Annotated in this window: 52 protein-coding genes and 2 pseudogenes (1 of these 54 running past the window's edge); 30 read left to right on the top strand and 24 right to left on the bottom strand. The window is 60.8% G+C overall.

The window, feature by feature from the left end; genetic code table 11:
• From AAHB17_RS08380 to AAHB17_RS08370, 3 genes are all read right to left on the bottom strand, one after another.
• Positions 1-64 carry the 5' end (the start) of a hypothetical protein gene (locus AAHB17_RS08380; RefSeq protein WP_342130086.1) on the bottom strand. The gene continues 188 nt to the left of window position 1, outside the view, so the window shows 64 of its 252 coding nt (coding positions 1-64); its start codon is at positions 62-64; the stop codon falls past the left edge of the window.
• A 330-nt stretch (positions 65-394) separates the two neighbouring features.
• Positions 395-1,627: a phenylacetate--CoA ligase family protein gene (locus tag AAHB17_RS08375; RefSeq protein WP_342130085.1), complete on the bottom strand. Its 1,233-nt coding sequence runs from the start codon at positions 1,625-1,627 to the stop codon at positions 395-397.
• 16 nt (positions 1,628-1,643) lie between these two features.
• A complete protein-coding gene (locus AAHB17_RS08370) occupies positions 1,644-2,426 on the bottom strand; it encodes an enoyl-CoA hydratase/isomerase family protein (RefSeq protein WP_342130084.1) in 783 nt (260 codons plus the stop codon).
• Between the two features lie 127 nt (positions 2,427-2,553).
• Between AAHB17_RS08370 and AAHB17_RS08365 the strand changes: the two genes are divergently transcribed.
• The 13 genes from AAHB17_RS08365 to AAHB17_RS08305 all read left to right on the top strand — a co-directional run bounded on the left by AAHB17_RS08365 (position 2,554) and on the right by AAHB17_RS08305 (position 16,644).
• Positions 2,554-3,633 (top strand): CaiB/BaiF CoA transferase family protein, encoded by a 1,080-nt coding sequence (locus tag AAHB17_RS08365; RefSeq protein WP_342130083.1) that lies wholly within the window; start codon positions 2,554-2,556, stop codon positions 3,631-3,633.
• A 109-nt stretch (positions 3,634-3,742) separates the two neighbouring features.
• On the top strand, positions 3,743-4,981 hold the full coding sequence (locus AAHB17_RS08360; protein ID WP_342130082.1) for a thiolase family protein: 1,239 nt from the start codon (positions 3,743-3,745) through the stop codon (positions 4,979-4,981).
• Positions 4,982-5,013: 32 nt separating this feature from the next.
• Positions 5,014-5,772 (top strand): SDR family NAD(P)-dependent oxidoreductase, encoded by a 759-nt coding sequence (locus AAHB17_RS08355; protein WP_342130081.1) that lies wholly within the window; start codon positions 5,014-5,016, stop codon positions 5,770-5,772.
• Positions 5,773-5,870: 98 nt separating this feature from the next.
• Entirely contained in the window at positions 5,871-6,668 is a 798-nt protein-coding gene (locus AAHB17_RS08350; protein WP_342130080.1) for an ABC transporter ATP-binding protein, read from the top strand.
• On the top strand, positions 6,665-8,629 hold the full coding sequence (locus AAHB17_RS08345; protein WP_342130079.1) for an AMP-dependent synthetase/ligase: 1,965 nt from the start codon (positions 6,665-6,667) through the stop codon (positions 8,627-8,629). The genes AAHB17_RS08350 and AAHB17_RS08345 overlap by 4 nt, the downstream gene beginning before the upstream one ends.
• Positions 8,629-9,513 (top strand): branched-chain amino acid ABC transporter permease, encoded by an 885-nt coding sequence (locus AAHB17_RS08340; RefSeq protein WP_291925329.1) that lies wholly within the window; start codon positions 8,629-8,631, stop codon positions 9,511-9,513. The genes AAHB17_RS08345 and AAHB17_RS08340 overlap by 1 nt, the downstream gene beginning before the upstream one ends.
• 2 nt (positions 9,514-9,515) lie before the next feature.
• A complete protein-coding gene (locus AAHB17_RS08335) occupies positions 9,516-10,568 on the top strand; it encodes a branched-chain amino acid ABC transporter permease (protein ID WP_342130078.1) in 1,053 nt (350 codons plus the stop codon).
• An 84-nt stretch (positions 10,569-10,652) separates the two neighbouring features.
• Complete coding sequence (locus tag AAHB17_RS08330) at positions 10,653-11,900, top strand: ABC transporter substrate-binding protein (RefSeq protein ID WP_342130077.1); 1,248 nt, start codon at positions 10,653-10,655, stop codon at positions 11,898-11,900.
• Positions 11,901-11,959: 59 nt separating this feature from the next.
• Complete coding sequence (locus AAHB17_RS08325; protein WP_342130076.1) at positions 11,960-12,748, top strand: ABC transporter ATP-binding protein; 789 nt, start codon at positions 11,960-11,962, stop codon at positions 12,746-12,748.
• A gap of 43 nt (positions 12,749-12,791) precedes the next feature.
• Positions 12,792-13,943, top strand: a complete 1,152-nt coding sequence (locus AAHB17_RS08320; RefSeq protein WP_342130075.1) for an acyl-CoA dehydrogenase family protein — start codon at positions 12,792-12,794, stop codon at positions 13,941-13,943.
• A 98-nt stretch (positions 13,944-14,041) separates the two neighbouring features.
• A complete protein-coding gene (locus AAHB17_RS08315; RefSeq protein WP_342130074.1) occupies positions 14,042-14,737 on the top strand; it encodes a TetR/AcrR family transcriptional regulator in 696 nt (231 codons plus the stop codon).
• A gap of 190 nt (positions 14,738-14,927) precedes the next feature.
• Positions 14,928-15,677, top strand: a complete 750-nt coding sequence (locus AAHB17_RS08310) for an electron transfer flavoprotein subunit beta/FixA family protein (protein WP_342130073.1) — start codon at positions 14,928-14,930, stop codon at positions 15,675-15,677.
• 37 nt (positions 15,678-15,714) lie between these two features.
• Positions 15,715-16,644 (top strand): electron transfer flavoprotein subunit alpha/FixB family protein, encoded by a 930-nt coding sequence (locus AAHB17_RS08305; RefSeq protein ID WP_342130072.1) that lies wholly within the window; start codon positions 15,715-15,717, stop codon positions 16,642-16,644.
• Positions 16,645-16,938: 294 nt separating this feature from the next.
• Here AAHB17_RS08305 and AAHB17_RS08300 read toward each other — a convergent pair whose 3' ends face one another.
• The 4 genes and pseudogenes from AAHB17_RS08300 to AAHB17_RS08285 all read right to left on the bottom strand — a co-directional run.
• Positions 16,939-18,387, bottom strand: a complete 1,449-nt coding sequence (locus AAHB17_RS08300) for an IS1182 family transposase (RefSeq protein WP_342130071.1) — start codon at positions 18,385-18,387, stop codon at positions 16,939-16,941.
• Positions 18,388-18,708: 321 nt separating this feature from the next.
• The gene (locus tag AAHB17_RS08295) at positions 18,709-20,202 is read right to left on the bottom strand and encodes a hypothetical protein (RefSeq protein WP_342130070.1); all 1,494 of its coding nucleotides are present in this window, start codon (positions 20,200-20,202) and stop codon (positions 18,709-18,711) included.
• A complete protein-coding gene (locus AAHB17_RS08290) occupies positions 20,199-22,757 on the bottom strand; it encodes an SIR2 family protein (protein ID WP_342130069.1) in 2,559 nt (852 codons plus the stop codon). The genes AAHB17_RS08295 and AAHB17_RS08290 overlap by 4 nt, the downstream gene beginning before the upstream one ends.
• A gap of 321 nt (positions 22,758-23,078) precedes the next feature.
• A pseudogene (locus tag AAHB17_RS08285) lies at positions 23,079-23,366 on the bottom strand (integrase core domain-containing protein); the annotation flags it as partial.
• 218 nt (positions 23,367-23,584) lie between these two features.
• Between AAHB17_RS08285 and AAHB17_RS08280 the strand changes: the two are divergent.
• A complete protein-coding gene (locus tag AAHB17_RS08280; protein ID WP_342130068.1) occupies positions 23,585-23,857 on the top strand; it encodes an IS3 family transposase in 273 nt (90 codons plus the stop codon).
• Between the two features lie 3 nt (positions 23,858-23,860).
• Positions 23,861-24,397 (top strand): IS3 family transposase, encoded by a 537-nt coding sequence (locus AAHB17_RS08275; RefSeq protein ID WP_342130067.1) that lies wholly within the window; start codon positions 23,861-23,863, stop codon positions 24,395-24,397.
• 111 nt (positions 24,398-24,508) lie between these two features.
• On the opposite strand, the gene AAHB17_RS08270 is transcribed toward AAHB17_RS08275, so the two are convergent.
• Positions 24,509-25,138, bottom strand: coding sequence for a hypothetical protein (locus AAHB17_RS08270; RefSeq protein WP_342130146.1), 630 nt, complete (start codon positions 25,136-25,138; stop codon positions 24,509-24,511).
• On the opposite strand from AAHB17_RS08270, the gene AAHB17_RS08265 reads away from it, so the two are divergent.
• Positions 25,040-25,312 carry a helix-turn-helix domain-containing protein gene (locus AAHB17_RS08265; protein ID WP_342130066.1) on the top strand — a complete coding sequence of 91 codons (273 nt, stop codon included), beginning with the start codon at positions 25,040-25,042 and terminating at the stop codon, positions 25,310-25,312. The genes AAHB17_RS08270 and AAHB17_RS08265 overlap by 99 nt on opposite strands.
• A 170-nt stretch (positions 25,313-25,482) precedes the next feature.
• On the opposite strand, the gene AAHB17_RS08260 is transcribed toward AAHB17_RS08265, so the two are convergent.
• From AAHB17_RS08260 to AAHB17_RS08240, 5 genes and pseudogenes are all read right to left on the bottom strand, one after another.
• On the bottom strand, positions 25,483-26,895 hold the full coding sequence (locus AAHB17_RS08260; RefSeq protein ID WP_342130065.1) for a site-specific integrase: 1,413 nt from the start codon (positions 26,893-26,895) through the stop codon (positions 25,483-25,485).
• A complete protein-coding gene (locus AAHB17_RS08255; RefSeq protein WP_342130064.1) occupies positions 26,870-27,433 on the bottom strand; it encodes a hypothetical protein in 564 nt (187 codons plus the stop codon). Before AAHB17_RS08255 ends, AAHB17_RS08260 begins: the two co-directional genes overlap by 26 nt.
• Entirely contained in the window at positions 27,426-29,498 is a 2,073-nt protein-coding gene (locus AAHB17_RS08250; protein ID WP_342130063.1) for a hypothetical protein, read from the bottom strand. The genes AAHB17_RS08255 and AAHB17_RS08250 overlap by 8 nt, the downstream gene beginning before the upstream one ends.
• Positions 29,491-31,818, bottom strand: a complete 2,328-nt coding sequence (locus tag AAHB17_RS08245; protein ID WP_342130062.1) for a hypothetical protein — start codon at positions 31,816-31,818, stop codon at positions 29,491-29,493. The genes AAHB17_RS08250 and AAHB17_RS08245 overlap by 8 nt, the downstream gene beginning before the upstream one ends.
• Before the next feature lie 57 nt (positions 31,819-31,875).
• Positions 31,876-32,838 (bottom strand): annotated as a pseudogene (locus AAHB17_RS08240) (YifB family Mg chelatase-like AAA ATPase); the annotation flags it as partial.
• Positions 32,839-33,162: 324 nt separating this feature from the next.
• On the opposite strand from AAHB17_RS08240, the gene AAHB17_RS08235 reads away from it, so the two are divergent.
• The 3 genes from AAHB17_RS08235 to AAHB17_RS08225 are packed head-to-tail and all read left to right on the top strand — an operon-like array spanning position 33,163 to position 35,794.
• On the top strand, positions 33,163-33,831 hold the full coding sequence (locus tag AAHB17_RS08235; protein WP_342130061.1) for a TorF family putative porin: 669 nt from the start codon (positions 33,163-33,165) through the stop codon (positions 33,829-33,831).
• A gap of 54 nt (positions 33,832-33,885) precedes the next feature.
• Positions 33,886-34,224: a P-II family nitrogen regulator gene (gene glnK, locus AAHB17_RS08230; protein ID WP_342130060.1), complete on the top strand. Its 339-nt coding sequence runs from the start codon at positions 33,886-33,888 to the stop codon at positions 34,222-34,224.
• A gap of 34 nt (positions 34,225-34,258) precedes the next feature.
• A complete protein-coding gene (locus AAHB17_RS08225; protein ID WP_342130059.1) occupies positions 34,259-35,794 on the top strand; it encodes an ammonium transporter in 1,536 nt (511 codons plus the stop codon).
• A gap of 241 nt (positions 35,795-36,035) precedes the next feature.
• Here the strand turns inward: AAHB17_RS08225 and AAHB17_RS08220 are convergent, their stop codons facing one another.
• Positions 36,036-37,079 carry an extracellular solute-binding protein gene (locus AAHB17_RS08220; protein WP_342130058.1) on the bottom strand — a complete coding sequence of 348 codons (1,044 nt, stop codon included), beginning with the start codon at positions 37,077-37,079 and terminating at the stop codon, positions 36,036-36,038.
• 92 nt (positions 37,080-37,171) lie between these two features.
• Here AAHB17_RS08220 and AAHB17_RS08215 point away from each other — a divergent pair, with 92 nt between their 5' ends.
• Positions 37,172-38,089: a patatin-like phospholipase family protein gene (locus tag AAHB17_RS08215; RefSeq protein WP_342130057.1), complete on the top strand. Its 918-nt coding sequence runs from the start codon at positions 37,172-37,174 to the stop codon at positions 38,087-38,089.
• A 31-nt stretch (positions 38,090-38,120) separates the two neighbouring features.
• Positions 38,121-38,879 carry a sulfite exporter TauE/SafE family protein gene (locus AAHB17_RS08210; RefSeq protein WP_342130056.1) on the top strand — a complete coding sequence of 253 codons (759 nt, stop codon included), beginning with the start codon at positions 38,121-38,123 and terminating at the stop codon, positions 38,877-38,879.
• Between the two features lie 30 nt (positions 38,880-38,909).
• On the opposite strand, the gene mrdA is transcribed toward AAHB17_RS08210, so the two are convergent.
• The 4 genes from mrdA to AAHB17_RS08190 all read right to left on the bottom strand — a co-directional run bounded on the left by mrdA (position 38,910) and on the right by AAHB17_RS08190 (position 43,544).
• A complete protein-coding gene (gene mrdA / locus AAHB17_RS08205; RefSeq protein WP_342130055.1) occupies positions 38,910-40,865 on the bottom strand; it encodes a penicillin-binding protein 2 in 1,956 nt (651 codons plus the stop codon).
• Between the two features lie 115 nt (positions 40,866-40,980).
• Complete coding sequence (mreD, locus tag AAHB17_RS08200; RefSeq protein ID WP_342130054.1) at positions 40,981-41,511, bottom strand: rod shape-determining protein MreD; 531 nt, start codon at positions 41,509-41,511, stop codon at positions 40,981-40,983.
• A complete protein-coding gene (mreC, locus tag AAHB17_RS08195) occupies positions 41,508-42,473 on the bottom strand; it encodes a rod shape-determining protein MreC (protein WP_342130053.1) in 966 nt (321 codons plus the stop codon). Before mreC ends, mreD begins: the two co-directional genes overlap by 4 nt.
• A gap of 24 nt (positions 42,474-42,497) precedes the next feature.
• On the bottom strand, positions 42,498-43,544 hold the full coding sequence (locus AAHB17_RS08190) for a rod shape-determining protein (RefSeq protein ID WP_342130052.1): 1,047 nt from the start codon (positions 43,542-43,544) through the stop codon (positions 42,498-42,500).
• A gap of 247 nt (positions 43,545-43,791) precedes the next feature.
• Between AAHB17_RS08190 and gatC the strand changes: the two genes are divergently transcribed.
• From gatC to gatB, 3 genes are read left to right on the top strand one after another with little or no spacing between them, the layout of a single operon-like run.
• A complete protein-coding gene (gene gatC, locus AAHB17_RS08185; protein ID WP_342130051.1) occupies positions 43,792-44,091 on the top strand; it encodes an Asp-tRNA(Asn)/Glu-tRNA(Gln) amidotransferase subunit GatC in 300 nt (99 codons plus the stop codon).
• Positions 44,088-45,581, top strand: a complete 1,494-nt coding sequence (gene gatA / locus AAHB17_RS08180) for an Asp-tRNA(Asn)/Glu-tRNA(Gln) amidotransferase subunit GatA (RefSeq protein WP_342130050.1) — start codon at positions 44,088-44,090, stop codon at positions 45,579-45,581. The genes gatC and gatA overlap by 4 nt, the downstream gene beginning before the upstream one ends.
• Positions 45,578-47,035: an Asp-tRNA(Asn)/Glu-tRNA(Gln) amidotransferase subunit GatB gene (gene gatB, locus AAHB17_RS08175; protein ID WP_342130049.1), complete on the top strand. Its 1,458-nt coding sequence runs from the start codon at positions 45,578-45,580 to the stop codon at positions 47,033-47,035. The genes gatA and gatB overlap by 4 nt, the downstream gene beginning before the upstream one ends.
• Positions 47,036-47,068: 33 nt before the next feature.
• Here the strand turns inward: gatB and AAHB17_RS08170 are convergent, their stop codons facing one another.
• Both AAHB17_RS08170 and pyrE read right to left on the bottom strand, forming a co-directional pair.
• Complete coding sequence (locus AAHB17_RS08170; RefSeq protein ID WP_342130048.1) at positions 47,069-47,764, bottom strand: DUF4124 domain-containing protein; 696 nt, start codon at positions 47,762-47,764, stop codon at positions 47,069-47,071.
• A gap of 30 nt (positions 47,765-47,794) precedes the next feature.
• Positions 47,795-48,493, bottom strand: a complete 699-nt coding sequence (pyrE, locus tag AAHB17_RS08165) for an orotate phosphoribosyltransferase (protein ID WP_342130047.1) — start codon at positions 48,491-48,493, stop codon at positions 47,795-47,797.
• 10 nt (positions 48,494-48,503) lie between these two features.
• Between pyrE and AAHB17_RS08160 the strand changes: the two genes are divergently transcribed.
• From AAHB17_RS08160 to AAHB17_RS24735, 4 genes are all read left to right on the top strand, one after another.
• Positions 48,504-49,295, top strand: a complete 792-nt coding sequence (locus AAHB17_RS08160; protein ID WP_342130046.1) for an exodeoxyribonuclease III — start codon at positions 48,504-48,506, stop codon at positions 49,293-49,295.
• A gap of 117 nt (positions 49,296-49,412) precedes the next feature.
• The gene (locus AAHB17_RS08155; RefSeq protein ID WP_342130045.1) at positions 49,413-49,802 is read left to right on the top strand and encodes a DUF3597 domain-containing protein; all 390 of its coding nucleotides are present in this window, start codon (positions 49,413-49,415) and stop codon (positions 49,800-49,802) included.
• An 87-nt stretch (positions 49,803-49,889) separates the two neighbouring features.
• On the top strand, positions 49,890-50,093 hold the full coding sequence (locus AAHB17_RS08150; RefSeq protein ID WP_342130044.1) for a YjfB family protein: 204 nt from the start codon (positions 49,890-49,892) through the stop codon (positions 50,091-50,093).
• A gap of 220 nt (positions 50,094-50,313) precedes the next feature.
• Positions 50,314-51,210 (top strand): TniQ family protein, encoded by an 897-nt coding sequence (locus AAHB17_RS24735; RefSeq protein WP_446719573.1) that lies wholly within the window; start codon positions 50,314-50,316, stop codon positions 51,208-51,210.
• 49 nt (positions 51,211-51,259) lie between these two features.
• Here the strand turns inward: AAHB17_RS24735 and AAHB17_RS08145 are convergent, their stop codons facing one another.
• From AAHB17_RS08145 to AAHB17_RS24730, 4 genes are all read right to left on the bottom strand, one after another.
• Positions 51,260-51,658, bottom strand: coding sequence for a hypothetical protein (locus AAHB17_RS08145; protein ID WP_342130043.1), 399 nt, complete (start codon positions 51,656-51,658; stop codon positions 51,260-51,262).
• Positions 51,659-52,092: 434 nt separating this feature from the next.
• Entirely contained in the window at positions 52,093-52,842 is a 750-nt protein-coding gene (gene istB / locus AAHB17_RS08140; protein ID WP_342130042.1) for an IS21-like element helper ATPase IstB, read from the bottom strand.
• A gap of 21 nt (positions 52,843-52,863) precedes the next feature.
• Positions 52,864-54,369, bottom strand: a complete 1,506-nt coding sequence (istA, locus tag AAHB17_RS08135) for an IS21 family transposase (protein WP_342130041.1) — start codon at positions 54,367-54,369, stop codon at positions 52,864-52,866.
• Positions 54,370-54,551: 182 nt separating this feature from the next.
• Complete coding sequence (locus AAHB17_RS24730) at positions 54,552-54,818, bottom strand: helix-turn-helix domain-containing protein (RefSeq protein ID WP_446719572.1); 267 nt, start codon at positions 54,816-54,818, stop codon at positions 54,552-54,554.
• On the opposite strand from AAHB17_RS24730, the gene AAHB17_RS08130 reads away from it, so the two are divergent.
• Entirely contained in the window at positions 54,802-55,569 is a 768-nt protein-coding gene (locus AAHB17_RS08130) for a helix-turn-helix domain-containing protein (protein ID WP_342130040.1), read from the top strand. The two genes, AAHB17_RS24730 and AAHB17_RS08130, sit on opposite strands and share 17 nt — an antisense overlap.
• Positions 55,566-56,102, top strand: a complete 537-nt coding sequence (locus AAHB17_RS08125; RefSeq protein ID WP_342130039.1) for a hypothetical protein — start codon at positions 55,566-55,568, stop codon at positions 56,100-56,102. The genes AAHB17_RS08130 and AAHB17_RS08125 overlap by 4 nt, the downstream gene beginning before the upstream one ends.
• Positions 56,103-56,108 lie beyond the last annotated feature (6 nt).

Below are 56,108 nucleotides of genomic sequence, written 5' to 3'. Positions count from 1 at the left end.
TGAGCGTGCCTCGCTGGCGCCGACCGACCCGCACGCCCTCTCGCAGCAACATGCGACGCAGCATGCGAGCACCCATGAGGGGCGGCAGCTGCGGGCCGCGAAGCCGGACGACCGCAGAACCCCTCGACACCGGTCTTCGAAGCCGTCATCCGGCGACTCGTTTCGTGAAGTCGGTTGTAAATCGTCGATGGCTGTAGTCGCTGCACGGCGGCCCCTCGGGCCACGAAGTCCGTTCTAGGCTGAAAGGAGACTATGTCGTCAGCTCAGGAACCGGCTGCTTGCGACTCTGTTGCGAACATCCGATTGAGTGAGAAGACCAGCGTCAAACAACGCTGAGCGAGGCTTTAGAGCCGCTCAAACGACTGATACTTGTACATCCCGGTCCTGTGGTGCTTCAAGCTTGTGCGTGTTTCCGATCGACAAGCGTTGGATCTCCTTCAGCGAGTTGGCCCACCTCGAGCCATTCGATGTTGTCTAGCTTGAGCCGGGTTACTTGTTTGAAGGCATCCACTAGGTTAGCTTCCACGTTGGCTGGTGCCCCTTTTGGTTTGAGTTCTGCACGCAATGTCATGGTCTCTCTGTGGCCCAGGGTCTCTACGACAAGCTGCGCACGATTGATCTCCGGCACTCGACTCAGCAAGTCTTCGATGTTGCGTGGATAGACAAAAACCTCGCGCACTTTTATACCCTGGCCGACGCGGCCTTGCAGAAGACCAATGCGATCAACGAGGCCGTCTTCTGTCTGGCTCAACGCCTGAGCGACGTCGCCTGTGCCGAATCGAACCAATGGCCACCCGCTTTCCAGTGTCGTGACCACGATCTCACCTGTGCTGCCGACTGGCAAAGGCTCGCCCGATACCGGGTCGCACACCTGAACCAGGCGTTCAGGGTGAATGCGATAGCCCTCAAGTCCATCTTCTTCGTACCCGATGAGTCCAAAGTCACCGGTCGCATAGGCGGAGAACGTGTTGATGGCATAGCGCTGCTCAAGATCGCGTCGCTTATCCATCCAGTTGCCCATCTCTCCACCGAGCATGGCGTTTTTGACGCGCCAGTCACGAGGCAACTGGTACCCCATGCGTTCCAAGGTCTCGATCAAGGTAATGAAGAAGCTGGTGGACGCGCAAATACACGTGATGTCCAACTCCAGAATCAGTTGGGCTTGCTGTTCAGCGCCGCCCGGACCACACGGGATGATCGTGGCCCCGGTAGATGCGATTCCTTGGTCAAGCAAAAGACCTGCGGGCACAAGGTGGTAAGACCAGGTATTCAGCACGCGATCGCCGGGGCCGATGCCTGCTTGGTTAAAAACTTGCGCGAATCCACGCCCGGTGACATCGCTTGAAAGCTCTGGTTCATAGATCGGCCCTGGAGACACAAAGATGCGTCGAATGTCGTGAGTGTCCGCGGCCAGGAACCCGCCAAAAGGGGGATGTGCTCGTTGGAGGGCGAGTAGTTGGTCTTTGGTCGTGACGGGCAGGCGGGCAAGATCACTGGCGCCGCATAAGTCGGCCGGCGCCATATTCGCCCGCTCATAGATGTCTCGTATTGCTGGGGCCTTCCGGTAAGCCTGGGTCTGAATGCGCTGAAGTGCTGCGAATCGGTTGGAGCATGGGGGCGTGGTCATGGTTCGGAACCTTGGTTCACTTGCCGGTGAAACGCGGCGCGCGTTTTCCCTGAAAGGCCTCCAGCCCCTCTTGAAGGTCGGCGCTGAAAGCATGAACTTCTGACGCCAGCAGCTCCAAGCGAAGTGCCGTGTCCTCTGATTGATCGAGCCCGTCGTCAACCAGAGCCTTCATGCGCTGAAGGCCCAAAGGGCTCTTGGTGGCAATGGTGTCGGCCACCTTCTGGGTCGCTGCGTCGAGCTGCGAGTCGTCCACGACCTGATTCACCAACCCGGCTTCTCGCATCTCCTCGGCTGAAACGAATTCCCCGGTGTAGAGAAGGTACTTGGCGCGCGTCGGGCCAATCACACGGGGGAGACGGACCGAGCCACCACCTCCAGGAAGCAGACCGTAATTGGCGTGTGCATCGCCAATCTTTGCGCTTTTGGCAGCGATGACCAGATCGCAGCACAGCACCAACTCCAGCCCTCCCGCGAGGGTAATGCCGTTCAGCGAGGCAATGACCGGCTTGGGGAAGCGGTCCAGGCGGTTCATCGTGTGCAAGACACCCGCGAGGAAGGCACTCGTGCCGTTGTCGCCCAGTTGACCTCGCACGTACTTCAGGTCGGCCCCAGCGCAGAAGGCGCGGCCGTTACCGGTAAGAACAACGGTCATGACGTCGGTGCACTCCAGCGCCTGGTCCAGCCCCTTTTCGATGGCTTGGAGCACTTCTGGGGTGAGCGAGTTCATTGCATCCGGGCGATTCAGGCGGATCCAAAGAGATCGATTCCGGACTTCGGTAACCACCACTGACTCTGACATGTCTTCTCCATTCTCGGCGTGCATAGGGACCTCACATTCTTTCATTTGACTATCGAGTAAGTAACTTGGTGGTTTCCCTTACTCATAGTAAAAGCGAGTTACTATAGAGTAAAAAAGAGGAGTGCCCATGAAGTCATCTAGTCAAAGCAGTCAGCTACCGTTGACAGGCGTCAAGGTAGTAGAGTTCGAAGGAATCGGCCCCGGCCCGTTGGCGGGCTTTCATCTGGTACAGCTCGGCGCGAGCGTGACCCTGGTCGCACGCCCAGGTCGAGGTGCTCTGCCAGCAGAAATGTCCCCGCCTACCGATAGCTTGATCAACCGCGGTAAACATCGTGTCACTCTGAACTTGAAGACGCCACACGACAAAGCGGCTGCAATCGACTTGATTGCCCAAAGCGATGCCTTGATTGAAGGGAATCGTCCAGGGGTGATGGAGCGGCTGGGTCTGGGGCCTCAAGACTGCGCCAAGGTGAACCCCCGCCTCGTCTACGGTCGTATGACGGGATGGGGGCAGGATGGTCCGCTGGCCCAAGCCGCAGGCCATGACATGAACTACGTGGCCCTAACCGGACTGATGTCGCTGACCGAAACGCCGGGGCATCCTCCAATATTGCCACCCACGGTCTTGGGAGACGCGGCGGGGGCCTTGGGCCTGACGATGGGAGTCGTCGCCGGGTTGTTCGCCTCGAGAAGTGGCGAAGGAAAGGGTTGCGTAGTCGATGGAGCGATCGTGGATGTGCTGGCCCTTCTGGCGCCCTTGGTTCAGCTTCTCCGCAAGGGTGGTGTTCTAGAGGGGACAGTGGCCAGCGTCTTTCACGACTCACCGTTCTATGACCGCTATCGGTGTGCAGACGGTCGCTACATCACGGTTGGCGCTATTGAGCCGCAGTTCTATGCGCTTCTTCTTGAAAAGATGGGGCTGTCGGACGTGGATCCCTCTCAGCAGATGAACAGGGCATCGTGGCCCGCACTGAAAGCCCGAATGACTGAGGCATTTGCGTCGAGGTCAAGCAGCCATTGGACTAGAGAGCTGGAAGGCACAGATGCCTGTTTCGCACCAGTCCTCACCTTGGGAGAGGCGGCGAAGCATCCCCACAACGCCAGTCGCGGTCTGTATCGCGTGACCGACGAGGGTGATGTAGAGACGGCGCGGGGCTTGCGCTTCCTGCCTCTGGTCGATCCAGACCTTTTCAAGAAGCCCCAATGAGGGTTTACCCCTCTCTCTTTTTTTGACTTTTACCCTAAAGTAAAACTATTGCACGGCGGGTAAGTATGAGCTATTCCGCCAGCATTCAATAGCCATAAGGAATCTGAGCATGAATGACATCTACGTGATTGGGGTTGGCATGACGCCGTTTGGCCGACACCTCGACCTTGACATGAAAGCCCTTACCAGGCAGGCGGTGGAGGCAGCCCTTGCTGATGCCTCCATGCAGAAGGAGCAGTTGGAAGCGGCCTTCTTTGGCAACACTTCTCAAGGACACATGGAAGGGCAGCACATGATTCGCGGGCAGATTGCCTTGCGCGCCATGGGTATTGGCCGGATTCCAGTGGTGAACATCGAGAACGCCTGCGCGAGTGGCTCATCTGCGTTTGCGCTGGCGTGCAGTCACTTGAAGTCCGGAGCGGGCGACGTCGCTCTCGCGGTGGGAACCGAGAAGATGTTCTCTACCGACAAGGCGCGGATGTTCTCCGTGTTTGACAGTGCTTGGGATATCTCCCGTGCACAAGAGATTCGAGATTCCCTGATGAAGCTGGGCAGGGAGGTGACCGTACCCGAAGGATCGACCTCGCCCAAGCCCTACAGCGTCTTCATGGACGTATATGCCGCCTTCGCGCGTTCGCATATGCGGACATTCGGCACGACCCAGCGGCAGCTCGCGGCTGTGGCGGCCAAGAACCACAACCATTCGGTTCATAACCCGCTCTCCCAGTACCGAGTGGCATACACCATCGACGAGATCCTGGCGGCGCCACCCATCACCTATCCGCTGACTTTGCCAATGTGTTCACCAATCTCAGATGGTGCCGCGGCCGCAATCTTGTGCACCGGCAAGGCCCTTAAACGCCTCAACTTGGACGCACGCCGAGCGATCCGTGTACTCGCTTCGGTGGTGCAAAGCGGATCGGATCGCGATGAGTCCGACTACCGCTCCCACTGCACAGCGTTGGCGGCCACCAAGGCCTACGAATTGGCCGGTGTGGGAGCCGCAGACATATCGGTGGCCGAAGTCCATGACGCTACCGCCATGGGCGAAATCATCCAGTCCGAGAACCTTGGCTTCTGCGAGTTCGGCATGGGCGGTGTCATCGCGGAGCGCGGTGAGACAAGCATCGGAGGGCGGATTCCTATCAACCCATCTGGTGGTCTGGAGTCCAAGGGCCACCCTGTAGGTGCGACCGGGCTTGCACAGATCCACGAGCTGGTCACTCAACTGCGAGGGGAGGCAGGGAAGCGCCAGGTGGAAAGTGCCCGGCTTGCGCTCGCCGAGAACGGCGGGGGACTGGAAGGGATTGAAGAAGCCGTGGCCTGCATAACGATTCTTGGCCGCTGAATCACAGAAATAAGTACGAACAAGGAGACAACATGAACATTCAAAACGTAGTGGCACTCGTCACTGGAGCAGGATCGGGCCTGGGCCTGGCCACCTGCCAGGCGCTGGTAGCGGCGGGCGCGAAGGTGATGGCAGTGGACGTTGATGAAGAACGCTTGGTCAACAACGTACTGCCCCTAGGGTCAAGCGTTCGCATTCAACGGGTCGACGTGTCCAACGATGCTGAGGTGAAAGCTGCCGTCGACTTTGCGGTGCAGGCCTTTGGCTCTTTGCAGGTGGCCGTGAACTGTGCTGGCATTCTTGGGCCGTGCAAAACCTTGAGCAAAGGCGAACTGTTTCCCCTTTCGCTCTGGAACCAGGTTATTGCCGTCAACCTCACGGGCACGTTTAACGTCATCCGCCACGCGAGCCTTGCGATGTCGCGAAACACCGCCAGCGAGGACGGCGAGCGAGGTGTGATCGTGAACACCTCTTCTGGAGCCGCTTGGCAGGGACAGATGGGTCAGGCAGCCTACAGCGCAACGAAGGCTGGGGTGATGGGAATGACTCTCCCAGTATCCCGTGACCTGGCACAGCACGGGATTCGTGTCGTCGCTATTGCGCCCGGCCTGTTCGAGACGGGCATGTCCGCCGGCATGCCGCCCAAGGTCTCTCAGGGGCTGATCGATAACTCGATCCTCTTCCCCCACCGGATGGGGCGACCACAGGAGTTTGCCTCACTGGTTCAACACATCGTCGAAAACGCCTACTTCAACGCCACCACCATCAGCCTGGACGCGGGGACCCGCTGACGGTCAGCATCTCACAAGAAAGAGCTGAACCTATTCTGGGACTGAATGAAAAGAGGTTTCCATGCAAGTAAGACGACTGATGGATCGCGGAGGAAAGAATGAGTGATCTGCCAAAGGGTAAGCACGCTCAGATCGTGCTTTCCGCAAGCCATCTGCTTTTGAAGTTTGGGGGAATCGTGGCCCTGAACGATGTCTCCATTGATGTACGCGACGACGAGTTGTTGGCCGTGATCGGTCCTAACGGAGCAGGGAAGTCGTCGCTGATGAATTGCCTAAGTGGCTTCTATCGTCCCAAGGCAGGCGAAATCCGTCTTGGCGAGCACTCGATCAGAGGCATGGCCACACACGAAGTGGCCGCCCGCGGATTGGCCCGCACGTTTCAAGGTACCCACATCTTCTCGGGCATGACGGTCATTGAGAACCTGATGGTGGGGCGCCACTTGCATATGCGCACCAACCTGATCCAGTCCTTTTGCCATTTCGGACCCGCTGTACGCGAAGAGGTGGCTCACAGGGAAGCGGTGGAGGAAATCATCGAGTTCCTGGAAATCGAGTCGATCCGGCACTCCCCAGTGGGCAGCCTGGGTTATGGACTTCGCAAGCGCGTCGACCTCGGGCGCGCTCTCGCTCAAGATCCCAAGATCCTTCTCATGGACGAGCCAATGGCCGGAATGAATACCGAGGAGAAGGAAGATCTGGCTAGGTTCATTCTGGATGTGAGAGAAGCCAAACGCATCCCGATCGTGCTGGTCGAGCACGATATGGGGGTTGTCATGGACCTTGCGGATCGCGTGGCTGTGCTGGACTTTGGCCGAAAGATTGCCGAGGGAACACCCAAGGAGATCCAGGCCGATCCTGCCGTATTGAAAGCATATCTGGGTGAGGGGGTGGCATGAACATTCGCATGGCAACACTGCCGCAACTGCTACGTGACCACGCCAGACGCTCACCGCAGCGACTTTCGCAGCGGCACAAGACGCGTGGTATCTGGCGCGAGTACGACTTCTCACAGGTCCAGCGCAATGTCATGGACTTGGCCTTGGGTCTTCACCAACTGGGTATTCAACGCGGAGAGACGGTCGCAATCATTGGTGAGAACGAGCCTCAGCATTACTGGGCCGAATACGCGGCACAAGCAGTCGGGTGCAAGGTGATCTCACTGTATCCGGACCTCACGGCAGACGAAGTGCAGTACCTGCTGGATGACAGTGAGGCCGTCTGCCTCTTTGCTCAGGATCAGGAACAGGTGGACAAAGGGTTGGCGGTGAAGACGGCCACTCCCAACCTGCGGCACATCGTGTACTGGGACGACACGGGCATGTGGTCGTACCGAGACCCCATCTTGCGCAAGTTTCATCAGTTGCAGAGCGAGGGGCGGTCCCTTGGCGAAAAGGATGAGCTGATGTACGACCGTCTCGTTGATCAGGGCCGTCCTGACGACATCGCGGTGCTTTCGTACACATCAGGCACCACGGGCAAACCCAAGGGGGTGATCCTTTCGCATCGTAGCTTGGTTGACAACGCCCAACGCCTGATCAATGCCACGAAGGCCAGGCCAGGCACCCAGTACCTGAGCTACATCGCCCCAGCATGGGCCACGGAGCAATTCATGGGTCTGGCCTTGGGAATCGGCCTGCCCATGGTGGTCAACTTTCCTGAGGGCCCTGAGCAGGTTCTTGAAAACATTCGAGAGCTGGCGGTCGAGGCCATGACGTTTGCCCCGCGCCAATGGGAAAGCATGGCGTCTTCCGTGCAGGCACACATGCTCGACGCGGGCGCTGTGCGGCGAGCCATTTACGAGTGGGGTTTGAAGGTTGGACATGCTGTGCACGTCGCGCGTATGGACGGCAAGCACGTGTCGTGGTGGAGTCGGGCCTTGCTGCCCCTCGCCAATGCGCTGGTCCTTAGGCCGTTGAGAGACCAACTTGGCCTGACACGATTGCAGGTGGCCATCTGCGGAGGAGCCACCATGGCACCAGATGTGTTCCGCATGTTCCATGCGATGGGCGTTCCCTTGAGAAACATCTATGGCTCGACCGAGGTCGGGCTGTTGACGAGCCACCAGGGAGACCGTTTTGACCTGGAAACCGTTGGTCACTGGATGCAGACGCACCCCGAGGCAGGAACTCCACTGGAGTGGATGCTGACAGCAGATGGGGAGTTGTGCGTCAGGGGAGGGAGCTCGTTTCTGGGCTACTACCGACGCGAAGGCTCTGTCGAAGCCAAGGTCAAAGACGGGTGGTACCAAACCGGAGATGCGGTTACCAAGACGGATCGAGGCGAACTTGTGTTTTTGGAGCGTGTGTCCGATCTGAAGCGTCTTGCCGATGGCCAGACGTTCCCGCCGCAGTTTGTTGAAACCCGCCTTCGCTTCAGCCCGTTCATCAAAGACATCATGACTGTCGGAGATGAAAGGCGCGACTTTGTTGCAGCACTCATCAACATCGACATGGGTGTGCTGTCTCGCTGGGCAGAAGACAAGCGCATTGGCTTCTCGACCTTCACGGATCTCTCGCAGCGCCCAGAGGTAGCCGACCTCCTTAGCCGGGAAATCTCCCGGGTAAACCAGTTCCTGCCGGCCCACGCGCGAGTCCGACGTTTCGCCAACTTTCCAAAGGAGCTTGACCCGGATGAGGGCGAGTTGACCCGATCGAGAAAGCTGCGTCGAGAGTTTCTGGAAGATAGGTATTCGGCGCTGATTCAAGGTCTTTACAACGGGGCGTCTGAAGTGACTGTGGACATACCGGTGACCTATCAGGATGGACGTCGCAGCCAGTTCACCGCGCAGGTATTCATTCGCGACGTAACGGCTGCCGACCAGACGACCAAGGCCGGCATTTCAAATGGGAGAAGGTGATGATTGATTTCCTGAATTACCTCATCAATGGCGCGTTGACGGGCCTCTTGTATGCACTGATTGCCATGGGTTTTGTGGTGATCTATCGGGCATCAAAGGTGTTCAACTTCGCGCAGGGGGAACTGGTCGTCTTCGGCGGGTACATGGTCTGGTGGACAGTGATTCAAATGGGAATGCCGTTGTGGATCGGCCTGCCAGTGGCATTCGTGAGCGCAGCCATCTTCGGCTTGATGATCGAGCGGATTTTCTTTGCGCGACTTGTCGGTGAATCCGTTTTTTCCATGGTGATGGTGACCATCGGGCTTCTGATCCTAATTCGTGGCGTGGTCTTGGTCCTGTTTGGTCCACAGGTCCGCGCCTTTCCGATGGTTTTTCCAATTGATCCGCTGATCTTTGGCGACATCCTGATCTCTCGCTCGATGTTCTATGGCGGGTTGCTCACGATTGCCATTGGCTTTGGACTTTCGTGGTTTTTCAACAAAACGCGTACGGGTTTGACGATGACCGCCGTGGCCGAAGACCATCAGGTGGCGATGTCAATGGGTATCTCCGTGCAGCGATCCATTGCCTTTGCCTGGATCCTCGGCTCTGTGCTTTCCACTCTGGGTGCGATGGTTCACCTGAGTGGCCGCTCCATCAACATGCTGAGCTCCGACATCGGATTGGCAGCGCTTCCTGTGGCATTGCTCGCTGGCTTGGAATCTCTCGCAGGTTTGTTGCTCGCCGGTGTGCTGGTGGGCGTGATTCAAGGTTTGGCATCGGCCTATCTTGATCCTCTGGTTGGCGGTGCAATTGGCTCTGTATTTCCATTCATCATCATGTTGCTGATGCTCTTGATTCGTCCAACCGGTATGTTCGGTTGGAAAACCATTGAAAGGGTTTGATCATGGATCCCGCTGGTATTTTTGCAACCTCCTATCGTCAGGATCAATCGCTTATCCGTACGCGAAATCAAGCAATTGCGCTGTTGTTATTTGTTGTGGCTCTGTTTGCCCTGCCGATGGTCGCCGAGGTTCGATCGGTGGCAGTGATGACATCGATGCTGATCACGGCAGTGGTGGTTCTTGGTCTGCAAATCAATACTGGTTTGGCTGGGCAGGTCAATATAGGCCAGGCCGCCTTCATGGGGGTCGGTGCGTATTCGACGGCTGTGCTTGCCAGCAAATTGCACCTTCCATTCTGGCTGGCCCTGCCCGCGGGTGGGGTGTTCGCCGCACTTTTTGGGCTCATTTTCGGTCTTGCTGCTGTCCGGATAAAAGGGTTCTACCTCGCACTCACCACGATTGCTGCACAAATCCTGTTCCACTTTTTTGTGCTCAATCTTCCGCAAAAATGGCTGGGGGGTTCAAATGGCATTACCTTGGAGCCTGCTGAGCTGTTTGGGTTTAAGTTTGAGTCGGATATCGGTGTGTATTACCTGTGTCTCGTGGTCGCTATGGTCATGATCGCGGGAGCATACGGTATTGCACGGAGCCGACATGGGCGCATTTTCGCCGCTGTTCGTGACGATGATGTGGCTTCAGGGATGATGGGCATCAACGTGGTGAGGACAAAAGCCCTGGCATTTTTGGTGGGCGCCTTCTATGCAGGTATTGGCGGAGGGTTGTGGGCATACTACGTTCGCTTTGTCGCGATTGACCAGTTCACGCTGATTCATTCAATCTGGTTTATTGCCATGATCATCGTGGGCGGCATGGGCTCGATTACTGGTGCATTGATTGGTGTTTTCGTCATTCGCATGGCTCAGGAATCTATCACCAGCATGGGGCCTGCACTGATCGAGCGCATTCCATTTCTAGGCGGAGACCTGGTGTTCGCGGCCATGAATATCTTTCTCGGCGGCATTATCGCGGGCTTCCTGATTTTCGAGCCTCGTGGCCTGATGCATCGTTGGAATATTGCCAAGCGGTCGTACCGAATGTGGCCCTACCCTTACTGAGTATGAACAGTATCCCGACCCCCTTTTCACGCTGGTGGGTGGTTGACTTTGGTTAAACAGCGTAATCACCAAGGAGACAAGCAAATGGTTAAGCAAAAGATAAGTGTTTCGGTAAGAGTCCGCCATGTTTTGGGCTCGGCGGCTTTATTGGCCATACTGGGTGGAGGAAGCACCGCTTACGCTCAGACGACATACAACATTGCTGGAATCGCTGATTTCACTGGGCCATTCGCTGACGTAATGAAGGACATCACGGGCTGCCGTCGCGGGGTACTCGACTGGTGGAATGATGAGGTGGGCAAATCCCTTGGCGTTACCCTAAAAGTCAAAGAGCATGACGCACGCTACGACGTGGCCCAAGTCGCTTCCCTCTGGCCAGGCATCAAGGCGGAGCTCAACCCGATTGCCGTCTGGGGCCTCGGCGGGCCAGACAGCAATGCGCTGCAGCAGCGATTGCCCAACGACAAGGTGCCCCTGCTGCTCGGCACGGCTGGCTATGGCTTCGCTTGGAAGGATGGCAGCTGGGTATTCAATGCACGGGCGACTTACCCGCATGAAGCGGCCGGCTTTTACGCTTGGTATCAGAAGAAGATGGGGGGTGGTCCGCTGAAGGTCGGGGTGATCTCTTCGGAAGTTTCTCCCGCTTACGTGGACATTCACAAGGGTGTGGAGCGATTTGCCAAGGACAACCCCCAGATCCTGGAGGTGGTGGAGACGATCTACACCGAGGCACAGCCGACGGACCTTACGCAGCAAGTGAATCGACTGCTTCGCAAAGGGGCGACGGTGATTCAGGTCTTCAACAACACAGCATCGGTGGTGGCAACTCGTCGTGCCTTGCAAAGCCTTGGAAAGGGCAACATCCCTATTGTGGTCAGCGCGCACAACGGATTGCTCTCGTCGGGCAAGGCCTTGGGCGACCTCAACCAGATGGAGGGCAGTTTTGAAGTCTATGGCATGGCCATTGCGACGGAAGACCCGACCACTGCGCGAGCCTTTTTCGAGAAACTTCGCAACCAGTACAAGACGCAGGCCAACTTCACCTCGCCTTGCATGATGGGACTGGCCATGTCCCTGCTCACTGTACGTGCGGTGGAGCAGGTGGTGAAGGTCAAGGGCCCTGCCGGAGTGACGGGCGCGGATATCCGCACTGCGTTGCAAACTAATCCTATCCCAAGCGAGCGGACATTTGGTGTACTGCCCAACATCAAGTTCAGCAACGAGGCTCCGTTCCCAACTTCTGGGTTGGCGGTGAACATCGGAACGATTGAAAAAGGGAAATACAAGCTGGTCGAACAAAACGCTCCCGTTCCGAACGTGAACAAGTGGTAATTGACCGCATATCCAGGCCTGCGGCTGTGGGCCTGGATTGACAAACATTGGAGTTGCCTGTGCTTGAGCTAAATAACGTTGAGGTTCTTTACAGCGAAGTGATTCTGGCTGTGAAGGGCATTACAGCGCATGTACCAAAGGGCAAGTGCGTTACCCTGCTCGGTGCCAACGGAGCGGGTAAGAGCACGACGCTCAAAGCCATTTCAAACCTCATTCGCACCGAAGATGGTCGAGTCACCGCAGGCTCGATCACGTTCGACGGTACCAACATCACAGGGAGGAACCCGGTAGATGTGGTGAGGCAGGGCCTTGTGCACGTGATGGAGGGGCGCAAGGTCCTGCGCCACATGACGGTCGAGCAGAACTTGGTGGTCGGTGGGCACATGGGTAACGGGCGAGAGGCCAAGGATAGGCTAGACGAGGTCTATTCCCGCATCAGGCGCTTGGCCGCCCTGCGCGACCGAACCGCAGGTTATTTGTCGGGAGGAGAGCAGCAACTGCTGGTGATTGGTCGCGCATTGATGTCCCAACCCAAGCTGGTGATGATCGATGAGCCATCGCTCGGATTGGCTCCCCTTATGGTGGAGGAGGTTTACGGACTTCTTTCCGACTTGAAAGCCAGCGGGCTGACTTTGCTGATCGTCGAGCAGAACACCCGCGTCGCGCTTGAACTCGCAGATTACGGCTATGTGATGGAGAGCGGCCGCATTGTGCTGGAGGGGCCTTCTAGCCAACTCAAGAGCAATGAGGACGTTCGCGAGTTCTACCTCGGCTTGACAGTGGAGGGAGAGCGCAAGAGCTTCCGGGACATGAAGCACTACCGGCGTCGCAAGCGCTGGCTCGGTTGAGCTGCATTTTTTGACACAGAAAAGTTAACCCCAAGGACATCAGATGAGCAGTGTTTCCAACGCTTTCCTCAGCGAACAAGAGGTCATGATTCGGGAGTCGGCCCGCCGCGTAGCGGAGGAGGTCGTGGCCGTCACAGCGGCGCAACGTGACCAAAGCGGCGAGTGGCCTCATGCCGAAATTCAGTCCGTGGCCGAATTGGGGTTCATGGGCATGCTGGCCCCTCAAACACATGGAGGTGCGGGACTTTCTTTCGTGGAGTATTGCTTGGCCATCGAGGAGTTCGCTGTCGCCGATGGTGGCTTTGCCACCATGATGCACGTGCACAACTCGTCAGCGCATGTCTTGTGCAATTTCGGCACAGAGGAGCAGAAGGCTCAGCACCTGCCCGGGCTGGCCTCGGCTAAGAACATCGGTGCATTTCTTCTGTCGGAACCTCATGCTGGTTCTGACACTGCCTCCATCCGAACCTCCGCCAAGCGCGATGGCCAACACTACGTGATCAATGGGAGCAAGCAATGGATCTCGAATGGCAGCGAAGCGGGTTTCGCCTTTGTCGTGGCGGCCACGGGGGAGCCTGGGTCTCGGAATAGATTCAGCCTGTTCATTGTTGATCCCAAAGATCCGGGCTATCAGGTGCTTCGTATCGAGAACAAGCTCGGACAGCACACCGCGCATACTGCCCAGATTCAGCTGGACAACCTGCGCGTTCCAGTCGGCAATCTGGTGGGAGAAGAAGGGCGAGGATATGCAAAGGCCCTGTCGCTATTGTCAGACGGGCGCATCGCGATTGCCGCCCTGGCGATCGGTGTCGCGCGCGCTGCGCTCGAGGCTGCCATTCGTTACGCCAAAGATCGGGAAGCCTACGGCAAGCCGATCTCAGCACTCCAGGCAGTCAGCTTTGATCTGGCCGACATGGCGATGCAGGTTGAGGTGGCTCGACAGTACATGATCTATGCCGCTCGCCGGCGAGATGCGGGGCTTCCTTCAGACAAAGAGGCTTCGATCGCCAAGCTGTATGCCAGTGAGATGGCAGAGAAGGTCTGCTCTGCAGCGATTCAAGTCCATGGTGGCTACGGCTACGTTTCGGACTTTCCGGTGGAGCGCTATTACCGAGATGTTCGTGTGACCAAAATTTACGAAGGTACCAGCCACATTCAGAAGCTGATTATTGCGCGCCAGATTTTGGCTGAGTGAGTGTCTGGGCAAGCCGCCGAAGGCGGCTGCCCGAGGTCATTGGATATCATGTTTGACTAACCACTGTCTCCCCTTAGCAAAGCGCGATCTCTAACCTTATGAGCCAATCCATCGAAGCGGAACCCAAGCCACGGGTGCGTTCAGCGACCAAGCGCGCCACCAAAGGGGCGAGGTGGAACAACGCTGTCAGTGGTGCGGATGAGCAGTACGAACTCAAGCGGCAGGCAGTGATTGCTGAAGCGTCTAAAGCCTTTGGGCGCCATGGGTCACAAAACGTCTCGCTCGACGAAATTGCCAACGCACTCAACGTTACCAAGCCTGCCCTCTACTACTATTTCAAGAGCAAGCAGGAACTCATTTATGAGTGCCATGAGCTGGCGATGAAAATTGGCGATCAGGTCTTGAAAGACGCGATCGCATCAGAGTCCACTGGGTACGGACGGATCACCGCGTTCATGCGGAATTACATTTCGCACCTGACAGATCAGATGGGAGCTCCCGCGATCCTGCACGACTTTTCCGCCATGACGCCAGCGGATCGTAAAAAGATCACCGCACGCCGGAGAAAGTTTGACCTCCAGCTTCGCAACATCATAGAAGAGGGCATTCGGGACGGTTCCATTGCGCCTTGTGACGCAAGGCTCGCGGTTTTTTGGTTCATGGGGGCGATCAGTTCTATTTCGCAGTGGTACCACGCTGACGGCACACTCACTGGCGATCAGGTGGCAGAGGTATTCATCCGCTTCCTGGCTGATGGCATACGTCCGCAGGCTGCCTGTCCCACTATCTCTTGAGGCTCACAAGCGAGTGCCCGCTTGCATGACGCGCGCATGCGAGGGCAACTGGCATTCGCGGTGCAGTGGCCGCAATACATGCCAACAACGATGAACTGGTCGAGTCGGCGTAGGCTGATTCGTCAAGACTTGGCTGTGCGATGGGGTTTGACATCCAGTATCCACCAGCAGATTTAACAGGAGTAATGAAATGAAAGTCATCGTCCCCGTCAAGCGCGTGGTGGACTACAACGTCAAGGTGCGAGTCAAGAATGACGGCACGGGCGTGGACATTGCCAACGTCAAGATGAGCATGAACCCGTTCGACGAGATTGCGGTCGAAGAGGCGGTGCGCCTGAAGGAGAAGGGTGCCGCCACCGAGGTGATCGCTGTCTCCTGCGGTGTGGCCCAGTGCCAGGAAACGCTGCGGACGGCCATGGCCATTGGTGCCGATCGCGCCATCCTGGTCGAGACCGATGTCGAACTGCAGCCCCTGGCCGTGGCCAAGCTGCTCAAGGCCCTGGTGGACAAGGAGCAGCCGGGCCTGGTGATCCTGGGCAAGCAGGCCATCGACGACGACGCCAACCAGACCGGCCAGATGCTCGCCGCCCTGGCCGACCTGCCGCAGGCCACCTTCGCTTCCAAGGTGGAAGTCGCCGGTGACAAGGCCAAGGTGACCCGCGAAGTCGACGGCGGCCTGGAGACGCTGGAAGTGACGCTGCCCGCCGTGGTGACCACCGACCTGCGCCTGAACGAGCCGCGCTACGTGACGCTGCCCAACATCATGAAGGCCAAGAAGAAGCCGCTGGAGACCGTCAAGCCCGAGGACCTGGGCGTGGACGTGAGCCCGCGCCTGAAGACCCTGAAGGTGGCCGAGCCGGCCAAGCGCGGCGCGGGTGTGAAGGTGCCCGATGTCGCCGCCCTGGTCGACAAGCTCAAGAACGAAGCCAAGGTGATCTGACCGCCGCGCCCCCAACACTGATCAAGGAATTCACGTCATGACCGCACTCGTCATTGCCGAACACGACAACGCTTCCATCAAGGGCGCCACGCTCAACACCGTCACTGCCGCCGCTGCCTGCGGCGGTGAAGTGCACGTGCTGGTGGCCGGCCACAACGCCGGCGCTGCCGCGGCTGCCGCAGCCCAGATCGCTGGCGTGGCCAAAGTGATCCACGCCGACGCCGAGGGCTTTGCCCACGGTCTGGCCGAAAACGTGGCCGCCCAGGTGCTGGCCATCGCTTCTGGCTACAGCCACATCCTCTTCCCTGCCACCGCCAGCGGCAAGAACGTGGCCCCGCGCGTGGCCGCCAAGCTCGATGTCGCCCAGATCAGCGACATCACCAAGGTCATCAGCGCCGACACCTTCGAGCGCCCCATCTACGCCGGTAACGCCATTGCCACCGTGCAGAGCCAGGACGCCACCAAGGTGATCACCGTGCGCACCACCGGCTTTGACGCCGCAGGGCAGGGCGGATCGGCCGCCGTGGAAACCGTGGCTGCGGCCAGCGGCAACGGCAAGAGCGCCTACGTGGGCAGCGAGATCGCCAAGAGCGACCGGCCCGAACTGACGGCGGCCAAGATCATCGTCTCCGGTGGCCGCGCGCTGGGCAGCAGCGAGAAGTTCAACGAAGTGATGACCCCGCTGGCCGACAAGCTGGGTGCGGCCATCGGTGCCAGCCGCGCTGCGGTGGATGCCGGCTACGCGCCCAACGACCTGCAGGTCGGCCAGACCGGCAAGATCGTCGCGCCGCAGCTGTACATCGCTGCCGGCATCTCCGGTGCCATCCAGCACCTGGCGGGCATGAAGGACTCCAAGGTGATCGTGGCGATCAACAAGGATCCCGAGGCCCCGATCTTCTCCGTGGCCGACTACGGCGTGGAAGCCGATCTGTTCGCAGCCGTGCCGGAACTGGTCGCTGCGCTCTGACAAAGTTCGTTGCATTCGCTCCGTGCAGTCCGAAGGCATCGCTTGCGATGCCTTTTTCATTTGAAAAGCGATGGGCAATGACCGCTGTGCGCCGGATTCCGTGAGGTCGTCGAGCTGAATTGAATGGCCGCTATCGCTGGAGGCCGTGTGATAACTCATGTGGACAGCGTCCGACACAGACGTATCCAGCAATGATGAGGGTTCTGTCGGTTTGAACGTGTCTGCGCCCCGTCAGAGCGATCCTGGAATCCTCTTGGGACGGCAGATCGGGTCTGTAACGCCCCCAAATGGGGCCTATGCGCCCAACAGCTGCATCGCTTTCCTAGTCCGCTCGAAGCCCAAGATGCTGAGGACACGTTTGAAGTTGTACGCCAACACGGTCAGGCTCATTTCGGTGGCCACGTTCTCGAAGCCTCTGGTCAGGAAGTGTGTCCAGCCCATCCAGTGCTTGAGGGTGCCGAAGACATGTTCGATGGTGCTCTTGCGCACCGTCATGGCGTTGGTCATCTGGTCCAGCCGTTGCTGGACCCTGTCCATTACTTCCTCATGCTCCCATCGCCGGATGCGTCGGTACTCGCCTGTTGTGCATTGCGCTTTCATCGAGCAGCCAGGGCAGGCACTGGACCAGTAAATGCTGATCTGCAGCCCAGCTTCTTCTCGGCTAAAGCGGTGGATTGCTCGTTGACCCGCTGGGCATTGGTATTCGTCGTCGCGAGCGATGTAGATGAAGTCGGTCTTGTCGAATCGACCTTCAGCCCTGGCATTGGATGTCATGGGTTTAGGAACAAGTGCAGCAACCCCAGCATCCTCGCAAGCCTTGAGTCCCAGACCACTGTAGTAGCCACGGTCAGCGATAGCCGTCAACCGTCCTGCACCCATCGCATCACGCGCAGCCAGGGCCATTGGACTGAGTTGTGCACGGTCATTGCCGTTGTTCGTGATTTCATGGGCAACGATCAAGTGGTTCTTGGTATCGACCGCAGCTTGCACGTTGTAGCCCACCATGGCCGTGCCCTTGGCGCTGTGGGTGGTCATGGCGCGTGCATCAGGGTCCGTCTGGGAGAGCTGACGATCCGGCAGAGTCTCCAGTTGCGCCTTGATCGACTGCAGGCCTTGCAAGCGCTGTCGCATCTTCTGGATCTTTGCTTGGAGGCGATCGGCCTTGGCCTGCATCTCCACAGGCTGGGTCCGATCAGCCGTCTCCAGTGCATCGAGGTAGCGCTGAATGCTTTCCTCCAGTTCCCGCTCGCGTCGCTCAATCTTGCCCGGCGTGTAGTTACGCTCCCGGTTGTTGACGGCCTTGAACTTGCTGCCGTCGATGGCCACCACGGCCTCTGTGAACAGCTTCAACTCGCGGCACAGCATCACGAAGCGACGGCAGACATTGCGAATGCCTTTGCCGTTGTCTCGGCGGAAGTCCGCGATGGTCTTGAAGTCAGGGGCGAGCCGGCCGGTAAGCCACATCAGTTCCACGTTGCGCTGGCATTCGCGCTCCAGCCTGCGGCTGGATTGGATGCGGTTGAGGTACCCGTAAAGGTAGAGCTTCAACAGCACGGAGGGGTGGTACGAGGGCCGGCCCGTTGCCGCTGGGTTTGCGCCCTCGAAGCCCAATCCGACCAAGTCCAACTCATTGATGAAGACGTCCACAATCCGAACGGTGTTGTCTTCCGCAATGAAGTCATCCAGGCACTCCGGCAACAGCGTGACCTGCTGCCTGTCTTGACCCTCGATGTATCTGGACATATTGACCTCCGGGTTCAATATGTCTTCGAACTCTACCGAGTTCCGCTCCAGCCGGTGAGAGGGTTTTCACACAGCCTCGCTGCTCTGCAGTCCTCCGACTCCTTAGCGGCAGGTCAAGGCTGGTTCGAGACATTCAGTATTGATGTACAAACTTTCACGGCTGTCCCAATCGGTCATACGCGAAGCAAGACCTCAGGCGACCGCTTTACGATCAAGATAGGTCGCTAAGACTCTCACCAAGCGTGAGGCCGGATATTCGAGCTTGCGCAACAGTCCACGCTTTTGGAGCCAGTTGCGCGGTCTATTTGAAGACTTCCATTGCTACATGTAAAACCGGTACGACGGATTTGGGGACGGGTCGTCACCTAACTCTGTCATAACCATACCTACACGGCGCGCGAACGAGATTGTCACGGGGTAGCGAGCCAACCCGTCTGAACTGTTCCAATTCATCTTGGTCAGCGTCAGGATCTCTTCAGCGCGCGCCTTTAGGTCGGTCTTACCATGGCTGCCAAACAGAAGCGGCGCTGGAATATGCGGGCCAGGATACTCTTTCCACCAAGGCACATAGCCAGTGGTAAACAGGTAGTTCTCCCGGCCGTCAACGTCCACCCAAGTGCCACGCCACACCTCCTGTGTTCCCTTCTTTACGAGACGGAACCCAGTCTGTCCGAGCCAAACTAGATCGATGGCAGCTACCTTGCTTAGGCCGGAATTGAAACCTTTGGCTTCTTCCGCATGGTAGCGTGAGGTCTTGTGGATCACCACGCGGTCAGGCACCGTTCCAGCGTTCTTGACGTAGGCCTCGATCACTCGCTCAATCAGATCAGCGGCTTGAGCCTCCTTCAAGTACGGCTGCTTGTACTCCACCTGATCTTTGGGAATCGTCGCGCCACGCAAAACGAACGGTTGAACCGTGCTGGAGAACGCCTGCGCGACGCTCGCATACATGACGTCACCTGCCTTACGCTTGAGGTGGTGGAACGAAACGCCTACGAAGCAGTAGTTGGATGGGAGATCCTTCGGACGCCAGGGGATAGACCCAGCTTTGTAGAAGAGCGACGTTCCTAGGTTCCATGCCCGTGTCGCACCACTCTGGCTGGCCTTGTCTTCTCGGTAGGTGTGCTCTCGGATTACCTGCAGAGGCACCGAGTTCGGTCGCTGCATCATGCGGGCTTTCAGCGCTCGATAGAAATTCCGAAACAAAAGCTCTTCAGCCTGCGGTTTCAACTCAGCGATCCGTTTGAGCTCTTCCGGGTCGGGTGCGAATAGTTCGGTCTGTTTGTCGTCCTCACGCTGCAAGTACTCAAGCGCCTGCCGCTCCTCAGGACTCAGCTTCGAGTTGGTAACTCTCAGGTCTGCCTCTGACTCTCGGAAGGCGACGACGACGACCTTCGGACGAACGTCGTTGAACATGGATTCAATCTTCCCTGCATACAGATCGAGCAAACCCTCGAACTTCTCTGCTGGGTTCTTGCTCTGCTGAAGTGCGAACTCCCTCTGATCGATCGTCTTAATGAACTGTTCTGGGATCTCGTAGACACAGCCAAACGCCCTTTCGGTGCCAGGAAAGGCTCCGAATCGACTGGCATTCGCCTCGTCGCCCATGACCAGACCGCGCATCACAGAGAACCAGGTCTTGATCGCCTGAACCTCATCCACAGGGCATACCAGGCCAAGCTGGTGAGTCTCAATTCGATCCGGTAAAGCCATTAACGCGCCGCTTTTTCGCATCGCCAACCGAGGATCGACTCCATACTCGTTGCGTCCGAACTCCAGAAGCGGTTCACCAAGAACTTGCAGCCTAATTGTCATTGGCCTGCCTCCTCGTTTGGGTCGAAGATCTCGATCTCGTGGAAGGCGCCGGCCATGAGAAGGTCGTAGTCGCCCGTTGGACATAGTTGAACGGTAGCTGCCCCGCGCGCAAGATACCGCGACCAGAACCCAAGATCGCTCACAACCGCCTGATTCCGATCGAAGCGCATCCGACTGGTGGAGAGCTTCGTCCTGCGATAGGGCGGCAACGGCGTCCTGCCATCCGCCTCCGTGAACATGTAGAAGGGCTTGATCTGCACGGCCCAGTCGCCCTGGAACCTGATCACGTCGAAGGCAAACCCTTCGTTCTCGTGGAAGACATCCTTCTTGCTCTCTCGGCGCTTCACCATTTCCCGCTCCACCCCCGAGCGCTTAGGTGCGTCGTACTTGATCTTCACCGGGTCATCACTGAGCTTCACGAAGTAGGCGCGGTGGCCACCCCCCTCAACGTAGAGACCGTCGCCCTGGAAGGTACGCAGGTAGCGAACGAAGTGCTCCCGCAGTAGGTGGGAAACCGTAGTGTGGCCACCCGGTTGGCTTGCGAAGTGATCTACATCGGCCAACTTGTATGTCCCTGAGCGCGCGCCCAGAGCCGCCGGCTTGCAGAAACTCACCGCACGATCCCGCTGCCTAATGAGAACATGCGCGTTGTCAGGCGTCGCCTGTCCCAAGAGATCCGCACCGCTCGGTACGTTGATCCTCGGGACGTTCTGCTGGTCAATCGTCGTGATGGCACCCGGCATCACCTCGAACCGCAAATGGTTCGTCATATAGACGCCAAACGGATGCAGTGCTAACGCGGTTTCGGAGCTTCCTGGAGCTTGCTGTCGTGCCTGAATCAATTCGGCGACAAAGTGCGTATTGCCGGCCTCAACCAAGTACCTTGCGGTGCCACCATGCTCCAGCATCAGCTCCTTGGCATCACACAGCCCAGAACCTCGCTTGTCCATTGGTCCGACGCCGTAGAACACGTCAGCGATCGAGTAGTTTCTGATGTCGGTTACCGAGCGAACGGGCGCGAACTCGCCGTCCGCACCGGGCGTCAGCCGCTTTAGTACGCTTGCCGGCAGTCCGCCCGGGTTCGCGAATCGAATCCGACTCCCTTCCTCGACGTCGATCCTGCTTTGCTCGGCGGCGGAATAGTCGCGATGAACCAGCATATTCACGATCATCTCGGTGATGCTTCGTGAGTGGTATGCCTGCTGCTTCTTTGAGGAAGAACTTGTCTTCACTCGCAGCTGAGGATTCACGTCCGCGGAGTCCAGCAGCTCGCGCAATTCCGTAAACTGCTGGATTAGATTGCCTTTGATGAGTTTGCGCTTCTTCCCGCCTTGCGTGAACTCGACGCACGCCTGCGGGAAGAGCGAGTGAACGTCCTTCCCAAACAAGATGACCGCCTCGGGCGTCGGCCTGAGTTCGCCGCTGGCGTCAGTGGCGACAAGACCAAGCTCGCCAAGAAGTCCCCACATCCTTGTTCGATCGACCCGCGGGCGCAGCACCTTGTCACAGTACTCGCCAAGCTTTGCGAGAATCAGATCGTGGTCTAGGTCGCCTAAGACCAAGCTGCGGCTAGTCTCGATTGGATTGACCTGCTCTGCTCTTACCGACGGACGATAGACATCCTGATCGCGTAGGGCTTCATCGAGGTCAAGGAGAAGTTCGTCAAACCCGTCGATGGTGAGGTTGAAAAAGTTACCCCCAATCGCTTCGTGGAGCGCTTGAACCCGCTCATGCAAGGGCGCTCTCCCGAGGTCGCACCAATACACGCCGCACTTGAAGGAAAGGGTCGACTGCGTGAGCGCTTTGAAGAGCCCGCTCATGATCGACGGCTCTCCGCCGCGATAGCCAACCACGACAAGCGGTGACGCGGTCAGCATCTGCTTGAGCATCTCGACCAGGCCCGGCGGAAGCCTCTCCGTTTCCTCGCTAGTGTTTAGGTCGGTGTAGGAGTCGATTGCGCCATGCAGATACACGACCATCGGTTCATGTCCGTACACCGAGAACGAGACATGATCGTCTGGCGTCTGATTAATTTCGATGGGTCGGGGAACATGCGGGGCGAGCGCCGACAAGGCCTCGACGATGCAACCGTCGAAGTTGGTTGTCAGAGCGACGCGAGAAAGTCCACGCTGCGCGAGTCTCGCCAGGGCGTGATAGCCCTCTGATGTGCCGTTGAAGGGGCGCAGCTCACGCCGGAAAAACTCCCGCCGATACTCGCGTGGAACGAGAAGGTGGCGGACTGCTAACGGGAAGTTGTCGCCAAGCTTGCCGGGTTCGTTGATGAACCAGGACTGTTCGCCTAGGAACCGCGCAATGTCACCAGGCATGACTCTGGCGGTGCTGCTGGTGCCCAGGTTCCTTTTGGCGTAGACCTCCTTGGCGATGCGCTTGACCGCATCATCCGCCAGAGGGACGCCTGATCTGTAAGACGCACCGGCGCCGAGCAAAAATACCGGCCTCGCGCGTTGACTCGCTTCAAACAGGGGGGTCAGCTGACGTACAGCCGATCGGTGTTCCTCAGAACGTTGCAATAGTTGCGAGCCAAGTTTTATCAAGTGCCAACTCCCAGAATCTTTTTTTCGATTTTGGCACATGCATCTAAGCGGCGGCTCTGTGACGTTCCCACCTAGAAACCGGCCACGGACGTGAGTCAAGTTCAGTCCATTGTGTTTTCTATCAGGTTTAGCTTATTGCTCAGGTCTTGCCTGTTCCAGTCTTAGTCGTAGATTGCCGGGTCGAAATACGGGTGGTCCAGATCAAATCCGTGTTTTTTGCAGATGGCTTTCATTTTCTCGCGGTCGTCATCCGTAAGTGCTAGCTCGTCGTAGCTGCGGTAGTACAGAGCTTTTTGAAGTCCTCTCGAGTTCCTGAGCCAGTCAGAAGTAGAGCTTGGGGAATTGTTTCACACGGTACTCGACCGGTGGAACGCGACCGAGGGATTCATGTGGCCGGTGGTGGTTGTATCGGTGCAGCCAGTCGGCCGTCATGTCCCGCACTTCCTTGAGTGAGTCAAACACGTACCAGTCCAGCACCCCGGTGCGGTAGGTCTTGTTGAAGCGTTCGATATAGGCGTTCTGGGTGGGCTTGCCTGGCTGGATGTGATTGAGGGCGATGCCCTTGGACTGCGCCCATTTGGCCAGTGCGTCGGCGATGAACTCGGGGCCATAGTAAATGCATAGTGGTTGTCAGCCACTGCCGGCAGCAAGCATCCTTTGGATCGCTTACTTCCGAAGGAGACCACCCCAATGGCTGACACGAACCATCCTGAACGACTCCGCGCGGAGGTCGCGTACCTAAAAAAATTGCATGCCTTGATCCGGTCGAAGAGATCAGCTGCGCCGACAAAGCGCGTCTGATTGCCGGGTTGAGGCATCACCATAAATTGACAGACCTGCTCCAGATTGCAGGTCTGGCTCGCAGCACGTTCTACTACCACTGCAACACGACACAGCGGGATGATCGGCAAAGCGCCATGGAGGCAAGGATCCGCGTCATCTATGACGAGCACAAGGGGCGCTACGGATACCGACGCATCACGGCAGCTCTGTGCAGTTCAGCGGCGGAAGCGGTCAACCACAAATGCGTGCAGCGCCTGATGCAAAAGATGGGACTGCGCGCGTTGATCCGGACAAAGAAGCGCTCCCGACGCGCCTAGGGCATGAGTGAAGCGCACGTGCCCAATGTCCTGCAGCGCAACTTCTGCGCGACCGCGCCGGACCAGAAGTGGGTGACCGATGTCACCGAGTTCAATGTGAACGGTAAAAAGCTCTATCTGTCGGCCTGCATGGACCTGTACAACGGCGAGATCATCGCGCACCGCATGGCAAAGCGCCCCGTCTTCGAACTGGTCTCGGGAACGCTCCGGACAGAGCTTTCGCGCGCCGGTAGCACCCGCGAACTGATCATTCATTCGGATCAAGGCTGGCACTACAAGATGCAGCCGTACCGCGCGATGCTTGCGTCTTGCGGAGTCACGCAAAGCATGAGCCGCAAAGGCAACTGCTTTGACAACGCCGCGATTGAAAGCTTCTTTGGCACCTTGAAAGCCGAGTACTTCCATCTTGCCGCGCCCAGCAGCCTTGATGCGCTCGAAGCGGGCGTGCATGATTACATTCACTACTACAACAACGAGCGCATCAAGCTCGGTCTGAAAGGGCTCAGCCCGGTGGGATACCGACTGAGAGACGCCGCCTGATTGGCGGGATCGCGACCGTCCAACTTCTGGGGGTCAGTTCAAACCCGGGGCGGTTCACAATGAGTTTTGCTGATCCCCGAGTTGTACAACTAAGTGTGGCGGAAGTAGTCCTTAGCTAGCCGTCGAATCTGAGGGGCGATTGTCAGAGTTGATTTCTGTTAGGCGCTCCAGAAGTACTTCCGTGTCGTCGCAACCAGAAAGTCCGGTCAGTCTTGTCACGATCTCCCTTTCGACGGCCCACTGATAAGACCTGAGGGATTCGAACATGGCTCGACCTCCAATGGAAAGCTGCGCTTCGTTCTGCCCAGACGTTCCGAGGAGGAGGGAAAACACAAGCATCATCGGTGCTGCCAACGTCGTTTGTTCGCTGTCTGACTCTTCGTCCATGACTTCCAGCGATCTCAGATCGCGTGCAACAGAAATCAGGAGTGGTTCAGGGAGCTCATTCGGGAGCGCCGCTCTTCTGGCGCTCCGCTTCTGAAGAACATTGGACAGGTTGGTCAGATCGGTGGGCGCTTGCGGACGAAGACTGGCGAGGGTCAACATACGGTTCCTAGCAAAGAAGTAGCGAGTTATCCAAGCCTCCAATTTGTACCATATATGCGGGTGCATAGATGCGCTTGCCCGTTGAAAGTTTCGGGCATGCGCAAAGTGCAAGATCTGCCCGTACTTCTCGCTGTGGCCACAGCGATCAAGGCCCGACGCACAGAAATCAACATCAGCCAAGAGGAGCTTGCTCATCGTGCTGACGTTCACAGGAGTTTTGTGGCGAGGTTGGAGCTTGCTGAAACTCAGCCCTCTTTGGCTGTGTTTTTTCGACTCGCTACCGCTCTGGAGATCGAAGTGGTGGAGCTCATACGAACTATCGTCAGGCGTGCGGAGCAGGAGAGAAGGGCTGGGCGTAGTCAAGTCTGAAGCGCAACACCTGCCTCCGAGTAAGGTCCCCAGATGCAGAGCGTCACTATCCAAGCGCTATCAACAGCTTCAGCCTTGAGTCCGGGTTCCTCTGGCAAGTCTGGCCAAACGAAGGAAGCAGCTGCTTTGCGAACATCAGTGTTGGCGTAACTTTGGATATGTCCACCTAGCTACGCCTTCTGGGAACCGTTCTCTTCTTGCCCAAGGCCTTCGGTCGCTGATAGCTCGGCAGTTAAGTCTTTCGCAGAGCGCTGCAAGTTCTCTATGTCGACAGCGGTCATGTTCGCAAAGTTAAGTGCTCGCAGCTCGGAAACGAATGAGTTGATCGCAGCCTTCGCTCTTACCGCATCGACCGCTAACCGCACTCCGCCCACCTCTTCAAACGCAAGGTGGATGTAGCGGGCGAGCGAGGCCAAGCTGGAATGCCCTGACCACTCGCACACTCGTGTCTTCAGCTCCTCTGCCGACAGAAGGAGCTGCCGGAAGGCGTCAGGACTCTCGACGTGGTATTCCTCGATCAAAGCTTTGAAGACGTTTGTGATGAAACGGTGTCTGAACATATGTGCGCAGACCCGCGTATAGAGCCCAGCGGCGCGCACCAAGATCGACACCTCCTGCGTGATCGTGTTCGGCCGCAAGGCGAAGCCGGACGTCTCACTCAAGAGCAATGCCCCGGGATCGGCCGCCCTACCGCACGTGCGCCGGATGACAACGGATCTATTGACCCGAGCAAACTCCAACAGCAGTCGGGCGTCCGACTTGGTGATCGGAACCTCCCGAATGCGGTCCTTTCTTCGCCCCCGGCCCTTTTTTGTGACGAGTTCCAGACGAGGAGCCTGCATGGCCGCAGCCCTTTCGACACTCTGAACGGTCAGAGCGGCGATTTCTGAGCGTCGTGCGCCCGTGATCTCCAGCAGGCGTAGCATGATCTGCCGTCTTCGCCGTATGTAGTTGGACGGAGAATGCTCCGCAGCGGCATTTCGAAGTGCTGCGATGACTTCGCTACCAACTGGCAGGCGCCTGCGCTCGGGTGAGCGAGTCGGGAATGAATGGTGATGCCATTTCACAGCCGTTTGCCTCCGTCCACGAGACGGGACGATTTCGGCTCGGATTGCTGCTTCGGGTCCGACCAAGTGGACTTGATGCAGTTCACCGACGAACGAGAGGAAGGCCAGGCACGTACTGGCAGTCGAAATCACGGTTGAGGGCTCCAGTCGCGGCTCACGGGAGCCGGGCTTGAATCTAGCTGCCTTGAGTGAGTTCACGAACATCGAAAAATGAGCATCGGTCAATTCGACCAGATCTACATTGTTGTTTTCGCAATAGCGCAGCAGCGGTGTGATGTGCGCAGCATAGGTGGCCAAAGTGCCGCCACGGTTGAACCGCGAGAGGCCGCGATCGACGAGTCGCAGCATGAACGCATTGGCGTCAAAACACCATCCCCCGTTTGGCCAAGTGATTAGCGGGAGGTTCGACGCATCTCGGCCAAAAGGCTGGTCGCCCTCGACGTGACTGACGATGGCAAAGTCGTCGCCTGCAGGTATGAAGAGTACCTTGTCAGCTTCGGGGTTCGAGGTCGTCATCAGCTGTCTCATTGGGGGACAAGGTTCGTCGCAGGCCCAACGAATTGAGGATCTCAGCACGCTGACGCTTGAAGGTCATTTGCGTCACGCTATCCGCAGTCGAAGCGCACCGCTCTGCCAAGTTCAACGCCGTCATGAGGCGGTCGGAGAGGAAGGCCAAATCTTCGCGCAGTACGCGGTTTCGCGCCTTGGCCTGCTTGAGCTTCAGCCTCAGCCCATCGCGGGTGTCGCGCTGGACCTGCAATGAAGCCGTTGTGAACTGCTCAATCCTTGAGAGCGCGATTCGCCGAAGAGAGTCGAGTTCTTGGAAACCCCCATCTGACCCCAAGACATCATCGGCGACCCTCTTCAGCGTATTCAGGGAGACGGGGCGGATGCCAAGCGATTCAACCTCGTATTTCGCAATATGCCCCTGCCGCCCGAGTGCCTCACGCAGCCCACTGTAATTGACGTGAACACCCGGCTCCCGAGCTACGTCTTGCAGCAGCTTGAACAGTGCGCGAACGCTTTGCTCTGATCGGGCTTGCCGCTTATCCACCAGGCGTCTCCGTCTGAGTGACAAGGATGGCGATCGTGTAGGCTGTTCCAGAATCTGCTTCAATGAACTGAGGTTCGACGAGGACACGCGAATCTTCAAGCAGGACTTCAACGTACTCCTCGAGTTCCTCAACACTTAGCACAGAGAACTCGCGAGTGTTGAACTTCTCCTCCACCAGCTCGGCCAAGGCTTCGGCGGCGGTGTTGCCACCCAACAGCGCCTGCACGGCATAGCGTGAGCGGATCGAGGTCAAAATCTTGCCCGGCACGGATTCCAGGATATAGCGCCATACATGCTTTGGATCAGTGTGACCAAGGAACCAGCGCAATGTGTCCAAGCCTCCGAAACCGCTGCCCCAGAAGAAGGCGATGGCGAAGAATCGGCGCATTTGATGCTGTCTCACGTAGTACCGTGTTTCGGGCGAGTCACCTGCGAATTCGAAGTAGTCACACAGCAAATCGACACAGAAGTAGACGCCGAATGCAGAGCCATCTGTCAATCTGCCAGTCGTCCGAGAAGGGTACGCAAATAGTGCGCCGGCCGGGTCGCCATCAACACCGGCAAGGCAAGTCTGGTGCAGACGCTCAATCAGTCGAATGAGTCGAGCCGCTATCGCGGGAATGGGACGTGCCTCCTTTTGCCGGGTGTCAGCAAAGCCTGACTTCCGGTTGAAGAAAAGCAGGTTGCGGCCACTCTTGTCCAGGCAACTCCTGACGCGCAGGTCGGTAAGCTCTCCGTTTCGTCTGGCGGTCACCGCGCCGACGATCAAGAATACTGCGCCGACCAGGATCATCACCAGTTCACAAAGTCCTTCATTCCTTCGCAGACGCTCATAGTAATCTCCATCCGCTCTCGCGCCAGGCTGAAGACGCCAGTTCTTGACCCCGAGGTCGATCAGGTGCTCGGAAATGAGGGAGTCCATCCCGATCTCGCTGCAAACTGCAGGGATGCTGATAGACAATTCTCGCGCCTTCTCTGCGACCGCCGCGTAGGCGTCCACGATGTGTTCTCCGTGGGTCAAGGCAAACGCGATCGAGCTTCGCATGGCACACAAAACGACGTCTTGCGGCAGCGTCTGGAACCTCCCGATTTCCTTTGTTTGGAGCCATGCCTGCAAATTTCTCTGCTGGATCGCGTCAATGGCCTGAGTGGGTACGTCGATCCCGCTGCGCTGGAGCAGTTTGAGGTGACCCAGGCATCGCATGTACAACGCCACCATCCGATCGCCGGCGCAGTCGTCATTCACTTCTCTTACCGGTACGGCCAAGCGCTCCCGCTCCGCCAGACCGGCCTCGTGAAGCATCAACTCGAACGGAATGGTCCGTTTCTGAACACCCCAAAGCGTATCTGCGTAGATCCTGGAGGTCAGTGCGAGCGTGTTCGGACGAATCTTGTACCCCGCTCGGCTCATTTGCCGATACAGGCCTTCGCGCCAGATCCATGCGCGCGCAGTCAACAATTCTGCGCGGCTCAATCCGAGTTGGTCGCTCCGGTCCAAGCCATCATCGATCGTGGGCACGTCCTGACGCGCCGCTGCAAGATCATGGGCCGAAATGGTGTTGCCACCGGTTCGAAGAAGCTCTCGCAGGCGTGGCATCCAGCCATACACCGACTCAGAAACATCGTTTGTCGAAGCAAGACGTGAGACGAGCGTGAGCAGATCGTTCGATGTAAGGCCCGCCAAGCCGAGCTCGCACAGGTGGACTTCTTCTTGGCGCAGCAACAGATAGTCGATCAGGTGCAGCGTGCAATGCACGCGGGCCCGCATGCTACTGGCGCTGAGTTGGCGGCCGGCTGACGCATGCGGATGCGTGGACGCGCACAGCCATAGCTTGAATGTTTCCAGCAAGCGCGCATGGCGCGTGTCGGTGAGGCTTTTTCCGTCCCGCATTCGAACGCGAAAATCGATCAGCTGCGCCGTTGCATAGTGATCGAACTGGATTTGCCAACGGTCGGCGTCAAACGGACTTCGCAGCCAGGAGGCCGCGCGATAGACGCCCGTGCCCCGGTCCAAGACGTGGTTCAAGAAGCTCAGCTCGCCCACGTAGGATTTCGCGTTACGCATACACGAACCTCTCGAACGACTCCTGCACCCGGATGCTGCGGGCTGAAATCACGAGATTTCTAAGGTCCTCCCGCCCGCTCTCTGGCGCCATGATGTAGTCCACGATCCGGTCCGTCACCAGCGCCCAGTACTGTGCCCGGCCGCAAACCGCCTTGGTTGCGTTCTGCACCGCATGTTGCAGCCCAAAAAGCAATGCCAGGATTCCGGTGCTGATACCGAAGGCGATTTCGCGATCGTTGACGTCTGCGGGTCCATCGACCAGAGGATCAAGGCGTTTGAAGGCATGGTGGCTCAGAAACTCATCGAGCTCTTGCATTGATGACAGTCCCGAGGCTTCAAGCACCAAGTCGGTTCCTTTCACGGCTTCGATGATCAACGAAGTCTGGAAGATGCGGATCCAGCGTTCCCGAAAAATACGCTGGACTTGAAGCGGCAGATAGTGATCAAGAAGACTCGGATTGAATTCCACGTGGCCCAGGGCTTCGCTCATGGCATGCACGCTTCCCGTATCCAGGTAGACGCGCACCCCGATGCTTGCTCGCAATGTGGCCAGCGTGAGCCGCTCTGCGATCGATTCCGCCGATCGCCTGTCAAGCCCCTGTCGTTCCAAGGACGAGCTCAAGTTCTTTCTGTTTTTGGGGTGGATGAAGAGGCCAGAGATGTTCTTGATGGGACTTGGGTAGCCAAATGACTTTCCGCTGCTCAAGAGAAAGGATCGCCAGTTGTCGTCGCCCTTGGCCTTCAGGTATCTGCGAAGCGGCGCAGTCGCCTGAATGATCCGTGTGACCACGTCCTTGCCGCGCGCAGTCAGCACGATCGCTTGTTGCGCATTGCCCGGCCCTGCACGATCTTTCGCTCCGACCAGCATGGTGACGCCGTCGAGAATCTGCACACACTGTATGTTCCCGTGCTTGTCATACAGCTGGAGCTTCTCCAGAAAGGAGCTCGTGATTTTGGGATGATCGTGCACCAGAAGGGTGAGATGCGGCAACAAGCTGCCGGCGTTCGGCACACCGAGCTTCAAAGCAGTTTCAGGAATTGGCTTCGGATAGAGGAGACCCACTGATGTGTCCTCGTGGGTCTGGTAGCCATAGTGTTCGAAAGTGGCAGCGGCATTGGCCATCGCCTGCGGGTTGTCTTTCGCGACCAACTGCTTATGACCGATCGAGTTGGCTCCCACTTTCTGAATGACTCTGACTGTCCCTTGCTTGGCAAGCAATGTCCGCGCGTCCACGTTGGCGCAGAACTGCGCGTATTCGCCTTCCGCCCACCGCTGCACAATCTCGATTTCCCTGCGGATGTCCTTCAACAGGACCTGAAGCGCTTGGTCATCCGTGCAATGAACCGGCACCAGCGTGATGAGGCGCCCCTTGGCGTCGGTCCCGTCTTCCTGCTTCAAAATCTTGGTCTGCGCCCCTGTCTTGGTCCGTTTGGGCGCCGCAGGCATCTGGGCCGGCTTCGCAAACAGGCCGCACGACTCCAAACATCCGGAGATGAATCTGATCGTCTGCGCATTCCACACAGCAAGGCTGGTGGCAAGTTCGTTGCCCATTTCGTGCCGCGAAGAGACAAAGTAGGCAAAAAACTGATGCCAGAAAACCTCCGTGAACGCTGGATCCTGCAAGCGTCGGACTGTCAGCGCGTCGTCATGGGCTCCGATGTACTCGGCTAAGGGGCGCAAGATCGGGATGTGGCTGGCGTTGTGCGACGTCGCCCAAGCGTCGCATGCCTTGTACAGGCGCTCTGTAAATTCGCGCCCCAAACGCTTGTAGATCGGGAAGAAAGGAAATCGTTGTCGCTTTCGCGCGTCCCTGTTCCTGCTCCACCACCCCTGCCAAAGCCACACCTTCTCAGCATCCAGTGCCAGGTCTTCGAAGAAATCGACGAATGGGCGAATCGACTCGGATACACCGGTGATCGCTGAACTAAACGTCAGGGGTGGCACCAAGAAGCCTCTGCCTTTAAGCTCGCTGAGCAGGCGAGCGAAAGAGGTTGTCTGTCTGTGCCTCCAGGCGTGCGTGGCATCAATGAACTTCTGGGAGTTGACCGCGCCAACATACGCTACACAACCTCTCCAGAACTCCGCTGATGCAAAGCCGGCATTCGGCACGTGAATGCCACAAATCTGAAGTACGCATTCCAGATGGCGCGGCTGCACCGTCTCGATGCCGCGAAGCGACAACGGTAGCGTTGCGTAGCCCGCTCGGATTTCAGCCAACAGGTGGTGGTTGAGGCGTTCGAACGGGTAGTCTGGGAAGGCGTCGTCCCTTTGGACAATTGTCAACGGCGAGTTGGGAGTGAATTGCGGGACGATTTGCACGAGAAACTCCTTGTTTCTCGCAATATAGACAACTTGGCAAAAAAGCTAAACGGCCAGTTCGTCGAGGAACAACACGCCATGGTGAGCGAGGGAAATCTCGCCCGGTCGGGGTGGCGAGCCTCCGCCCACCAGCGCCACCGCGCTCGCCGTGTGGTGCGGCGCGGCCATGGGGCGTCGGCCCCAGTCCTGCAAACGGAAGCGCCCGCCCAGGGAGGCCACGGCCGCCGCTTCCAGTGCCTCGTCTTCGTTCATGGGCGGCAACAGGTCGGCGAAACGCTGCGCCAACATGGACTTGCCGCTGCCCGGGGGGCCCACCAGCAGCAGGCTGTGGCCACCGGCCGCTGCGATCTCCAGCACCCGGCGGGCCTGGCTCTGTCCCTTGATATCGGCCATGTCGGGCCGCTCGCCAGGATGGGGGACGGTTCCTGGGGCTGGGGTGGCCTGCCGTTGCCAGCCACCGTCCTCGGCCGCCGTGTTGTCCGGGATGCCTGGGGTGGGGACGGGCAGAAAGCGCCGGACCACGTCGAGCAGGTGGTGGGCGCGGTAGACCTCGGCGGCGGGCACCAGCGCGGCCTCTTCGGCGCTGCCAGCGGGCAACACCAGCCGACGGGCGCTGCCCCGCTGCCGGTGCTGCGCCAGGCCCATGGCCAGGGCGCCGCGCACCGGGCGCAACTCGCCGCCCAATGAAAGTTCGCCAGCGAATTCCCAGCCGTTCAGCCGTTGGGCGTCGATCTGCCCGCTGGCCGCCAGCAAACCCAGCGCGATGGGCAGGTCGAAACGCCCCGAGTCCTTGGGCAGGTCGGCGGGCGCGAGGTTGACGGTGATCTTTTTGCTGCTCGGGAAGTCCAGCCCGGCGTTCATCAGGGCCGAGCGCACGCGCTCCCGGGCCTCCTTGACCTCGGTTTCGGCCAGCCCGACCAGGGTGAAACTGGGCAGGCCGTTGGCCAGATGCACCTCCACGCACACCGGACGTGCGTCCAGCCCCACCAGCGCACGGCTGTGCACCAAAGACAAACCCATGGCGGCCCTCCCTGTTCTGGTGCGGCTTGACGGCCCGATCAGGACCGCCAAAATGCACGTTCGTGGTGCATTGGTCGGCTGTGCCAGGCCGCCGTGCACCGCCAAGCCCCTTGGTGGTGCTTGTGCGTGTCCATCCTACACCGGCGGCGTGCGGCAGGGCAGGGCGGGGCGGCGGGGGCGGGGGCCGGGATTGTGAGTCTTTGTGAGTGACGTGCGCTGCAACGTGGGTTGGTCTGCGCCCTATTGGGGTGCCCGGGAGCGCCGGGTTGGCACATTCCCTGCTTAAGTGGCCCGTCTTCCCCTCAACCACTGGAGTTCTCCGTCATGAACATTTCCGCTATCAAGTCCCTGGCTGTTGTGGCGCTGGCCGCCTCGCCCCTGCTGGCCGCTGCCCAGCTGTCGGCCAACGTGTCGCTCAACACCAGTTACAAGTTCCGTGGCCAGGACCAGACGGCCAACAAGCCTGCGCTGCAGGGCGGTTTCGATTACGCCTTCGCCAATGGCCTGTATGTCGGCAACTGGAACTCCAACGTGACCCTGCCCACCGGCAGCCTGGAGATGGACCTCTACGGCGGCTACAAGGGCGAAGTCAGCGGCATCGGTTACGACGTCGGCGTGCTGCACTACGCCTACCCGGGCGCCAGCAGCTTCAAGACCACCGAGGTCTATGGCGGCCTGAGCTACGCCGGCTTCAGCGCCAAGTACTCGCACACCGTCTCCAGCCAGTACTTCGGTTCCGGCAGCAAGGCCGGCTACCTCAGCCTGGGCTACTCGACCGAGATCAGCAAGGGCCTGACCCTGAGCGCGGCCGTGGGCCTGACCGATTTCAAGCAGAAGGCCCTGACCGATTTCACCGACTACAGCGTGGGCCTGGGCTACGACCTGGGTGACGGCTACTCCGTCAAGGCCGCTTTCGTGGGCGCCAACAAGAAGGCCGTGTATGGCGACATCAACAAGAACCGCCTGGTGCTGACTGTCGCCAAGGCCATGTGACAGCTGCCGGGCCGCCCTGGCGGCCCGGACCGAACCGCCATCGAGAGGAACCTTATGAAACTGGTCACCGCCATCATCAAACCCTTCAAGCTGGACGAAGTGCGCGAAGCACTTTCGGGCATCGGCGTGCAGGGCATCACCGTCACCGAGGTCAAGGGCTTCGGACGCCAGAAGGGCCACACCGAGCTGTACCGCGGCGCCGAGTACGTGGTCGACTTCCTGCCCAAGGTCAAGATCGAGGCGGCCGTGGCCGACGAACTGGTCGACCGCGTGATCGAAGCCATCGAAGGCGCTGCCCGCACCGGCAAGATCGGTGACGGCAAGATCTTCGTTTACAGCCTGGAGCAAGTGGTCCGCATCCGCACCGGCGAAACCGGCAAAGAAGCGCTCTGACAGCGGCCCCTCATCGCAGAAGAAAGAGTCACCCATGAAAAAGCTCATCACCGGCCTGTTCCTAGGCCTCAGTCTGACCTTCGGTGGTCTGGCCGCCATGGCCCAGACGGCCGCGCCAGCAGCCACCGAAACCCCGGCGGCAACCGCTGCCGCCCCTGCCGCCAGCAGCGCCGCTGCCGCGCCCGCCGCCGCAGCCCCCGCCGCGCCGGCTGAGGCCGCCGCCGCACCGGCACCGGTCCCCAACAAGGGCGACACCGCCTGGATGATGGTGTCCACCTTGCTGGTCATCCTGATGACCGTGCCGGGCCTGGCCCTGTTCTACGGCGGCCTGGTGCGCAGCAAGAACATGCTGTCCGTGCTCATGCAGGTCATGGTCACCTTCTCGTTGATCGCCGTGCTGTGGTTCGTCTATGGCTACAGCCTGGCCTTCACCGAGGGCAATGCGTTCATCGGGGGCTTTGACCGGCTGTTGATGGCTGGGGTGTGGGACAACGTTGCAGGCACCTTTGCCAACGGTGCCACCTTCAGCAAGGGCGTGGTCATTCCCGAGATCATCTTCGCCGCCTTCCAGGCCACCTTTGCCGGCATCACCTGCGCGCTGATCGTCGGCGCCTTCGCCGAACGCATGAAGTTCTCCGCCGTGCTGCTGTTCATGGCGATCTGGTTCACCTTCAGCTACCTGCCCATCGCGCACATGGTGTGGTTCTGGATGGGTCCGGACGCCTACACGGCCAAGGAAGTGGCTGACAGCATGACGGGCAAGGCCGGCCAGATCTGGCAGTGGGGCGCGCTGGACTTCGCTGGCGGCACCGTGGTGCACATCAACGCTGCCGTTGCGGGTCTGGTGGGCGCCTTCATGGTCGGCAAACGCATCGGCTACGGCAAGGAAGCCATGGCCCCGCACAGCCTGACGCTGACCATGGTGGGCGCTTCGCTGCTGTGGGTGGGCTGGTTCGGCTTCAACGCCGGTTCCGCCCTGGAAGCCAACGGTTTCGCCGCCCTGGCCTTCATCAACACCTTTGCCGCCACCGCTGCCGCCGTGCTGGCCTGGTGTGTGGGCGAGGCGCTGCACAAGGGCAAGGCCTCCATGCTGGGTGCCGCCTCGGGTGCCGTGGCCGGTTTGGTCGCCATCACCCCGGCCGCCGGCAACGTGGGCATCGGTGGTGCGCTGGTGATCGGCTTCGTCGCCGGCTTCGCCTGCCTGTGGGGCGTGAGCGGTCTCAAGCGCATGCTGGGTGCCGACGACTCGCTGGACGTCTTCGGCGTGCACGGCGTGGGTGGCATCATCGGCGCCCTGCTGACCGGCGTGTTCAACAGCCCGGCCCTGGGTGGCCCCGGCTATGTGGCCGACTGGGTCACCGCCACCATGGTGACGACCGCCGACTACTCGATCGCGGCCCAGGTTTGGGTCCAGCTGAAGGCCGTGCTGCTGACCATCGTCTGGTCGGGCGTGGTCTCCTTCGTGGCCTACAAGATCGTTGACATGGTGATCGGTCTGCGTGTCAGCGAGGAAGACGAGCGCGAAGGTCTCGACATCCGCTCGCACGGCGAAACCGCCTACAACCGTTGAACCACACGGCGGGCTCGCGAGGGCCCGCCGTCACTGAGCCGTCTGAGAGATCATCTCCACAAAAGATGTTGGGCCCGACCCGCGCAAGCGGTCGGGTCATTTTTCTTGGATGGCCGAATCAGTGCACACAAAAAAAAGCCCGATCGATACCGGGCTTTTTTTGTGCAAGAAGTGCGATGTGGCGAGGCGATCCGCCGCAGGGCCGCACCAAGGCGAATCAGCCCCCTGGAGACAGCGGCCTTTACTTGTAGCCCACGCGGTCCAGCATCTGCTGCACTTTCGGCAGGTTCTTGGCCACGACGGTCAGGGAGATGTTGTCGCCCTTGAAGTGGTCGCCACCCATGGCCTTGATGGCCGGGTTGTTGGACTTCACGCCCTTGGCCACCGGGAACTCGTTGTTGCCTTCGGCAAAGTAGCCCTGCGCCGACGCGCTGGACAGGTATTCCATGAAGGCCACCGCGTTGTCGCGGTTCTTGGCGTGTTTGGCCACGGCGGCGCCGGCGATGTTCACGTGGGTGCCCGAGGTGCCCTGGTTCGGGAACACCACGCGCACGCGCTCCATGGCCGTGCGATCGTCCGGCTGGCTCGACTTCAGCAGCCGCGCAACGTAGTACGAATTGGTCAGCGCCACGCCGCATTCGCCAGAGGCCACGGCCTTGATCTGGTCGGTGTCGCCGCCCTTGGGATCGCGCGCCATGTTGGCCACCAGACCCTTGAGCCAGGTCTCGCCCTGGGCGTCGCCCAGGCGCTCCACCACGGTGGTGAACAGCGACAGGTTGTAGGGATGCGAGCCCGAGCGGGTACACAGCAGGCCCTTGAGCCTGGGGTCGGCCAGTTGTTCGTAGGTGGCCACGTCGGCGGCCTTCACGCGCAGCGGGTCGTAGACCACCAGGCGGGCGCGCGTCGAGAAGCCGGTCCAGGTCACGCCGTCGGCCGTGGGCTGAGCGCGCAGATGGGCCGGGATGGCGTCGTCCAGCACCTTGGACTTGATCGGCTGGAACAGGCCCATGTTGTCGGCCAGCGCCAGGCGCGCGGCGTCGACCAGCAACACGACATCGGCAGGCGAGGACGCGCCCTCGGCACGGAGTCGGTTCACAATGCCGGCATCGTCGCCATCCACGCGGTTGATCTTGATGCCCGTGGCCTTGGTGAAACCTTCGTACAGGTTTTCATCGGTCTGGTAGTGTCGGGCGGAGTACAGGTTCAGGACCTTGTCCTGGGCCTGGGCCGACAGCGCCAGCAAGGCGGCGGCCAATGCGATGGAGCGGGTGGCAAACGGTTTCATGGGGCGTTGATGTAGGTGGGTGATCAGAACGGCTGCGATAATAGCATTAACGCGAATCATTCTCAATAATGAAACCTCTTGAAACCCGAGGCATGACTGGGCACCGTTGGCGCCATGCCCTGTTGTCAGGGCTGCTGCTGTGGCTGGCGGCGTGCAGCACCACGCCGCCCGTGGCGCCGCCGGAAGAGCCGGCCCCGCCGCTCCCGCCCGTGGCGCGGCCCGAACCCGTGCGCCCGCCGCCACGGATCGGCCTGGCGCTGGGTGGGGGCGCGGCACGCGGGTTCGCGCACGTGGGGGTGATCCAGGTGCTGGAGCGCCATGGCATACGCCCCGACTACGTGGTCGGCACCTCTGCCGGCAGCCTGGTGGCCGCGCTCTACGCCAGCGGCAAGAACGGCGCCGAACTGGAGCGCGCCGCGCTGGCGATGGAGGAGGCCGCCATCACCGACTGGACCTTGCCGCTGTTCAGCCGCGGCATGTTGCGCGGCGACGCGCTGGCGCGCTACGTCAACCAGCAGGTGGGCGGCAAGCTGCTGGAACAAATGCCCCTGCCGCTGGGCGTGGTGGCCACCGATCTGCAACAGGGCGAGGGCATCGTGTTCCGGCGTGGCGACACCGGCACGGCGGTGCGCGCCTCCAGCGCCGTGCCCGGCGTGTTCCTGCCGGTGCCGATCGCCGGGCGCGAGTACGTGGACGGGGGCCTGGTGGCGCCCGTGCCGGTACGCCAGGCGCGGCAGATGGGGGCCGAGGTGGTGATCGCGGTCGACATCTCCAGCGCGCCCGAGGGCAATGCCACCAACGACACCTTCCGCCTGTTGCTGCAGACCTTTGCCATCATGGGCCAGAGCATCAACCGGCTGGAGCTGGCGGGAGCCGAGCTGGTGGTGCGCCCTTCGCTGGCCGGGGTGGGCAGCGCCGACTTCGCCTCGCGCCAGCGTTCCATCGAGGCCGGCCGCGTGGCCATGACCGCCGCCCTGCCACGTCTCAAGGCCTTGATGGAGCGGCGCTGAGCGGTCACCAGCGGGTGCGACAATGCCCGCGATGGAATGGATTGTTGTGACGCTGGCCTCGCTGCTGGCCGGTTTTGTGGATTCGATCGTGGGCGGTGGCGGCTTGATTCTCACGCCAGCCCTGTTTGCCACCTTTCCCCAGGCGCATCCCGCCACGCTGTTCGGCAGCAACAAGGGGGCTTCGGTCTGGGGCACGGCGGCGGCCACCTGGCAGTACGGCCGGCGCGTTCAATTGCCCTGGCACGCGGTGTTGCCGGCGGCCGCGGCGGCCTTCATCGCGGCCATGCTGGGCGCCTGGACGGTGACGCAAATCTCGCCCGGCTTCCTGCGCAAGCTGCTGCCCTTCATCCTGCTGCTGATCCTGGGCTACACGCTGGTCAAGAAGGAACTGGGGCGCCACCACCAGCCGCGTTTTGCTGGTGGGGCTGAAACCGCCGCGGCCAGCCTGCTGGGCGCGGTGATCGGCTTCTACGACGGCTTCTTCGGGCCGGGCACGGGCAGCTTCTTTGTCTTCCTGTTCGTGCGCTGGCTGGGCTATGACTTCCTGCATTCCAGCGCGTCGGCCAAGCTGCTCAACACCGCCAGCAACCTGTCGGCCCTGATGCTGTTTGCCTGGAAAGGCCACGTCTGGTGGCACTTTGTCGCGGTCATGGCCGTGGCCAATGTCGTTGGGAGCACCCTGGGTTCGCGCCTGGCGATCAAGCACGGCACCGGCTTCGTGCGCGGCGTATTTATCGTGGTGGTGTCGGCGCTGATCCTCAAGACCGGCTTTGATGCCTACCTGCGCTGAGGCGCTCGGGCTCAGATCGGCAACGGGGTTTCAGGGCGCCGCCGGCATCAGCTCCACTTCGCTGGCCAGGCGGGGCTTGCCGATGGGCGCGCCCGCCATGCCCTTGCGCACGGCCGCCATGTCTTCCTCGTTGGGGTATTGGCCGAGCAGCACGTAGTCGAACACGCGGCGTGCGATGGGGGCGGCGCTGGCGGCGCCAAAACCGGCGTTCTCCACCACCAGGGCCAGCACCACCTGGGGCGCCTCGGCCGGTGCGAAGGCGAGGTAGAGCGAGTGGTCGCGCTGGTGTTCTTCCAGGCGGCGCGCGTCGTACTTGTCCTTTTGCCCGATGGTCACCGCCTGCGCCGTGCCGGTCTTGCCGCCGCTGCGGTAGGGCGCGCCGGCGAACACGCGGGTGGACGTGCCCTCGGTGGTCACCGCCTGCATGGCCTTGAGGATGGTGGCCACGTTCTCGGGTTTGAAGTTCAGGTTGACCGGGGGCTCGGCCGCCAGCGGTATGCGGGTGCGCAGCACCGGGTCTTCGGTCGCCACGGCCAGCCGCGGCTTGTGCTTGACGCCCTGGTTGGCCACCACCGACATGGCCTGCGCCAGCTGCAGCATGGTGAAGCTGTTGTAGCCCTGGCCGATGCCCAGTGAGATGGTTTCGCCGGCATACCACTTCTGCTGGTCGGGGCGCTTGTAGTTGCCGCGTTTCCAGGACTGGCTGGGCAAGACACCGCGCACCTCGCCCTTGAGGTCGATGCCGGTGATCTGGCCAAAACCCAGCGGTTTCATGAAGTCGTGGATCAGGTCCACGCCCATGTCGTTGGCCAGGGCGTAGTAATAGACGTTGCTCGACAGCACGATGCTGCGGTGCATGTCCACCGCGCCCAGGCCGTGGTCGCCGTGGCTGCGGAAACGGTGGTTGCCGAACATCCAGTAGCCGGGGTCGTTGGTGATGGCGCCCGGTGTGCGCTTGCCCGTTTCGAGCGCGCCCAGCCCCATGAAGGGCTTGTAGGTGGAGCCCGGCGGGTAGGTGCCGCGCAGCGCGCGGTTGAGCAGGGGCCGGTCGATGGACTCGTTGAGCAGGCGCCAGTTCTCGACGTCGATGCCCTCGACGAAGAGGTTGGGGTCGAATGTGGGCTTGCTCACGAAGGCCAGCACCTCGCCGTTGCGCGGGTCCATGGCGACCAGGGCGCCCCGGCGATCGCCAAACATGTCCTCCACCAGCTTCTGCAGCTTGATGTCCAGCGACAGCACCACGGTCTGGCCCGGGCGGGCCGGCGTGTTGGCCAGCGAGCGCACGGCGCGGCCACCGGCCGAGGTCTCGACCCGCTCGAAGCCGGTCTGTCCATGCAGTTGGCGCTCGTAGCTCTGCTCGATGCCGAGTTTGCCGATGTACTCGGTGCCGCGGTAGTTGGCCTGGTCTTCCTCCGGCCAGTCTTCCATGCTTTCTTTTTCACGCTGGCTGATGCGGCCGATGTAGCCCACCACATGGCTGGACGCTTCGCCCAGCGGGTACTGCCGGAACAGCCGTGCCTGCACCTCCACGCCCGGGAATCGATAGTGTTGGGCGGCAAAACGCGCCACCTCCACGTCGCTGAGCCGGGTGCGGATGGGGATGGAGTCGAAGCGCTTGGATTCCTCGCGCAGGCGCTGGAAACGCTTGCGGTCGCGCGGCTGGATGTCCACCACCTTGCCCAGCTCCTCCAGCGTCCACTCCATGTCGCTCACCTGCGAGGGGGTGATCTCCAGCGTGTAGGCCGAGTAGTTGGTGGCCAGCACCACGCCATTGCGGTCCAGGATCTGGCCGCGGTGAGGCACCACCGGCAGCACGGCGGTGCGGTTGGTTTCGGCCTGCGCCTGCAGGGTGTCGTGGCGAAGCACCTGCAGCACCCACAGGCGCGCCACCAGCAGGCCGAACGCCACCAGCACCAGCAGGCCAGCCACGAGCACGCGCGTTCGAAAGCGCGACAGCTCGGCCTCGACGTTGCGCAGTTCGGTCATGGTGTCCCGCGTGACGGCAGGGCGTGGCCTGCCCGGGCCGCCGCCGGACCGCTCCCTAGGCGGCCCAGCCCCCTCGGGGGGCAGCGACCCGCACAGCGGTGGAGCGAGGGGGTTTTCATAGTGGACGGTTTTCGTCCGGGTCGTGCGCGCGCCGCTGGGGTGCCAGCAGCAGCATGGTGGCCACGGGCCACAGCGCGGTCTCGATCAGCGGGCCCGCCACGATGCCGGCGCCCGGAAATCCGTTGCCAGCGATCAGGCGCACCAGCAGCTCCAGCACTTGCGCGGCGGCAAACAGCGGCAGCACCTGCAGCATCTGCGCCGGTACCGGGAACCACAGCAGGCGGCGGTGCATGCTGATGGCCAGGAAACTCATGGCGGTGTAGGCGAGGGCGTTCTGCCCCAGCAGGGCGCCCAGGTGCACGTCCATGGCCAGACCAAAAGCGAACGCGACACCCACGCCGATGCGCAAGGGCTGGTGCACGTTCCAGAACACCAGGGCGAGGGCCAGCAGGTCGGGCACCCAGGCCGAGCGCCCCCAGGGGCCCATGTTCATGAGCATGTTGAGCGCCAGCGCACCCAGCAGGCTGATCCAGATGAACAAGGGGCTGGCGGGCAGCAGCAAGGGCTGACCAGGGCGCATGATCATGGGCGGCCTCCGGGCTGGCTGGGGCGGCCCGGGCCGGCGCGCCGGGTGGCCTTGGGTTCGACGCCCTCCTTGGCGGGCGCACGTTCCGGCCCCGTGCCTTGCGGCGTGTCGGCCGGCAACTGCAGCACCAGCACGTGTTGCGCCGCCAGCGGGTTGGACACCGGCTCGGCCTCGACGCGGGCAAAGGCGGCGCTGGTCTCGCGCTCGACCTTGGTGACCCGGCCCACCGGCAGGCCCGCGGGGTAGACGCCGTCCACACCACTGGTGCTGAGCAGGTCGCCCACCTCGATGTCGGCGTGGGTGGCGGTGAAGCGCAGCTCCAGTCCGGCGGCGCCGGCGCCGGCCATGCCGTAGGCCAGGCTGCGGGTGCCGGTGCGGGTGTTGAGCACCGAGATCGCCTGCGAACGGTCGGTCAGCAGGGTGACTTCGGCGCCCAGCGGGTAGACGCGTGTCACCTGCCCGAGCACGCCGGTGCCGTCGAGCACCGGGGCGCCCGATTGCACCCCTTGTGTCATGCCACGGTCGATCACCACCTTGCGGGTGTAGGGGTCGCCCGCGTCGTACAGCACCTGCGCGCCTTGCGACGTGGTCTCGACCCGCTGCTGCATGCCCAGCAGCTCGCGCAGGCGCTGGTTTTCCAGCGCCAGCAGCTCCACCTGTGCGGCGCGCATGGCCTGGCGTGCCAGGGCCTCGCTGGCCTGGTTCTGCTGGTCCTGGGCTTTTTGCAGGCTGGTGAAATAGGCGCCCACGACGGTCGCCCCCTTGACCGGTTGCATCACCAGCCATTGCAGCGGGTAGATCACCGTGGCCACGCCGCTGCGCACCGGTTCGGCCAGGCGCAGGCGCGCGTCCACCACCATCAGGGCGATGGCCACCGCGCTGAGCACGGTCAGCTTGGACAGGGCCGAGGGGCCCTGCTTGAAGAACGGCGGTGGGGTGCGGTCCAGGGTGCCCAGTGGCATGAGCACAGCGCTCCGGTGAGCGGGTTATTCGCTGGTGAAGATGCTGCCGCCCAGGCGGTCCATGCGCTCCAGCGCCATGCCGCAGCCGCGCACCACGCAGGTCAGCGGGTCCTCGGCCACCAGCACCGGCAGGCCGGTTTCCTCGGCCAGCAGGCGGTCCAGGTCGCGCAGCATGGCGCCACCACCGGTCAGCATCATGCCGCGCTCGGCGATGTCGGCGCCCAGCTCGGGCGGGGTCTGCTCCAGCGCGGTCTTGACGGCGCTGACGATGTTGTTGAGCGGGTCGGTCAGGGCTTCGAGGATCTCGTTGCTGCTGATGGTGAAGCTGCGGGGCACGCCCTCGGCCAGGTTGCGGCCCTTGACTTCCATTTCCTTGACTTCGGAGCCGGGGAAGGCGCTGCCGATCTGCTTCTTGATGGCTTCGGCCGTGGGCTCGCCGATCAGCATGCCGTAGTTGCGACGGATGTAGGCGATGATGGCTTCGTCGAAACGGTCGCCGCCCACCCGAACGCTGCCCTTGTAGACCATGCCGCCGAGCGAGATCACGCCCACCTCGGTGGTACCGCCGCCGATGTCGACCACCATGGAGCCGGACGCCTCGGACACCGGCAGGCCGGCGCCGATGGCCGCGGCCATGGGTTCCTCGATCAGGTAGACCTCGGAAGCCCCCGCGCCCAGGGCCGACTCGCGGATGGCGCGGCGCTCGACCTGGGTCGAGCCGCAGGGCACGCAGATGATGATGCGCGGGCTGGGCTTCAGCATCGAGCGCGGATGCACCATCTTGATGAACTGCTTGAGCATTTGCTCGGTGACGGTGAAGTCGGCGATCACGCCGTCCTTCATCGGGCGGATGGCCTCGATGTTGCCGGGCACCTTGCCCAGCATGGCCTTGGCCTCGTGGCCCACCGCCTGGATGGATTTCTTGCCCTGGGGGCCGCCTTCGTGGCGGATCGAGACCACCGAGGGCTCGTCCAGCACGATGCCCTTGTGGCGCACGTAGATCAGGGTGTTGGCGGTGCCGAGGTCAATGGCCAGGTCGGTCGAAAAGTGCCGACGAAAAACTTCGAACATGTTGGATAGTCCTGTCGGGGCGGGCCGGCGGCTCGCTGGGACCTCGCCCCGACGATAGGGGTTGTGCGGCGGGAGTGCGGTAAGGGGGTTCTGCGGGACAAAACGGGCTTTGTGCGTCGATCCGACGGGCATCTGGCCGGGTTCTGCCGACAAACGCTGGATAATAACGCATCGCCTGTGAGGCGGGACGCCATTCGGCGTTCATTTCACGCACTTTTACATCCGGTTTTCCGACCGGCTCTGCCCCATGTCCCTGTTATCCAACGACATTTCGCGCATCGCGAATCTGGCGCGGCTGGCCCTCACGCCAGAGCAAAGTGAGCGCATGCTCACCCAGTTGAATGGTTTCTTCGACATCGTCGAACAGATGAACGCGGTCGACACCACCGGCGTGGCGCCGCTGGCTCACCCCACGGCCGTGATCGACCACGTCGCCCTGCGCCTGCGCGACGACATCGCCAGCGAACCCAACCAGCGCGAAGCCAACCAGAAAAGCGCGCCCGCGGTCGAGCGTGGCCTGTTCCTCGTGCCCAAGGTGATCGAATGAACGATCTGCACACACTCGGCGTGGCCGAACTGGCTGCCGCCATCGCCAACAAGACCACCTCCGCCGTCGAAGCAGCGCAGCACCTGCTGGCCCGCGCCAAACGGCACGACCCGTTGGGCGCCTACCTCGCCTTCAACGAAGACGCCACCCTGGCCCAGGCGCGTGCCGCCGACGCGCGCATCGCGGCCGGTGAACGCACGCCGTTGCTGGGTGTTCCCCTGGCGCACAAGGACATCTTCGTCACGCGCGATTTCCCCACCACCGCCGGCTCCAAGATGCTGGAGCACTACCAGAGTCCGTTCGACGCCACCGTGGTGCGCCAGTTGGCCGAGTCCGGAGCGGTGACCCTGGGCAAGCTCAACTGCGACGAGTTCGCCATGGGCTCGGGCAACGACAACTCGGCCTACGGCCCGGCCCACAATCCCTGGGACATGTCGCGCATCCCGGGGGGCTCCTCCGGCGGTTCTGCCGCGGCCGTGGCCGCGCGCCTGGTGCCCGCCGCCACCGGCACCGATACTGGCGGCTCCATCCGCCAGCCCGCCAGTTTCTGTGGCATCACCGGCATCAAGCCCACCTACGGGCGTTGTTCGCGCTATGGCATGGTGGCTTTCGCCTCCAGCCTCGACCAGGCCGGCCCCATGGCGCGCAGCGCCGCCGATTGCGCCGCCTTGCTGACCGCGATGGCCGGCCCCGACCTCGACCGCGACTCCACCAGCCTGGACCGCGCCGCCGAGGACTACAGCGCCGGCATGTTGAAGCCCTTGCCTGAGGCCACCGCCGCCCAGCCGCTCAAGGGCCTGCGCATCGGCCTGCCCAAGGAGTTTTTTGGCGAGGGCTGCGCGCCCGACGTGCTGGCCGCCGTGCGCGCCGCGCTGGCCGAATACGAAAAACTCGGTGCCACCCTGGTGGATATCGCGCTGCCACGCACCGAGCTGTCCATCCCTGTCTATTACGTCATCGCCCCGGCCGAGGCCAGCTCCAACCTGAGCCGTTTCGACGGCGTCAAGTTCGGCCACCGGGCCGCCCAGTACGACGACCTGATCGACATGTACAAGAAGTCGCGCAGCGAGGGCTTCGGCCCCGAGGTGCAGCGCCGCATCATGATCGGCGCCTATGTGCTGAGCCACGGCTACTACGACGCCTACTACCTCAAGGCCCAACAGATCCGCCGCCTGATCGCGCAGGACTTCCAGCAGGCCTTTACCCAATGCGACGTGATCGCCGGCCCGGTGGCGCCCACGGTGGCCTGGAAGATCGGCGAAAAAAGCGACGACCCGGTGGCCAACTACCTGGCCGACATCTACACCCTGTCCACCAGCCTGGCCGGCCTGCCCGGCATGAGCGTGCCGGCCGGTTTTGGCGCCCACGGCATGCCCGTGGGGCTGCAACTGGTGGGCAACTACTTCGACGAGTCGCGCCTGCTGGGCGTGGCCCACCAGTTCCAGCAAGCCACCGATTGGCACACCCGTTCTCCCGAGGCCTTCGCATGAGCCAGACGACATCCCTGCTGGTGCACGGCTACGAAGTCGTGATCGGCTTCGAGACCCACGCCCAGCTCTCCACCCAGAGCAAGATCTTCAGCCGCGCCTCCACCGCCTTTGGCGCCGAGCCCAACACCCAGGCCTGCGCGGTCGACCTGGCCTTGCCCGGCACGCTGCCGGTGATGAACCGGGGCGCGGTGGAACGTGCCATCCGCCTGGGCCTCGCCCTGGGTTCGCACATCGCCGAGGAGAGCGTGTTCGCGCGCAAGAACTACTTCTACCCCGACCTGCCCAAGGGCTACCAGATCAGCCAGTTCGAGATCCCGGTGGTGCAGGGCGGCGAGGTGAGCTTCTTCCTCGGCGAGGAGAAAAAGACCGTGCGCCTGGTGCGCGCCCACCTGGAAGAAGACGCGGGCAAGAGCCTGCACGAGGACTTCATTGGCCAGTCCGGCATCGACCTCAACCGCGCCGGCACGCCGCTGCTGGAGATCGTGACCGAGCCCGACATCCGCTCCAGTGCCGAGGCCGTGGCCTACGCCAAGGAACTGCACAAGATCGTCACCTGGATCGGCATCTGCGACGGCAACATGCAGGAGGGCTCGTTCCGTTGCGACGCCAACGTGTCGGTGCGCAAGCCCGGCGCGCCCCTGGGTACGCGGCGCGAGATCAAGAACCTGAACTCGTTCAAGTTCATGCAGCAGGCCATCGACTTCGAGGTGCGCTGGCAGATCGAACAGATCGAGGACGGCCACAGCATCCAGCAGGCCACCGTGCTGTTCGACCCCGACACCGGCGAGACCCGCGCCATGCGCACCAAGGAAGACGCGGCCGATTACCGCTACTTCCCCGACCCCGACCTGCCGCCGCTGGTGATTGGCCGCGACTGGGTGGAACGCGTCAAGGCCGAGATGCCCGAGCTGCCGCGCGCCATGGCCGAGCGTTTTGTGCGCGACTACGGTCTGCCCGAATACGACGCCACCATGCTTACTCAGAGCACCGCCATGGCCGCGTTTTTTGAAACCGCCGCGAAGGCCAGTGGCCAGGCCAAGCTGGTCAGCAACTGGCTGATGGGCGAGTTCTCGCGCCGCCTCAACGCCGAGGAACGCGACATCGCGGCCGCGCCCGTGAGCGCCGCGCAACTGGCCGCCCTGGTTTCGCGCATCGCCGACGGCACCATCAGCAACAACGCCGGCAAACAGGTGCTGGACGCGCTGTGGGCCGAACCGGCGGGCACGGTGGACGCCGTCATCGAGGCCAAGGGCCTCAAGCAGATGAACGACACCGGCGCACTGGAAAAGATCGTCGAGGAGGTGATCGCCGCCAACGCCGACAACGTGGCCCAGGTGCGCGCCGGCAAGGACAAGGCCTTCAACGCACTGGTCGGTCAGGTCATGAAGGCCAGCAAGGGCAAGGCCAACCCGGCCCAGGCCAACGAGCTGATCAAGAAAAAACTGGGGCTGTGAACCTGGGGCCTGCCGACGGAGCAGGCCGTCCACTCAGCGTGTGGCCTGTCCCGCCGCCTGCGCGGCTTCAGCCCAGAGCTTGCGCAGCTGCACCAGCTCGGCATCGAAGCGGGCGGTCACGCGCTGGCGTTCGCCGGCTTGCTGCTGCAGCGCCGTGGCCTGCGCGCTGGACTGCGTCTGGTTGTCCCGCAGCTTGTGCCGCAGCCAGGCCGGTGCCTTGGTCGGGTCCTTGGCGTAGAAGCCCATCTCGTCGTCGATGGTCTTGCGCTGCTTGGCCAGGTCTTCTCCGCGTTTCTGAATGGCGGCTTCCACCGCGTCGACCTGTTCCAGGGCCTTCATGCGTTCGCGCTGGTGCGTGGCTTCGTTGGGGTAGCGGGCCAGCAGGGCGCGTTCCTTGCGGCGCTCTTCATTGATGCGCGCCTCGCGTTCGGCCTCGGCCTTGCGCTTGGTTTCGATCGCGGCCAGCTCGTCGGCGGTGGGGGTGGGCGGGATGACCCGCTTGACGCTGCCGCTGGACGACAGTTCGCGCTGTTCGCGGTCCACGCAGGAGGCAATGGGGCGGTCGGACGTGATGCGCCGGCCCTGTGCGTCCACGCAGGTGTAGATGTGGTTCTGGGCCGCGCCGCCGCTGGCGGGGGGCTTGTTTTGTGCCTGAGCCGAGGGGTGGGCAGCGGTCAGCCAGGCCAGACAAAACGCCATCGGCAGCAAACTACGGTGCAGGGGTGTCATGGCGTCTGGTGATGAGATTGTCGGTCGGGTTCAATCCACGCCGTAGCGTTGCCGGTAGGCGCGCACCCGCTCGCTGTGGACGGCGATCTCGGGATCTGCGCTGCGCGTTTCCAGGAACTGCAGCAGGTCGGTCAGTTGTGCGATCGCGCAGACCTGCAGGCCCAGCGTGCCGCGCACGTACTGCACCGCGCTGTGGGGCAGGTCGCGCTGTACGCCATCGGCGCCGATCTCGGTGGCCATTTCCTGGCGGTCCAGCGCGATGGCGACCGCGCTGGGCGTGGCGCCGGCGGCCCGTATCAGCGCGATCGATTCGCGCGCGGCGGTGCCGGCGCTCATCACATCGTCGACGATCATCACCCGGCCCTGGAGCGGCGCGCCCACCAGGGTGCCGCCTTCACCATGGTCTTTGGCTTCCTTGCGGTTGTAGGCGAAGGGCACGTTGCGGCCCAGCCGGGCCAGTTCGATGGCCACCGCCGCGCCCAGCGGAATGCCCTTGTAGGCCGGGCCGAAGATCATGTCGAAGGCAATGCCGCTGTCCAGGATGCGCTTTGCATAGAATGCCGCGAGCCGGCCCAGCTTGGCGCCGTCGTCAAACAGGCCGGCATTGAAGAAGTAGGGCGACAGGCGCCCGGCCTTGGTCTTGAACTCGCCAAAGCGCAGCACGCCGGACTCGACCGAAAATTGCACGAATGCCTGCGCGAGTTCGTCTTGCGCGCCCGAATCCAACATGGGGACTTCCTTGTTCAAACTGACCAGCCTCAATCTCAACGGCATCCGTTCCGCCGCCACCAAGGGCGTGCTGGACTGGGTGGCCGCCACCGCGCCCGATTGTATTTGTGTGCAGGAGCTCAAGGCCCAGATGCCCGACATCGCCGGACGTTTCGAGGACATCGCCGGGCTCAAGGGGTATTTCCATTGTGCCGAGAAAAAGGGCTATTCGGGTGTGGCCGTGTACAGCCGGCACGAGCCCAGCGACGTGGTCGTGGGCTTCGATGGCGGCGAATTCGACGCCGAGGGGCGCTACGTCGAGCTGCGTTTCGACACGCCGGGCAAGAAGCGCAGCGTGATCAGCGCCTACTTCCCCAGTGGCTCGTCGGGCGAAGAGCGCCAGGCGGCCAAGTTCCGTTTCCTCGATGTGTTCTACCCGCACCTGATGGCGCTCAAGGCCGGGCGCGACTTTGTCCTGTGTGGCGACCTCAACATCGCTCACAAGGAGCAGGACCTCAAGAACTGGAAAAGCAACCAGAAGAACAGCGGTTTTCTGCCCGAGGAGCGCGCGTGGATGACCCGTGTGCTGGGCGAGGGCGGGCTGGTGGACGTCTACCGCCAGCTGTTTCCCGACACCACCGACGATTGCTACACCTGGTGGAGCAACCGCGGCCAGGCTTACGCCAAGAATGTGGGCTGGCGGCTGGACTACCACCTGGCCACCGCATCTTTGGCCCAGGGCGCCCGTTCGGTGGCCATCTTCAAGGGCGAAAAATTCTCCGACCACGCGCCGATCACGGTCGACTACGACTTCAAGCTGTGACGCATTGGCCGGTGTTGTGATCCCGGCGAATGCCGTAGGATGGGGGCTGGTCCATGGTCCCAGCCTGCGGCAATCCCGCCGGGGCACGGTCATGGGTCGCCATTCAGGGAGTCACACATGGGATTTTTCAGCAACATTCTCGAAAAGCTGGGCATTGGCAACGCGGCCGCAGCCCCCGCGCCGGCAGCTGAGGCCGCACCCACCGCCAGCACGGCACCAGCGGCCGCGGTGGTCAACCCGATCGCGGTGGTCGACGTGGTGTCGCAACTCGAACAACGCGCGGCATCGAACCCCCAGAAGCTGAACTGGCGCACCTCCATCGTCGACCTGCTCAAACTCCTGGACATGGACAGCAGCCTGGACGCGCGCAAGGCGCTGGCAGCCGAGCTGCACTGCCCGGATGAGCTGATGGGCGATTCGGCGCGCATGAACATGTGGCTGCACAAGAACGTGCTGGCCAGCATTGCGGCCAACGGGGGCAACGTGCCTCGTGAGCTGCTGGACTGAACCAGCGTACCGGTGGTCGGGCCGCGGCGGCCCGACCCTCAAGTTCTGCGTCGACTGGTCGATACTGGGGTACAGCAAGGAATCCACATGGACGTTTCCCCCACCGCCATGGTCAACGCCGTCGTGGCGAACAAGCAGGCCCAGCTGGAGCAGCAGGTGCAGGTGAGTGTGCTCAAGACCGCGCTGGACGCCCAGGCCACGGGCGCGCTGGCGCTGTTGCAGGCCGTGCCCGCCGTCCTGCCGCTCGCGGCCAGCGGCAGCCTGGGCACCCAGGTCAACGTCTACGCCTGAACCCGGTAGCCCCTTCTGCCTGCCCGACAATAGGGGTTGACACCCCACCGCGTCCCGGCGACGCCAGGGTTTTCCAAACAAAGTCTTAAAACGATGCACTAGCAAGACGGCGGCATTTTTGACGAAAACCCGTGGCACAAAGTTTCAAAATTTTTGACGCCTAGCCTGCAGCACAAGCTGCTGCTCTCTAACAAAGTCTCAAAACGACTTGTCGCCATTGATGTTTCCAACCTTCCCGCGCAGCGCAACGATAGAGTCGATGGTAATCGCGGCTGTGCAGGCGGGGTGGTTTTCTTCACTTCGCGAGAAGCTTCCTGGGGTTCAGATAAGCAAGAGCCGTCGGTTGTTTGACTGCTGCAACAAGCCGGCATTGATGGCTGAGCGGGTATTTGTTGGCGTGCTCACTTTTGATGATCTTTTATTGCACCATACTCTCGCTCCCATTTCTCTGAGTTTTTATGGCATGAAGCCGGCTGCCGGCGCTGAGTTCGAATCTTGGCTTTGGGACACACCATCCAATAGGGTTTCCATTTTGGGGTATGCTTTTTGCCCACTGTGCGTTGAGGAGGACACCCTGAGGTTTGGTTGTGGCCATTGGCGACGTGAGCATCAGATAGAAAGCGTTCGAATTTGCCAAACTCATCGTATTGGGCTTTGGGGCTTGGATGAGTGCAGGCGATGTAGATCGGATTTTTATTCGACGAAGCGCTGCGCATTCTTGCCTGGGCAAAGGTGTCCCATTTGTCGCAAGGGTGAGGGACGCGCGCTACCCTTAGGAAAAACTATTAGCCCCGGCTATCAAGCTTATTGTGAGCTTTTTACCGATGCATTGCTCATGCCTATCCCAGAGATTGGTCCGAGAGAAAGGCGTGCTCTGGCTGAGCTTCCTAGGCTACTTTGCAATGGAAATATAGAGGTGTTTAGCTGCATCTTGCAAAGTTGGCTCGGAAATCAGTCACACTTTCTCGCGAGCATCGTAAGTGATGCAATGCGATTTTTATATCAACCTGCAGTCGATCTAGGGCGTTCAAGAATGATCCCTTCCTTGATTCTGCTTGCGGCGCTCAAACGAACAGTGTATGGCTACCCTGCCAACGTAGAACGTTGGGCGATGTGAAAGGTGGATTCAGCCACGTTCTCAACGTAGGCCTATTTCAACATCTGCTTCATTGGCGGAGGTTCTGAGATAAGTCAGGATCGGAATGTAGGTCGTTGATGAGGGTCCACCCCAGCTGATAGACAGTGTTTCTCATGATCCAGGCTGACTGTGCCGGCGAACACCATTGCTTGCTCAGCAGGCCCTGAAAAGCTGCTCTCACGGTGGCCTCTTTGTTTCCATCGAATGTGGGAAGTTTTCGCTGACAGTAGGCGGCCATCTGAGAAACGAGGTCCTCGCACACTTGGAACGCCGTGAGGACCTCTGAAGGAGAGGTGCCTGGGGCATAGAGCTTTCCGTTCTCTTCGATCAGGCTCATTTTCGGCTGCGCGCCCGATAGCGCTGAGAGCGTGGCATCGACCGGAAAGTCATCCGGGACGCCGGGGTAGTTGCTACGGTCAATGGGCATGCCTGCTCCTTTGAGTCGCCCTCACGATACTACGTGCACTGCTCAAATTCAACTCAAAAAGCAAGAGTGGAGTTTGGTGTCGCAGCGGCGATCGGCCACACCGATGCAGTCTATCCAGCCTCATTGACGGGACGGTCGGATTCAGCTGCAAAGGTGCTGTTTGCGTATTCCGATCAAACCCGCCATTTATTCCGATCCAAACCCACCAGCCATTCCAGTTCAAACCGACCGCAGACTCCGATTCGGGATCACCTCCTCGGATTGACTTATTGGTTGAAGCCGGGGCAGAGTTGTCCACCGCGTTGGTCGGTCGGCGCTTGCGACGAACCGACCGACCAACGCGGTGGGCAACTCGTGTTCAAAGCGCAGGATGTTCTGGTCGGTTTCCCAGCACGCTCTCTATTCGGACGCTGTGATTTACGCATCACCTCAGTTTAGGAGTTTGCCGAGTGCCGCCGCTTCGGCCGCAGTGATTCGCCAACGAGATCGATTCGATAGGCATCGCTGACCACCCGGTCCATGATGGCGTCAGCAACGGTCGGATTTCCATCCGCAAGATAGTCGTGCCAGCGCCTGACAGGCAACTGGCTGGTCACAACAGTTGCTCTGGTACCTGAGCGACTCTCAACTACCTCTAGGAGGTCTGCTCGTCGCTCGGCCGTAAGCGTGTTGATACCCAGGTCGTCAAGGATCAGCAGATCGTGCTTGCCGATCGCGGCAATCCGCTTTCTAAAGGTGCCATCGGAGTGCGCAATGGCCAACTCCTCCAAAAGCAATGGCACTCGCTCGAATTTGACCGTCATCCCATGCCTGCAGGCTTGGTTCCCCAGTGCACAAGCAATCCATGTCTTGCCCAAGCCAGTTGCGCCAGTCACGATTACATTGACGCCATGCCTGATCCAGTTGCACAGTGCCAGTGACGCCATCACCGATCGATCAAGGCCTCGCTTGGCCTCGTAGTCAATGTCTTCCATGCAGGCCGGCTCACGTAGCTTTGCGTTGGTCAGCAACCTCCGAAGGCGCTTGTCATCGCGATAAGTCACTTCGTGATCGACCATCAGGCCGACTCTTTCCTCGAAGCTCAAGTGCCCGGTTGCAGCGGATTCGATCTGCTGCGAGAAGGCATGGACCATGCCAAAGAGTTTGAGCTCGTTAAGCTTTCGGATCGTGTCGTTTGTCATCATGGTCTGGTTCTCATTGCAAGGTCAGTGGTAGTGCTTAGGGCCACGCACGTTTTCGTGAGGAAAGTTGGCTTCGGTGATTTCCAAGCCGTGCATATCCAGCCGGTTGACCAGGATCGCGCGCAGGCTGGATACAGATGTGGCTCCGCTGTGGATCGCTTTGGTGCACGCGGCCTCTACACGATCTACTCCGAATTCAGCGCTCAGCTTGCGCATACCAATGCCGAGCCGGTAACCCGCTGTCTTGCCACCATTGGCAGCCAGCCGTTGTTCCACAAACGCTGTGGTCTGCGGACCAATGCCACTGGCCCACTGCAGTTCGCGTTCAGGCGTCCAAAGTCCATACGCGTGTTCGGCTGGCGTCAGGTGAGCCGGATCGATGACCGGATCGTCACCTGGCGTTTTAACGTGGCTCGCAACCCGACGGCCATTGAAAATCAGTTCGACCAGTGTCGCCGTCACCCGGATATCGACGACCTGCGACACAAGCCGCGCCGGAGCCGAAAATAGCCGCCCCGCCACGTTCACCATCTTGCTCATGTCCACCCGAGCGCGGCGGAATTCGACGTATTCATAGGAGGTCGCTGGCAGGCTGCGCAGCAGTGGCGCATCCAGGCTTTCAAAGGCACTACGCCGATTGCCTGCTAGCTTCTGAAAGGGACGGTTGTTCAGCTCATCGAGCAGTTCGAGAATCGCGCAATTGAGCTCGCCCAAGCTGGTGAAGACGCGTCGGCGCAACCGGAACAATATCCAGCGCTCAACGATCAGCACATGTCCCTCTACCTTGGCCTTGTCCTTCGGATGTCGAGATCGGGCCGGTTGGATCGTCGTACCATAGTGGGCGGCAAAGTTCTGATAGCTGTCATTGACCAGCGGCTCTGTCAAACTCGCTCTGGTGACTGCCGATTTCAGGTTGTCGCAGACGATAAATTTGGGTACGCCCCCGAAGAACTCCAGCATCCGCACGTTTGCGGCAATCCAGTCCGGCAGTGTTTGTGACCAATGTGCCTCGGCGTAGGTGTAGTTCGACGCCCCAAGTACGCTGACGAATATCTGCGCCCGAAGGATGCAACCCGAGACGGGGTCATGGATTGGGACGGTCGGCCCAGCATAGTCGACGAATACCTTGTCCCCGGCCAGGTGAGTCTGCCTCATATAGCTTTTGAGGCTGCGGCACCACTTGCGATAGAGGGCGGAAAATTGACTGCGCTGCATCCCGTTGGGGTAAGCAACAAGGTACTCGGCGTGAAGTTGCTGGAGCGTTGCCCCAGGTAGCTGCATGTCGCGGTGCACGTCGGCCCAGTTCGGCTCTGGACGGCGTGCTCGCGTCCCAGGCTCAATTGGATACAGTCTTTGCTCAAGTTGGGCGTCGTCCAGACTGTCAGGCAGTGGCCACGTTAGACCCGCACTTGCGGCACGCAAGAGGTAGTCCGCCACGGCGTCGCGAGAGATGCCCAGGCTGGCTGCGACAGCACGGCGGCTCAGCAGCGAGCCGTGAGACAGCCGAAGAACCTCGCGGATCTTGCGCATGTGAATTCTCCGATTGACCATCGTCCCTCGACGGTTTCCAAGTCGTTCTTGACAGTCCAAACGACAGGTCGGAGAATCCAGCTTGAAGTCCCCACTTCACTGGATCCAATCCCGTAGGCGGCCCACAGCTTTCGCTGTGGGCCGCTTGCGTTTGGGCTCTACTAGGTGTCCTCGGTTGAGTATCAGTCTGTCGGCATGGATGTTCCTCCTGTTGCCTCGCCTCGCCGGCGGGGTGACCGTCCGCGAGGCCGAAAGGTGTAGCGCTGCGGCCAAAGTTCACTCGGAGGCATACCGAGCAAATTGGCGACATGACACGCCACTTGAAAGGACGAAATCCGACCGTGGATCACGTTGCCGACCACACTGGCGGACACACCCAAATCGCGCGCAATGTCCGACTGGCTGAGTCCGAGGCGCTTGAGGCGGTAGGCGATGTCGATCCCGTCCATTGCGACAGCCGCGTCATTTGCGAGTAAATTAAGCACAATCAGTAAAGAAATGTTCTCTATGGAAACAGAATATACGCCAAAGAGATCATCGGCACAATACGCCACAGACCCGTTAGCAGCTATACCTGCACGCTTGACTCAGGTTCTGGCCTATGCCGGGGTGAACCAGGCCGAACTGGCCCGGCGTATCGGCGCGTCTGCTGGTTTTGTTAGCGATGTTCTTCGCGGCGTAAAGCGGCCCGGGGTGGAGATGCTCATGGGCTTGCGCGAAGCCTTCGGTGTATCTGTAGACTGGCTTCTGTCAGGTGAGGGCACAATGACCGGCGGGGCCGGCATTCGCCATGACCTCTTCCGCGTTATCCGCCTTCAAATTGCGGTGGCCCGTTCTGCAGTAGTGGACCAAGACGCAACCGCAAGAGCGCTGTTGCTCCTGATCAAGGAGGGTCAGTTAGCCGCTGCAGCCGAGGATACGGCGTTCAAGGAATTTTTGGATCGAGTTGCACCCGAGGACAGTGATCTGAATCTGGCCGTCGAGTTGTACAACGGCCATCAGTGGGCCACCGACCCGATCTCTCAGCGGCGTAATCTGCTGGCAGCCGCTGTCGCACACTTCGAAGCCCGCAAGCCTGTGGACCGTCTGGCGGCGCTGACTGGTGCTGATGCCAATGCACCACTCGTACAGGTCAACACCGGAAAAGGCCAGCGTGTTGCTGGGCGCGATTTTCACGAGCACGTTAGGCGCAAGCGATGACTTCCGGCGAACATGAACCGGCCATTACTCAGATCAACCTGGGGGAGCGCAGTCGCATCGCTGGGCGCGACTATTACGAGGGACGCATTCCCGACTCCATCAAGGTGTACTTGGCCACCACGGCATCAGACCGGCTCGATGAAGAGGCAATCGACAACGAGCGCCTCTTCTACTATCGCTTCGGTGTCGACGTGCAGCGAGCTGTCCGTGAACAGGTGATCGCGCTTAAACGCCAGCATGGGTTGACGGATACCGAGTGCCGATGGCTGCACCGTTCGGGACAGTTTCCTATTACCCGTGAAGGTGCGAAGTTGGAGCCTGATCGCCTGGTCCCGGCTGCGGGGTGGTTCTATGCGGCCATCCAGGCACTCTTTTTTGGCAGTAGCTTGCTGATGATCAACTTTTCCGGCATGCCCTCTTGGAAGCAGTTGCTGGGCTCGGTTGCCGTCACTGGACTCTGGTTCGGATCCATGTGGGCTACGAACAGGCTCTTTTTGGCACCTTGGCGCAGGGTAAAGAGCCTTCGACTCTAGTACTTA

It is taken from the genome of Hydrogenophaga sp. OTU3427, from assembly GCF_038440225.1.
Lineage (GTDB): Bacteria > Pseudomonadota > Gammaproteobacteria > Burkholderiales > Burkholderiaceae_C > Hydrogenophaga.
This window is presented reverse-complemented; position numbering and strand designations above follow the sequence as displayed.

Excerpts from the sequence above, each read along its gene's own strand:
- AAHB17_RS08375 (WP_342130085.1), bottom strand. The coding sequence starts at position 1,627 with ATGACCACGCCCCCATGCTCCAACCGATTCGCAGCACTTCAGCGCATT.
- AAHB17_RS08370 (WP_342130084.1), bottom strand. The coding sequence starts at position 2,426 with ATGTCAGAGTCAGTGGTGGTTACCGAAGTCCGGAATCGATCTCTTTGG.
- AAHB17_RS08365 (WP_342130083.1), top strand. The coding sequence starts at position 2,554 with ATGAAGTCATCTAGTCAAAGCAGTCAGCTACCGTTGACAGGCGTCAAG.
- AAHB17_RS08360 (WP_342130082.1), top strand. The coding sequence starts at position 3,743 with ATGAATGACATCTACGTGATTGGGGTTGGCATGACGCCGTTTGGCCGA.
- AAHB17_RS08355 (WP_342130081.1), top strand. The coding sequence starts at position 5,014 with ATGAACATTCAAAACGTAGTGGCACTCGTCACTGGAGCAGGATCGGGC.
- AAHB17_RS08350 (WP_342130080.1), top strand. The coding sequence starts at position 5,871 with ATGAGTGATCTGCCAAAGGGTAAGCACGCTCAGATCGTGCTTTCCGCA.
- AAHB17_RS08345 (WP_342130079.1), top strand. The coding sequence starts at position 6,665 with ATGAACATTCGCATGGCAACACTGCCGCAACTGCTACGTGACCACGCC.
- AAHB17_RS08340 (WP_291925329.1), top strand. The coding sequence starts at position 8,629 with ATGATTGATTTCCTGAATTACCTCATCAATGGCGCGTTGACGGGCCTC.
- AAHB17_RS08335 (WP_342130078.1), top strand. The coding sequence starts at position 9,516 with ATGGATCCCGCTGGTATTTTTGCAACCTCCTATCGTCAGGATCAATCG.
- AAHB17_RS08330 (WP_342130077.1), top strand. The coding sequence starts at position 10,653 with ATGGTTAAGCAAAAGATAAGTGTTTCGGTAAGAGTCCGCCATGTTTTG.
- AAHB17_RS08320 (WP_342130075.1), top strand. The coding sequence starts at position 12,792 with ATGAGCAGTGTTTCCAACGCTTTCCTCAGCGAACAAGAGGTCATGATT.
- AAHB17_RS08315 (WP_342130074.1), top strand. The coding sequence starts at position 14,042 with ATGAGCCAATCCATCGAAGCGGAACCCAAGCCACGGGTGCGTTCAGCG.
- AAHB17_RS08310 (WP_342130073.1), top strand. The coding sequence starts at position 14,928 with ATGAAAGTCATCGTCCCCGTCAAGCGCGTGGTGGACTACAACGTCAAG.
- AAHB17_RS08305 (WP_342130072.1), top strand. The coding sequence starts at position 15,715 with ATGACCGCACTCGTCATTGCCGAACACGACAACGCTTCCATCAAGGGC.
- AAHB17_RS08300 (WP_342130071.1), bottom strand. The coding sequence starts at position 18,387 with ATGTCCAGATACATCGAGGGTCAAGACAGGCAGCAGGTCACGCTGTTG.
- AAHB17_RS08295 (WP_342130070.1), bottom strand. The coding sequence starts at position 20,202 with ATGACAATTAGGCTGCAAGTTCTTGGTGAACCGCTTCTGGAGTTCGGA.
- AAHB17_RS08275 (WP_342130067.1), top strand. The coding sequence starts at position 23,861 with ATGAGTGAAGCGCACGTGCCCAATGTCCTGCAGCGCAACTTCTGCGCG.
- AAHB17_RS08265 (WP_342130066.1), top strand. The coding sequence starts at position 25,040 with ATGCGCAAAGTGCAAGATCTGCCCGTACTTCTCGCTGTGGCCACAGCG.
- AAHB17_RS08270 (WP_342130146.1), bottom strand. The coding sequence starts at position 25,138 with ATGAGCAAGCTCCTCTTGGCTGATGTTGATTTCTGTGCGTCGGGCCTT.
- AAHB17_RS08260 (WP_342130065.1), bottom strand. The coding sequence starts at position 26,895 with ATGACGACCTCGAACCCCGAAGCTGACAAGGTACTCTTCATACCTGCA.
- AAHB17_RS08250 (WP_342130063.1), bottom strand. The coding sequence starts at position 29,498 with ATGCGTAACGCGAAATCCTACGTGGGCGAGCTGAGCTTCTTGAACCAC.
- AAHB17_RS08235 (WP_342130061.1), top strand. The coding sequence starts at position 33,163 with ATGAACATTTCCGCTATCAAGTCCCTGGCTGTTGTGGCGCTGGCCGCC.
- glnK (WP_342130060.1), top strand. The coding sequence starts at position 33,886 with ATGAAACTGGTCACCGCCATCATCAAACCCTTCAAGCTGGACGAAGTG.
- AAHB17_RS08225 (WP_342130059.1), top strand. The coding sequence starts at position 34,259 with ATGAAAAAGCTCATCACCGGCCTGTTCCTAGGCCTCAGTCTGACCTTC.
- AAHB17_RS08220 (WP_342130058.1), bottom strand. The coding sequence starts at position 37,079 with ATGAAACCGTTTGCCACCCGCTCCATCGCATTGGCCGCCGCCTTGCTG.
- AAHB17_RS08215 (WP_342130057.1), top strand. The coding sequence starts at position 37,172 with ATGACTGGGCACCGTTGGCGCCATGCCCTGTTGTCAGGGCTGCTGCTG.
- AAHB17_RS08210 (WP_342130056.1), top strand. The coding sequence starts at position 38,121 with ATGGAATGGATTGTTGTGACGCTGGCCTCGCTGCTGGCCGGTTTTGTG.
- mrdA (WP_342130055.1), bottom strand. The coding sequence starts at position 40,865 with ATGACCGAACTGCGCAACGTCGAGGCCGAGCTGTCGCGCTTTCGAACG.
- mreD (WP_342130054.1), bottom strand. The coding sequence starts at position 41,511 with ATGATCATGCGCCCTGGTCAGCCCTTGCTGCTGCCCGCCAGCCCCTTG.
- mreC (WP_342130053.1), bottom strand. The coding sequence starts at position 42,473 with ATGCCACTGGGCACCCTGGACCGCACCCCACCGCCGTTCTTCAAGCAG.
- AAHB17_RS08190 (WP_342130052.1), bottom strand. The coding sequence starts at position 43,544 with ATGTTCGAAGTTTTTCGTCGGCACTTTTCGACCGACCTGGCCATTGAC.
- gatC (WP_342130051.1), top strand. The coding sequence starts at position 43,792 with ATGTCCCTGTTATCCAACGACATTTCGCGCATCGCGAATCTGGCGCGG.
- gatA (WP_342130050.1), top strand. The coding sequence starts at position 44,088 with ATGAACGATCTGCACACACTCGGCGTGGCCGAACTGGCTGCCGCCATC.
- gatB (WP_342130049.1), top strand. The coding sequence starts at position 45,578 with ATGAGCCAGACGACATCCCTGCTGGTGCACGGCTACGAAGTCGTGATC.
- AAHB17_RS08170 (WP_342130048.1), bottom strand. The coding sequence starts at position 47,764 with ATGACACCCCTGCACCGTAGTTTGCTGCCGATGGCGTTTTGTCTGGCC.
- pyrE (WP_342130047.1), bottom strand. The coding sequence starts at position 48,493 with ATGTTGGATTCGGGCGCGCAAGACGAACTCGCGCAGGCATTCGTGCAA.
- AAHB17_RS08155 (WP_342130045.1), top strand. The coding sequence starts at position 49,413 with ATGGGATTTTTCAGCAACATTCTCGAAAAGCTGGGCATTGGCAACGCG.
- AAHB17_RS08150 (WP_342130044.1), top strand. The coding sequence starts at position 49,890 with ATGGACGTTTCCCCCACCGCCATGGTCAACGCCGTCGTGGCGAACAAG.
- AAHB17_RS24735 (WP_446719573.1), top strand. The coding sequence starts at position 50,314 with ATGTTTCCAACCTTCCCGCGCAGCGCAACGATAGAGTCGATGGTAATC.
- AAHB17_RS08145 (WP_342130043.1), bottom strand. The coding sequence starts at position 51,658 with ATGCCCATTGACCGTAGCAACTACCCCGGCGTCCCGGATGACTTTCCG.
- istB (WP_342130042.1), bottom strand. The coding sequence starts at position 52,842 with ATGATGACAAACGACACGATCCGAAAGCTTAACGAGCTCAAACTCTTT.
- istA (WP_342130041.1), bottom strand. The coding sequence starts at position 54,369 with ATGCGCAAGATCCGCGAGGTTCTTCGGCTGTCTCACGGCTCGCTGCTG.
- AAHB17_RS08130 (WP_342130040.1), top strand. The coding sequence starts at position 54,802 with ATGTCGATCCCGTCCATTGCGACAGCCGCGTCATTTGCGAGTAAATTA.
- AAHB17_RS24730 (WP_446719572.1), bottom strand. The coding sequence starts at position 54,818 with ATGGACGGGATCGACATCGCCTACCGCCTCAAGCGCCTCGGACTCAGC.
- AAHB17_RS08125 (WP_342130039.1), top strand. The coding sequence starts at position 55,566 with ATGACTTCCGGCGAACATGAACCGGCCATTACTCAGATCAACCTGGGG.